This window comes from Microbacterium sp. AC026, assembly GCF_979258475.1.
Window position 1 is genome coordinate 115,343 of the sequence record NZ_OZ409857.1, and the last position, 56,027, is coordinate 171,369.

The following is a 56,027-nucleotide window of genomic DNA, read 5'->3' on the forward strand; positions in this document are numbered from 1 at the left end:
GATCGCTGGCACATAAGGTTCCGAGCACGCGAAAGAGCCCGCCCCGCGAACGGGACGGGCTCTTGTCACACCGTCAGGCGTGGAATCGGCTCAGAGAGCGGAGACCTGCTTGGCGATGGAGGACTTGCGGTTCGCAGCCTGGTTCTGGTGGATGACACCCTTGCTGACGGCCTTGTCGAGCTTGCGGGAGGCAGCCTTCAGAGCAGCCTCGGCTGCAGCCTTATCACCGGAGACGACAGCGGCGCGGGTCGCGCGGATGTGCGTCTTCAGCTCGCTCTTCACGGCCTTGTTGCGCTCGTGAGCCTTGTCGTTGGTCTTGTTGCGCTTGATCTGCGACTTGATGTTTGCCACGTGTGGACGCTTTCTGTACGGAGTTGTTAGGAAATGCCGGCAGAAGAAGAGGGCTTCCACTCGGCGGTCGTGAGGGAAGAACCCACACGCAAGCCAAGAACCAACTCTACCAGCATCCGGGCGGTTCACCCTAAACGAGCGAGGTGTGCTCGTCACTGATGCGGTGTCGGTGCGTGTGGGTGCACAATCATCAGTATCCCGACACTCGCGTCGCGACCCCGACGTCAAGGAGCGACATGAGCCCCGCCCTCCCATCCGGATCGCCGGTGTCCGCTCTGCGGAGAGTCGGACCGCCATGGATGACCGTCTTCACCCTCGCCTGGCTGGCGATCTGGACGGTGCAGCTCACTCCGGTCCAGTTGCTCCTCCCCTTGCAGTTGAACACGTCTGAGAAGGACTGGATACCCGGCGTCATCTCGTCCGGGCTGGTGCTCGGCATCGGCGGTCTCGCAGGGATCGTCGCGGGCCCGCTGGCCGGGGCGCTGTCGGATCGCGCGGCCGGCGGACGGCGGCGTCGGCGACCATGGGCGATCGGTGGCGTGCTCGTCACCGCGCTGTTCCTCGTGGTGACCGGTTTCAGTGAGGGGCCCTGGGCCGTGGGAGGAGCCTGGGTCGGGGTGTCGATCGGCGTCGCGGTGTCGTCGGCCGCCTTCACCGCACTGATAGCGGACCAGCTTCCTCCGACGCAGCGTGGCGCCGCGTCCGCCGCCGTGGGCTCCAGTCAGGCGGTGGGCATCGTGCTCGGCGTCGGGCTCGTGGTGCTCCTCGGGCTCGGCATCCGTGAGGGGTACCTGCTGCTCGCCGTGATCATCGCGACGGTGGGAATCGGTGCAGCGCTGCTTCTGCCCGATCCGCCCGCGGCCGTCGACGCGACTCCGGTGACGCGTGATCGTCATCTGCTGGCATCGCTGCGCGATCGGGATTTCGCCTGGATGCTGTCGGGCCGGCTCGTGACCAACATCGGCAACGCGCTCGGCACTGCACTGTTCCTCTTCTTCCTGCTCCATGGTCTGCACCAGGAGACGACGGTGGCGCAGGACAACCTGCTGCTCCTGATCGTGGTCTACACGCTGTTCGTGGTGCTCGCATCGGTGTTCACCGGTGTGCTCTCCGATCGCACGGGCAACCGGCGTTCCCTCACGATCCTGGCGACCCTGGTGCAGTCGGCCTCCGGCGTCGTGATCGCCGTCGTGCCGACCTTCGAGGCGACGATGGTCGCCGCCGCGCTCATGGGGCTCGGCTACGGCGCGTTCTCGACCGTCGGGCTCGCCTTCGCCGCCGACCTGCTGCCCGGCGAGAGGGACCACGCCCGTGACCTCGGCATCGTCTACGTCACGGCGGCACTCGGCCAGCTGATCGGCCCGGTGCTCGGGGCGGGGCTCGTCGCGCTCGTCGGGGGATTCTGGCTGGTGTTCGCAGCAGCCGCCGTGCTGTCGCTCGTGGGCGGTGCGCTCACGGCTCTGGCGAGGCAGCCGGCGCGGGAGCCGCGGCCTCACCCGTAGCCTCGGATTCGATTGTCGCGACGGCCAACCGCAGGACGGCGTTGAAGATCTGCGGACGCATCGCCGTGACGAGGTGCGTGGTGCGCGGCACGACGATGAGCTCTGCGTGAGGCGCGAGCCGTCGGAAGAGGGCCTCGTTGACTCGCAGCTGATCCCACTGTCCGTTCACGAACCACAGCGGCACGCGGATGCGGGCGACCGCTGTCGCGAGATCGAGCGTGGCGAGATTTCGCAGTGCCGTGTCCTGGGTGTCCAGCGCATAGCCGCCGGCGGCGAAATCGGAGCGCGTCTCTTCGGGGATCGTCGCTTCGAGGATGCGTTTCGTGATCCACATCCCGCGATCGGGCAGCCGATCGACGGCGCGCGCGATCGCGCGATACGCCGCGAGACCGGCGCCTCGGGGAGCGACGTGCACGACGCGGCGACGAGCCCCGCGACCCTCGGTGCCTCCGATCCGCCGACGTAGGCGAGTGTCAGCAGGCCGCCCATCGAGTGCCCGACGAGCAGCACGGGACCTCGCGTCGCTGCGTCGCGCACCGCGACGTCGATGGTGTGGAGCGCCTCGTGCAGGGTGAAGTCCTCCTCCATCCGGGTGCCATGCCCGGGAAGGTCGACAGCGACGGCCCCGATGCCCTGCTCCTCGAGGAAGGCGAGTTGCGACCGCCACATCGTCGCGGACGTACGGATGCCGTGCACGAAGACGATCTGGACGCTCACGCGTTCAGCATAGAGAAAGCGGGGCCGGTGGATGGACCACCGACCCCGCTGCGAAGCTCTGACGAGTCAGGCTCCGAATGGATTACTTCTCGTATCCCACGTTCTCCACCGGCGTGATGCCGAAGAGGTCGAGACCCACGTAGGGCTCGGGCGTGAGGTTGGCGAGGCCTTCCTTGACGGTCCAGATCTCCGGGCCGTTGAGGACCGGGATGATGCCCCAGGTCTTCGCGAAGATCTCGGACTCCATCTCCATGGCCTTCTTGGTCTGCTCGACCGGGTCGGAGATCGTCTCGAGCTCCTCGTGGATCATCGTGTCGATCTCCTCGGTGCCGGTGCCCGACAGGTTCAGGCCGCTGTCCGAGCAGTACAGCTGGCAGAACCAGGCGGCACCGAACGGGTCGGACGACGTGAAGTTGAGGAAGAAGATGTCACCGTTCTGCGTGGTGTAGTCCTCGGCGAAGTCGGCGGACGGACGGGTGTCGATCGTCACCTCGACGCCGACCTCCTTCAGCTGCGCCTGAACGGCGAGCGAACGCGCGCGCGCGGTCTCGGTGTCGGAGTGCACGGGGAAGACGAGCGACAGGCGCTGGCCGTCCTTCTCGCGGATGCCGTCGGCACCGGCGACCCAGCCGGCCTCATCGAGGAGCTTGTTGGCACCCTCGGTGTCGCCGTCCTTGCGGCCGGCCTCCTCCAGCGCGTTGACATAGTCAGGCTGGAACGAGAAGAGGGTCAGGGACCCTGCGGGCTCCTCGGTGTAGTTCAGACCGTTGAAGACGATGTCCTTGACCTGCTCGATGCTGATCGCCTCGAACACGGCCCTGCGGACCTCGAGGTCGGACAGCACCGGGTTGGTCGAGTTCAGCGTGAAGATCGCGTTCGCGGTCGCCTGACCCTTGTAGGTCTTGACGCCTTCGAGACCCTCGACCTGTGCGAGCAGCTCGGCGCTGCCGGTCTCGGCCATGTCGACCTCGCCGTTGCGCAGTGCGTTGACCGCCGCGGTCGGCTCCATCTGGATGAAGGAGACCTTGTCGAGCAGCGGAGCGTTGCCCCACCACTTCTCGTTCGGGACGAGCGTGACGACTCCGCCGGTCTTGTCGAAGTTGTCGACCGTGTAGGGGCCTGCGGCCCATTCCGGGTGCCAGTCGCCGAGGAACGCCGTGTTGAACAGCTCAGGCGTGTTGACGGCCGGGTGCAGCAGCTGCGAGTAGACCATCTCGGGCCAGGCGAACTCGCCCTTGAAGGTCACGATGACGTCGCGGTCGTTCTCGCCGGCCTCGACGGACTCGATCTCCTTCCAGCCGTCGGTCGCGTTGGGCTGGTACTCCTCGTTCTCGCCGCTCTGGGCTTCCCAGGTGGCCTTGAACGCGGTGACGTCGATGGGCGTGCCGTCGTTCCAGACAGCCTTCTCGTTGACCTTGAAGTGCAGGACGGTCTTGCCGTCCTCGACACCGAAGGAGTAGTCGTCGAGGTATGCGTCGTTCTTCTTGACGGTGCCGTCAGGATCCATCAGCAGGATCTGGGGGCGGAACCACGTCCCGATCTGGGTGACGCGGGCGTCACCGTCGCTGTGGAAGTAGTTCAGCTGCTCGGCGATGTTCGAGACGGGGATGCGGAGTTCGCCGCCCTCTGCGAGGTTCTCGCGGGGCTGCGGGTTGTAGTCCGCGCCCTCGACCGTCTGAGCTTCGCCTTCACCGCTGTTGCCGCCGCCGTTGCCTGCCGGTGCGCACCCGCTCATGGCGAGGGCGAAGGCAGCGCCGAGAGCAGCGATGCCCATCAGCTTCTGATGCCGTTTCATGGTACTCCTTAGTGCCTGTCGGCCTTACTTGGGATAGGGGCAGACTAACCCCGCAACTCTCGGGCGAAACCCCAGTGACACGGAACCGTTATCGGACTGTGCACATCGGTACACAGGTCAGCTGACGGCGACGGCCTCTGGGTCGAAACCCTCGACGGGAAGGATGATCCGCTCGCGCGTGCGCTCGATGTCGGGGTCGGGGATCGGGATCGCCGAGAGCAGCGCCTTCGTGTAGGGGTGCTGCGGATCGTCGAACACCTGATCGACGTCTCCGTGCTCGACGAACGAGCCCTTGTACATCACCGCGACCCGGTCGGCGATGTGGCGTACGACGGCGAGGTCGTGCGCCACGAACAGGTAGGACAGCCCGAGCTTGGCCTTCAGCTCGTCGAGCAGGTTGATCACGCCGGCCTGGATCGAGACGTCGAGAGCCGAGACGGGCTCGTCGAGCACCACGATCTTGGGGTTGGTCGACAGCGCTCGTGCGATGCCGATGCGCTGACGCTGACCGCCCGAGAACGCCTGGGGGAAGCGGTCGCTGTGCGCCGGGTCGAGACCCACGAGACCCATGAGCTCCTCGACGCGATCGAACACGTCGTCCTTGCTCATGCCGATCGCGAGCATCGGCTCGGCGATGATGTCCCAGACCGTCATGCGAGGGTCGAGCGCCCCCATCGGGTCCTGGAAGACGATCTGCAGATCACGACGGAGCTTTCGCTCCTCCGCTCGGTTCTTGATGTCGGCGACGCTCGTACCGCCGATGCGGATGTCGCCGTCCTCCTGGGCGACGAGATCCATGATCTGGAGGAGCGTCGTCGTCTTCCCGCTGCCCGACTCGCCGACGATCGCGAGGGTCTCGCCCTGGCGGATGTCGAAGCTGATCCCCTTGACGGCGTGCACCTCGCCGACCTTGCGCTTGAACAGCGCACCCTTCATGAGGGGGAAGGTCTTGTTGAGGTTGACCGCCTCGAGGGTGATGGGACGATCCTCGCGGGGCACCTTCGCCAGCCCGCTCTCGGGGATCTCCGGGATGGGGAAGACGGGGAGCCCGCCGATGCGTCCGTCGTCGTCGATGTCGTTCGCGCGGATGCAGGCGACGGAGTGGTCGGAGTGACCCTCGGTGGAGATGGGGAGCAGATCGGGCTCGCGCTGAAGGCACGCGTCGATCGCGATGGGGCATCGCGCCGCGAACGGGCACGCATCCGGCAGATTGATCAGGAGCGGGGGTTGCCCTTGATCGGGATCAGCGGCACCTTCTCGGTCTTGTCCACCCGCGGGATGGCACCCAGAAGGCCGATCGAGTACGGCATCCGGGTGCGGTAGAACAGCTCGCGCACCGGTGCCTGCTCGACGGGCTTGCCGGCATACATCACCAGCACGTCGTCGGCGGTCTTGGCGACCACCCCCATGTCGTGCGTGATGATGATCATCGCGGCGCCGGTCTCCTGCTGCGCCTTCTCCATGAGCTCGAGGATCTGCGCCTGGATGGTGACGTCCAGCGCGGTCGTCGGCTCGTCCGCGATGATGAGCTTGGGATTGTTGGCCATCGCGATCGCGATCACGACACGCTGACGCATGCCGCCGGAGAACTCGTGCGGGAAGGCCTTCATGCGGCGCTCCGCCTCGGGGATCCCGACGAGCTTCAGCAACTCGACGGACCGATCCCAGGCGTCCTTCTTCGACAGCCGACGATGCACCGTGAGAGCCTCGATCAGCTGGTCGCCGATCGTGAACACCGGGGTGAGTGAGGTCAGCGGGTCCTGGAAGACCATGGCCATCCCGTTGCCGCGGATCACCGAGAGCTGCTTGTCGGACTTGCCGAGCAGTTCCTGGCCGTCATAGATGATCGACCCGGTGACCTTGGCGTTGTCGTCGAGCAGGCCCATGATCGCGAGCGAGGTGACGGACTTGCCCGAGCCGGATTCGCCGACGATGCCGAGGGTGCGACCCTCTTCGAGGTCGAACGAGACACCGCGCACGGCATCGACTCGACCGGCTTCCGACGGGAAGCTGACCTTGAGGTCTCGGACGGAAAGGACGGTACTCATGCGCGACCTCCAGCCGCAGAGGTCGGATCCAGGGCGTCGCGCAGACCGTCGGCGATGAGAGCCATCGAAACGGTGAGCAGGGTGAGCGCCGCTGCAGGGAAGTAAAAGAGCCACGGTGCGCTCACCAGAGTGCTGGAGCCGTAGCCGATCAGGGCGCCGAGCGAGACGTCGGGCAGCTTCACACCGAAGCCGAGGAACGAGAGCGCGGTCTCGGTGAGGACGGCGGACACGACGCCGAGCGTGAAGTTGATCACCAGCAGCGACCCGATGTTCGGGAGCATGTGACGCAGGACGATCCGCATCCCCGAGAGCCCGGCGTAGCGAGCGGCATGCACGTACTCGCGCTCGCGGATCGACAGCGACAGGGTCCAGATGATCCGGGCAGGGAAGAACCAGCCGACGACGAAGATCATGACGAGCGAGATCACCAGCCAGTTCCCGCCGGCGTCGTTCGAGATCATCGCGAGGATCAGGAAGTTCGGGACCACCATCATGAAGTGGATGACCGCGAGCATGATCCGCTCGTACCGGCCGCCGAAGTAGGCGGCGGTGGCACCGATGAGTGCCGAGACGACCGTGGTGCCGATGGCCACGAGGGCAGCGATCATCATGGAGCGCTGAAGACCGACGGCGACCTGGGCGAAGTTGTCGTTGCCCGAACCGTTCGTCCCGAACCAGTGCTCGGCCGAGGGAGCCTGGCGCAGTGCGAGGAAGTCGAGGTCAGTGTGCGAGTACGGCGCGATGAGCGGTCCCACGATCGCGAACACCACCAGAAGCGCGAGGATGACGACGCCGATCAAGGCACCGCGGTTGCGCAGGAACCGACGCGTGTACAGCGTCAGCATCGAGGTGCGCTTGCGGTTCTTCGGCTTCTCCGGCTCGGCGATCTCGGGGGACACCCCGATGGCTTCCAGGGACATCAGCTCACCCGCACTCTCGGATCGAGGACGACCACGGCGACGTCAGCGAGGATCGCGCCGATCGCCGTCATCAGGGCGCCGAACGCCGCGACTGCGACCACGCCGTGAATGTCGTTGTTGTTCAGGGTCTGGATGAAGTACCGACCCATTCCGTTCCAGTTGAAGATCGTCTCGGTCAGCACCGCTCCGGTGAAGACCGCGGGGATCGTGAACGCGACCTGCGTCGTGACGGGGATCAGCGACGTCCGCAGCGCGTGCTTGCGGATGGCCTGCTGCTTGGTGAGTCCCTTGGCACGGGCGGTGCGAACATAGTCCGCCTTGATGTTGTCGAGCAGCAGCGAGCGCTGCAGGAAGTGGATGGACGCGTAGCCCGTGAGCACCAGGCCGAGTGTGGGGAGCGTCAGATGTTGGAGGACGTCTATGAGGACGGGGAAGAATCCCTCGACCCCCTGACTGGAGGATCCGACGACGTAGAAGACGGTCGTGCCGACCGCGTTGTTGAAGTTGATCGCGAGCAGAACCAGAGCGAATCCCGCAACGACCGTGGGGATGTTCATCGTGATGATGCTCGTGCCCTGACCGATGCGGTCGGCCAGTTTGTACTGACGGGATGCCGTGTAGACACCGAGGGCGATGCCCAGGATGGTCGTGATGATCGTCGCCCCGAGCACGAGCTCGGCGCTGGTCCAGACGCGGTATGCGACCTGCTCGTTGACGGACTCGCCTGTGGGGCCGACTCCCCAGTCCCAGCGGAAGAGGATGCTGGAGAACCAGGTCCACCATCGTTCGATCAGGGGGACCGATTCGCTGAGGTTGCGAGGCTTCAGCAGCGCATCGATCTGATCGGGCGAAAGCGGAGGTCGACGTCCGACGTAGTTGTTCTCGGGATCGAGATACAGCCACGCGAGGAAGTAGGTGATGTTCGTCGCGATGACGATCATCAGCACCCATCCCAGCAGGCGGCGCAACAGATACTTGATCAAGGTGATGATTCTTTCTCTTTTACAGACGCGCGCGGGATCCGCCGACGCAACGCTGAGCCGGGAAGACAGTCAATCACCATCAGCCGATCTGCGCGACACGACGCCTGCACTTGGTCTGTGACGGAGTCTTATCGCTCACGGGATCCGGTGTCACGGATGGCTCCCGGGCAACCTCGGCAGAATATCACCGGATCGCACGAAGCGGGCATAAGCCTCGCCTCACCGTAGAATCGTCAGGACATGTCACCACGCGCTCTCACTCCGCTTCAGCCTGCCGCGACGCCTTCGGCGCAGATCCGCAACTTCTGCATCATCGCGCACATCGACCACGGCAAGTCGACCCTCGCCGACCGCATGCTCCAGATCACCGGCGTGGTCTCGGATCGCGACATGCGCGCGCAGTACCTCGACCGCATGGACATCGAGCGTGAGCGCGGCATCACCATCAAGAGCCAGGCCGTGCGGATGCCGTGGGAGATCGACGGCGAGACCTTCGCGCTCAACATGATCGACACCCCGGGGCACGTCGACTTCACCTACGAGGTGTCCCGGTCTCTCGCCGCCTGCGAGGGCGCGATCCTGCTCGTCGACGCCGCCCAGGGCATCGAGGCCCAGACTCTGGCGAACCTCTACCTCGCGCTCGAGAACGACCTGCACATCATCCCGGTGCTGAACAAGATCGACCTGCCGGCGGCCGACCCCGACAAGTACGCCAAGGAGCTGGCATCGCTCATCGGCGGCAAGCCCGAGGACGTGCTCCGTGTCTCGGGCAAGACCGGTGTCGGCGTCGAGGAGCTGCTCGACCGACTGGTCAAGGAGATCCCCGCACCCGTCGGAGACGCCGATGCTCCGGCCCGCGCCATGATCTTCGACTCCGTCTACGACGCCTACCGCGGGGTCGTCACCTACGTCCGCATGGTGGACGGCAGCCTGTCGCCCCGCGAGCGCATTCAGATGATGTCGACGGGTGCCAACCACGAAGCGCTCGAGGTCGGCGTGTCGAGCCCCGAACCGGTGCCGTCCAAGGGGCTCGGCGTCGGCGAGGTCGGCTACCTCATCACCGGTGTGAAGGACGTCCGTCTGTCGAAGGTCGGTGACACGATCACGACGGCACGCAGGCCCTCGACCCAGGCTCTGCCGGGCTACACCGACCCGAAGCCGATGGTCTTCTCGGGGATCTACCCGATCGACGGCAGCGATTACGCGGAGCTCCGGGAGGCGCTCGACAAGCTCAAGCTCTCCGACGCCTCGCTGCAGTACGAGCCTGAGACCTCGGTCGCCCTCGGTTTCGGCTTCCGCTGCGGGTTCCTGGGACTCCTGCATCTCGAGATCATCACCGAGCGTCTCGAGCGAGAATTCGGCCTCGACCTCATCACCACCGCACCCAGCGTGATCTACGAGGTGCTCACGAGCGACACGGGCGAGACCGTGACGGTGACGAACCCGAGCGAGTACCCCGACGGTCGCATCGGCTCGGTGTCGGAGCCGATGGTGAAGACCGCGATCCTGCTGCCCAAGGACTACGTGGGCACGGTCATGGAGCTCTGCCAGTCTCGTCGCGGAGCGCTGCTGGGCATGGAGTACTTCTCCGAGGAGCGCGTGGAGCTCCGCTACATGATGCCGCTCGGTGAGATCGTCTTCGACTTCTTCGACCAGCTCAAGTCCAAGACCCAGGGCTATGCCTCGCTCGACTACGAACCCGCCGGACAGCAGGAGGCGGACCTTGTCAAGGTCGACATCCTGCTGCAGGGTGACAAGGTCGACGCGTTCAGCTCGATCGTGCACCGCGACAAGGCCTACGCCTACGGCACGCTGATGACGGAGCGACTGCGCAAGCTGATCCCTCGCCAGAACTTCGAGGTGCCGATCCAGGCCGCCATCGGCGCCAGGATCATCGCCCGCGAGACGATCAGGGCGCTGCGCAAGGACGTGCTCGCCAAATGCTACGGCGGTGACATCAGCCGCAAGCGCAAGCTCCTCGAGAAGCAGAAAGAGGGCAAGAAGCGCATGAAGATGGTCGGTCGTGTCGAGGTGCCGCAGGAGGCGTTCATCGCAGCGCTCTCCGGCGACGTCGAGGGCAAGGACAAGAAGTAGGACCTTCGGGCCGGGCTGTTCCCGGCGTGGAGGGTGATCGTCCAGGGAACGGGAAGTAGGCTGGAACGCATGCGGCGCGGGACTTTCCGAGACGACACGGTTGACTATGCGGCCGTGGGTGCGACCCACGCGCCCGATCTGATGCAGTACCCGCCGGAGCGCAGCATCCCGGCGGAGAACTCCTGGCGGATCGGCAGCGGTCATGACCGCTTCCAGTCCGCGGGCGAAGCGCTGCTGACCTGGACCGCGCAGCGCGCGGCGGGCCTCAGCATCGAGGATGTGCGTCCCGCGCCCGGCCCCGCCTACGCCGGTGTCAGCTTCGACGCCGAGGGCACTCCGATCGCACCGAGCAAGAACGACGTCGAACAGCGCTTCGACGCGGAAGGCACACCGTTCGCCGGCCCGGGCATGACGCTGCGCCTGCATGGGCGGGTTGCCGGCATGCGGGCGGATGCGGAGCTGCGCGTGATCTCCGTGACCGAGGAGAAGCGCCGGATCGGATTCGTGCTGGGCACGGTCGGAGGCTCGGTGGTCCGCGGTGAGGAGTCCTTCGACATCGACTGGCGCGAGGACAACGACGAGGTGTGGTTCTCCGTCCGTGCCTTCGACGCGCCGAACTCCCTGCTCTACCGCGTCGTCCCGCCGCTGGTGAAGCGCCGTCGCCGCGAGTTGTTCGCACGCTATCTGCGAGCGATCTCGCCGCTGTACGCGACTCCGGTCTGATGGTCGCACCTCTCTGATGGCCGGTCCGCTCCCACTCGGCGATCCGGCACCGGCAGACGGACATCTGCCCTCCGATCTGCCGATCGATTCCTCCGTGCCCTTCTCCGCATACCTGCACGTCCCCTTCTGCCGGGTGCGGTGCGGCTACTGCGACTTCAACACCTACACCTCGGGAGAGCTCCGCGGCGCGAAGCAGGAGGACTACGCCTCGACGCTCATCACCGAGATCGACCTCGCGCGGCGTGTGCTCGCGGATGCCGGTGCGCTGCGCCCGATGGACACCGTGTTCTTCGGCGGCGGCACGCCGACGCTGCTGCCGCCGGGCGACCTGGCGCGGATGCTCGGGGCGGCGACCGATGCGTTCGGCCTCGTCGACGGCGCCGAGGTCACGGTCGAGGCGAACCCCGACACGGTGACACCCGAGGTCGCGCGGACCCTCGCGGATGCCGGCGTCACGCGGCTGTCGATCGGCATGCAGTCGGCAGTGCCGCATGTGCTCGCCGCTCTCGACCGCACTCATCGCCCCGAGAATGTGACGACAGCGGTCGCCGCGGCGAAGGACGCTGGCCTCGCCGTGAGCGTGGACCTCATCTACGGCGCCCCCGGTGAGTCGATCGGTGATTGGGAGGCGTCGCTCTATGTGGCGCTCGCACTCGAGTCGGACCACATCTCGGCGTACGCGCTGATCATCGAGGACGGCACGAAGCTCGCGCGGCAGATCCGCCGAGGCGAGGTGCCGGCGCCGGACGATGACCTGCAGGCCGACATGTACGAGCTCGCCGATGCGCGTCTCGCAGCGGCGGGCTTCGACTGGTACGAGATCAGCAACTGGTCGCGCTCGCCCGAGCAGCGTTCGCGGCACAATCTCGCCTACTGGCGGGGGAGCGACTGGTGGGGGTTCGGTCCCGGCGCGCACAGTCACGTCGCCGGCCTGCGGTGGTGGAACGTCAAGCATCCGGCCGCGTATGCACAGCGGCTCGCCGCAGCGGAGTCTCCCGCCGCCGGCACGGAGCGGCCGGACGAGCAGTCGGCGACGCTCGAGCGCATCCTGCTGCTGAGTCGCATCCGCGAGGGCATCGCCGTCAGCGACCTCGCCGCGGACAAGAGGACACGCGTCGCGGGTCTGATCGCGGATGGGCTCGTCGACCCGGCCGCTGCCGTTCGCGGACGCGTGCAGCTCACACTGCGGGGGCGCCTGCTCGCCGATGCCGTCGTGCGTGAGCTCACCGACTGATCGGCGACCGCTGAGTCCGGACATCGTGCCGGATCAGCACGTGGTCGGCGTCGGCGGGTAGAATTGGCACTCGTAGCCAGTGAGTGCCAAGAGGGAGGGAGTTGCGATGGTCAGCGAAAGAGGCCTCCAGGTTCTCCGCGCGATCGTGCAGGACTACGTCGAGACGCATGAACCCGTCGGCAGCCGATCGATCGTAGACCGATACTCCTTCGGCGTGTCCGCGGCGACGATCCGCAACGACATGGCACTGCTCGAAGACGAAGAGCTGATCGCCGCCCCGCACACCTCCTCCGGTCGCGTTCCCACCGACAAGGGCTACCGCGTGTTCGTGGATCATCTCGCCCAGCTGCGGCCGCTGTCGGTCGCGCAGCGCACGGCCATCGAGTCCTTCCTCACCGCTCCATCCGACCTCGACGACCTGATGGTGCGCACGGTCCGAGTGCTGACGCAGCTCACGGGGCAGGTCGCGCTGGCGCAGTACCCGTCATTCGCGCGCGCGCATCTGACGCATCTCGAACTCGTGGCGCTGGCGCCGAATCGTCTGCTCATCGTGCTCGTCACCGACGCGGGCGGCGTCTCGCAGCGCATCGCCCCGCTGCCCGTCGACGTCGACGACGCCGACATGGCGCTGCTGCGTGCTCGCCTCTCCGCCCTGATCACGGGCCGGGCGGTGAGCGACGCCGCTGAGCGGCTGCAGGCGCTTCTCGCGGACGACGCACACAGTCATGACGTCGTACTGCGCGCTCTCGCGACGATCGTCATCGACGAGCTCGGCGCCTTCCGTCAGGAGCGCCTGGTGATGGCCGGAGCAGCGACTCTGGCTCGACGCGAGCAGGACTTCCGCGGCAGCATCCACCCTCTGCTCGAGGCGATCGAGGAGCAGGTGACGCTGCTGCGGCTGATGAGCGAGATGGAGGCGGACTCCCACGGTCTCGCCGCCAGCATCGGCACCGAGAACGCGTCCTTCGGCCTCGGCGAGGCATCGATCGTGGCCAGCAACTACGCCGCCCCCAGCGGTACGGCGCGAGTCGGCGTGATGGGGCCGACGCGCATGGACTATCCGAGCAATCTCGCGGCGGCGCGGGCCGTGGCCCGCTATCTGTCTCGGATGCTCGACGAAGACGAGGCGGCCCGCTGACGCGGCCGCCCAGAGAACAGCACACGCAGAAGGGCCATTGTGGCAGACCACTACGAGGTACTCGGCGTCTCTCGTGACGCCTCCACCGACGAGATCAAGAAGGCGTACCGACGCCTCGCTCGTCAGCTCCACCCCGATGTGAATCCGGGTGAGGACGCGGCCGAGCAGTTCAAGCTCGTCACGCATGCATACGACGTCCTGAGCGACGACGATTCCCGTCGCCGCTACGACATGGGCGGCGGAGACGGCGCCGCTGGCAACTTCCAGGGCTTCGGCGGCTTCGGGGACATCTTCGAGACCTTCTTCGGCGCGGGCCAAGGCGGTGGCAGGGGCGCGCGTCCGCGGTCACGCCGCGAACGGGGACAGGACGCCCTCGTCCGGGTGACCCTCGATCTCGGCGACGTCGTCTTCGGTGCGCACCGCGACATCGAGGTCGACACGGCCGTGCTGTGCGAGACGTGCAACGGCTCGTGCTGCCAGGAGGGCACGTCGCCCGTCACCTGTGACATCTGCGGCGGCTCCGGCCACGTTCAGCGTCAGGTGCGGAGCCTGCTCGGCAACGTCGTGACCTCTCAGCCCTGCGGCACCTGCGAGGGCTACGGCACGACGATCCCGTATCCGTGCGGCACCTGCGGCGGCCAGGGGCGGGTGCGCTCGCGTCGCACCGTCTCGCTCGACATCCCCGCCGGCGTCGAGACCGGGCTGCGCCTGCAGCTGCCGGGCTCTGGCGAGGTCGGCAAGGCGGGGGGCCCGAACGGCGACCTGTACGTCGAGGTCACCGTGAACCCGCACCCGTCTTTCAGCCGCGACGGCGACGACCTGCTGGCGACGCTGGAGGTGTCGATGCCGGATGCGATCCTCGGCACCGAGACCACGATCCAGGGTCTCGACGGCGAGGTCGATCTCGAGATCCGCTCGGGCGTCCAGTCCGGCGACGTGCTGACGATCAAGGGCCGCGGCATCACGCCGCTGCGGGGCAACCAGCGCGGCGACCTCCGCGTCGGCGTGCAGGTGGTCACTCCGACCCGGCTCGACTCCGCGCAGCGCGCGCTCATCGAGGACTTCGCGAAGAAGACCAAGGCACCGGGCCCGCAGCTGGCGCAGTTCCAGCAGGGGCTGTTCTCGAAGCTCCGCGACCGCTTCCGTTCGCACTGATACGGACGGCGCTCATGGCACTCCACTTCCTCGTCGAGAACTCCTCGGATGCAGCGGTCGGCGACCTCGTGTCGCTCACCGGCGCCGAGGCGAAGCACGCCGCCGTCGTCCGACGGCTCCGCGTCGGCGAGGCGGTGACGGTCGGCGACGGCTCGGGGGTGTGGCTGACCGGCGTCGCCGAAGAGGTGTCTCCGTCCCGCGTCGACGTGCGCGTGGCCGAGCGATCGGTCGACCCCGCGCCCAGCCCTCGCATCGTGCTCGTGCAGGCTCTCGCGAAGGGCGATCGCGACGAGCTCGCCGTGCAGGCGGCATGCGAGCTCGGCGTCGATGAGATCGTGCCGTGGCAGGCGAGTCGAAGCGTATCCCGATGGGATGGTCCCAAGGCCGTCAAGGGGCGCGAGCGGTGGGCGACGATCGTCCGCGAGGCGGCGAAGCAGGCTCACCGGGCGTGGGTCCCGGAGGTGGCGCCTCCGGCGTCGACCGCCGACCTCGCGAGACGCGCCGCATCTCAGCGGGTGCTGCTTCTCGACCCGACCGCCCCCGTGCGGTTGTCCGAGCTCGAGCCGGACGGCAGGGACATCGTCCTCGTCGTCGGGCCCGAGGGTGGTATCTCCGACGACGAGCTCTCGAAGCTGTCGGACGCCGGCGCCGAGCGTGTGCTGCTCGGAGACACCGTGCTGCGTACGTCCACGGCGGGCCCGGCTGCGATCGCCGTGCTGTCGGTCGCACTCAGCCGCTGGTGATCAGGCTACGGACCCGGCAGTGCTGCGGTCAGTAGACTGGGAGCATGTCCGAGCCCTCGATCTTCACGCGCATCCTCAACGGCGACATCCCGGGTGAGATCCTGCTCGACACCGGCCGCGTGTTCGCGATCCGGGACATCAACCCGCAGGCACCGCTGCACGCGCTCGTGATCCCCAAGACCGAGGACTACCGCGACGTCACGGAGCTCGCCGAGGGCGACCCCGGTCTGCTCGCGGAGATCGTCGCGGCTGCGAAGCAGCTCGCCTCCGAGCATGCGAACGGCGAATACCGCCTCATCTTCAACAACGGCGCCAGCGCCGCCCAGTCCGTCTTCCACGTGCACGCCCATGTGCTCGGCAACATCGAGGAGAGCAAGCTCGTTGGCTTCTGACGAAAACGACCTGACCGCATCCGACACCGCCGTCGAGAAGATCTACGCCGACGGCGTCGCCATGGTGCAGCTGCTCGGTCCGCAGGATCGACTGCTCCGGATGCTCGAGAAGGAGCACCGCGACGTCCAGGTGCTCGTGCGCGGCAACGAGATCACGCTCACCGGCGCGCCGGAGGCCGTCGCGAAGGCGAAGACCCTGGTCGACGAGCTGATGACCATGACCAAGGCAGGCCACGACCTCGCCCCGAGCGACGTGACGAGCTCGGCCCGCCTGCTGCGCAACGACGGCGGCCCTCGCCCGAGCGAGGTGCTCGGAGAGGCGATCCTGTCGACCAGGGGCAAGGTCATCCGTCCCAAGACGCTGGGGCAGAAGGAGTACGTCGACGCGATCGAGGAGAACACGATCGTCTTCGGCATCGGCCCGGCGGGTACCGGAAAGACCTACCTCGCGATGGCCAAGGCTGTCCAGGCCCTGCAGCGCAAAGAGGTCACCCGCATCATCCTCACCCGCCCCGCGGTCGAGGCCGGAGAGCGGCTCGGATTCCTGCCCGGCACGCTCACCGACAAGATCGACCCGTACCTCCGCCCGCTCTATGACGCGCTGAACGAGATGATGGACCCCGAGATCGTCCCTCGTCTGATGGCGACGGGCACGATCGAGGTCGCCCTCTCGCCTACATGCGCGGCCGCACGCTCAACGACTCGTTCGTGGTGCTCGACGAAGCGCAGAACACGACTCCCGAGCAGATGAAGATGTTCCTCACGCGTCTCGGCTTCGGGTCGAAGATGGTCGTCACCGGTGACATCACCCAGGTCGATCTCCCGCAGGGATCCTCGGGACTCCGGCTCGTCACCCGCGTGCTCGACGGCATCGACGACATCCATTTCGCGCGGCTCACGAGCGACGACGTGGTGCGTCACTCGCTGGTCGGACGGATCGTCGACGCCTACAGCGAGTATGACGAGCGGCGCACCGCCCAGCGCTACGAGCGCGAGCAGGCGGCGGAGTTCGCCAACCGTGCCGACCGGCGGGGCGCACAGCGACCAGGACCCCGAGACCGGATGCCGAAACGAGGCCTCTCCTGATGAAACGAGCACAGCCATGATCGAGATCAACAACGAGTCGGCCATCGACGTCGACGAGACCGTGCTGCAGCGCCTGACCGACTTCAACCTCGCGCAGATGCATGTCAGCCCGGACGCCGAGGTCGCGATCGTGCTCGTCGACGAGGCTGCCATGGAGGCCCTCCACGTGCAGTGGATGGATGAGCCCGGTCCGACCGACGTGCTCAGCTTCCCGATGGACGAGCTGCGCCCGGGCACCGAGGATCGCCCCACGGCCCCGGGGCTGCTGGGAGACATCGTGCTGTGTCCTCAGGTCGCCGAGGCGCAGGCCCAGGCCGCCGGCCACACCCTGATGGACGAGCTGATCCTGCTCACCACCCACGGTCTGCTGCACCTCCTCGGCTTCGATCACGCCGAGCCCGACGAGGAGCGCGAGATGTTCGGACTGCAGAAGGAGCTCATCCAGGGCTTCGCCGCGGCTGAACGTCGACGATGACCGCGGCCCTCCTGCTCGCAGGCGCTGTCCTGCTCGTCGCCTTCGGCGGCCTGATGGCGGCGATCGACGCCGCCTTCGGCGTCACGTCCCGGTCGGACATCGAGGAGATGGGCGCGGAGGGGCGCAACGGCCCCCAGCTGGTGCGCATCGCCGCCGACCCTGACGCACACGTCAACGCCGTCGCATTCATCCGCGTGCTCGCCGAGACGGCGGCCGCGGTGCTCGTCACGGTGGCGTTCAGCATCCTGTTCGACAACATCTGGTGGGCGATGCTGGCCGCAGCGCTGCTCATGACGGGTATCAGCTTCGTGCTGGTGGGGGCGAGCCCTCGATCCTTCGGGCGGCACCACGCCGAGGGCATGCTCCGGGCCAACGCACGCATCGTCCGCGGGCTGCGCATCATCCTGGGCCCACTCGCTCACGGACTCGTGGTGCTCGGCAACCGGGTGACCCCCGGGCGGGGACGCAGCTCGTTCACGTCCGAGGAGCAGCTGCTGAGCATGGTCGACGAGGCCGCCTCGAACGATCTGATCGAGGCTGACGACCGCGACCTCATCCACTCCGTATTCGACTTCACCGACCAGTTCGTGCGTGCGGTGATGGTGCCGCGCACCGAGATGGTGACGGTCGATGCGACGGCGACCACGAGCGAGGCGATGACGCTGTTCCTGCAGCGGGGCGTCTCCCGAATGCCTGTGGTCGACGACGACGCCGATGACGTGGTCGGAGTGCTCTATCTGAAGGACCTGGTGCTGTTCGCCTTCCGCGACGAGAACGCCTGGCGAACCGCATCCATCCGTCCGATCTCGCGACCCGCGACCTTCGTGCCGGAGTCCATGCGCGCCGAGACCCTCCTGCAGCAGATGAAGCGGGATGCCGTGCACGTGTGCCTCGTGATCGACGAGCACGGCGGCATCTCGGGGCTCGTGACCCTGGAGGACCTCATCGAGGAACTCGTGGGCGAGATCTCCGACGAGTACGATCAGGTATCGGCAGAGGTCGTCGAACTCGGCGACGGACGCTATCGCGTGAGCTCCCGACTCTCGCTCGAGGACGTCGGCGATCTGTTCGGCCTCGAGCTCGAGGACGAGGACGTCGATTCCATCGGCGGTCTGCTGGGCAAGGCACTCGGACAGGTCCCGCAACCGGGATCCACAGCGACGGTCGAGGGATTGACCCTCACCGGCGGCGCGTCTCGAGGACGAGGGCGCGGGATCGCGACCGTCTTCGTGGAACGAGCGGCAGACGACGCGGGTCATGCCGCAGATGAGAGAGACGGAAACGATGACTGAGCAGACGCGGAGCGGGTTCGTGACCTTCGTGGGACGACCGAACGTCGGGAAGTCCACTCTCACGAATGCGCTGGTGGGCGAGAAGATCGCGATCACCAGTGAGAAGCCGCAGACGACGCGGCGGGCGATCCGCGGGATCGTGAACCGTCCGCAGGGGCAGCTCGTCATCGTCGACACCCCCGGCATCCACAAGCCCCGTACGCTCCTCGGCGAGCGCCTGAACGACCTCGTCGAACAGGTGCTCGGCGACGTCGACGTGATCGGCTTCTGCGTGCCGGCGACCGAGAAGGTCGGGCCCGGCGACCGCCGCATCGCGACGTCCCTCGACGGATACCGTCGTGCCAAGAAGATCGCCATCGTCACGAAGACGGACGCGGCCAGTCGCGACCAGATCACCGAGCGACTGATGGAGGTCGACGCGCTGCGCGAGGACTGGGACGCGGTGATCCCGATCTCCGCGCTCACGAACGACCAGCTGGAGGTGCTCGCCGACGAGGTGCTCGCACTGATGCCCGCGGGACCGGCTCTGTACGGCGAGGGTGTCACGACCGATGAGTCGGAAGAGGACCGGATCGCCGAGATGATCCGCGAGGCCGCGCTCGACGGGGTCCGCGACGAGCTTCCCCACTCGATCGCGGTCGTGATCGACGACATCGCCCCGCGTGAGGGAACCGACCTGACCGATGTGCATGCATCCATCGTTGTGGAGCGTGACAGCCAGAAGGCGATCATCATCGGCCACAAGGGCAAGCGTCTGGCCGATGTCGGACGTCGGGCCCGTGTCGGGATCGAAGAGCTTCTCGGCACGAGGGTGTTCCTGGGCCTCCATGTGAAGGTCGCGAAGGAATGGCAGCGCGACCCGAAGCAGCTCGGCCGCCTCGGCTTCTGACCCTCGACACGAGAGGCGGCGAGGATCCGGCGCTCCAGCGGCACGGCCGCAGGACTCTCCCGCAGGGGTCGGGTCGCGATATGACACTCGCACAGCACTGGATCGCATCGTCGTGGGGCGCGCCTGAGACATGGGAGTTCGTCGACTACGAGGTGCCGTCTCCCGGCCGCGGTGAGGTGACGATCCGCGTGCAGGCCGCCGGGGTGAATCCCGCGGACGCCAAGCACGTCGCGTCTGCTCACCAGGGCGTGCAGCTGCCTGTGCCGATCGGCTACGAGGTCTCGGGCACGATCAGCGCGATCGGACCCGACACGCGGATCGGCTCGGGGGAGGCGAAAGAAGGGGACGAGGTCGTCGCCTTCCGCGTGCGCGGGGGATACGCGACCGAGCTGACCGTGCCTGCCGAGAAGGCCTTCGCGAAGCCGACCACACTCACGCACGCGGAAGCCGCGAATCTGCTGCTCGCCGGCACCACGGCCGCTGAGATGCTCTGGGTGACCGGCGCGGCACCGGGGGAGACGATCCTCCTGCACGGCGCGTCCGGAGCGGTGGGAGTGAGCGTGCTGCAGCAGGCCGCGCTGCGGGGGATCCGAGTGATCGGCACCGCGAGCGCCGAGCGGTTCGACGTCGTCCGTCGTCTCGGGGGAGTCCCCGTGCGATACGGGGCCGGCCTGGCGGATCGGGTCCGGGGGCCGCGGGCGAGGCGGGCGTCTCGGTAGCCCTCGACGCGGTGGGCACGGACGAGGCCGTGGACGTGTCCCTCGAGCTGGTCGCAGACCGCCAGCGCATCGTCACGATCGCAGCGATGGGCAGGGCCGCCTCCGACGGCATCCGGGTGATCGCCGGTTCGATGCCCGTCAGCGCCCGATTCCGGGACGAGGTGCGCGGGGAACTGATCGCTCTCGCTCAGAACGGAGATCTGATCGTTCCCGTGGCGCGGACGTTCGCCCTGGAGGAGGCTCCGGCGGCACTCGCTCTGCTCGCCGAAGGGCACCCCGGCGGAAAGCTCGCTCTGATCCCGTCGTCCTAATCGATCTCGCGCAGCGCCGAGGTCACGACCACGACCCCATCTCCGTACGCCGCATCCATCGCGTTCTGCACCGACCCGTCGTCCCACACGACCTGCATCCAGACATAGCCGCGTTCGGTCCACAGGGTGAGCGCATCGCGTCCCACGGCATTCGACAGCTCGTCGGACACCTGCGCCAGCTCAGCCTCGGAGCTCGCGCCTGGGACACCGCCCGTGGGATCCTCCGGTCGGACAGGGTCGTACAGGGCGAGCATGATCGGAGGATCGGTGACCGCGTATCGCTCGCCGTCGAAGGTTCCGTACACCGCGTAGGTTCCCCACGTGGTGTCGCCGCTGGATTCGCTCCCGTCTACCCCGTCCCAGGTCCAGCCGTCGAGGGGAAGGCCCGAGCACTGCGGTGGATACGACTCGGCGACGATTCCGAGGCAGAGCCGAGGCTCACCGTCCACATCGAGCACCGTGCCGGTGCCGATCACCCGTCCTTCCGGCGGTGGGACGCTCGCGGCATCCCAGGTCGGTGAGGCCGAACTCGTCGGCGCGGATGCACCGCCGGGACCGGACGAGCAGGCGGCGAGGCCGCACATCCCGATGACGGCGACGGCGGCGAGAAGCATGCGGCTGCGCGATGTGCTCATGCCTGACAGTGTCTCGTGACGGGTGATCGTCTCACGGCGGCTCGGAGCGGATCGGCATCCCTGCTACCATGGCCGCATGCCTTTCGGCGGTCTGCTTCTTCTTAGCTGCCGCGACGAGTCCTAAAGCTAGGGCCTTCCTCGTCGCGGCGCTTGTGTTGGCCCGTTCACAATTCTGACGAAGAGAAGAAGCCCCATCATGCAGAACACTCAGCGCCCGTCTGCGATGCCGATCCACAAGTATCGGCCGTACCACGAGCAGATCACGGTCAACCTGCCCGACCGCACCTGGCCGGACGCCCGCATCACCGAGGCGCCCCGTTGGTGCGCAGTCGACCTCCGCGACGGCAATCAGGCGCTCATCGACCCGATGTCGCCCGAGCGCAAGCGCGTCATGTTCGAACTCCTCGTCAGCATGGGGTACAAGGAGATCGAGGTCGGATTCCCCTCGGCGAGCCAGACCGATTTCGACTTCGTCCGTCAGCTCATCGAAGAGAACCTGATCCCGGATGACGTCACCATCCAGGTGCTGACCCAGGCGCGCGAGCATCTGATCGCCCGCACGTACGAGTCGATCTCCGGGGCCAAGCAGGCGATCGTGCACCTCTACAACTCGACCAGCGTGCTGCAGCGCGAGGTCGTCTTCCGCACTGACAAGCAGGGCATCATCGACATCGCGCTCGAGGGTGCTCGGCTGTGCCGTCAGTACGAGAAGACCATCCCCGACACGAAGGTCTACTACGAGTACTCGCCCGAGAGCTACACGGGAACCGAGCTCGAGTTCGCCGTCGACGTCTGCAACCAGGTGATTGAGGTCTTCGAGCCCACCCCCGACCGCAAGGTCATCGTCAACCTGCCGGCGACCGTCGAGATGGCCTCGCCGAACGTCTACGCCGACTCGATCGAGTGGATGAGCCGCAACCTGGCGCACCGCGAGAACGTGATCCTGTCGCTGCACCCGCACAACGACCGTGGCACGGCGATCGCGGCGGCCGAGCTCGGCTACATGGCCGGGGCCGACCGCATCGAGGGCTGCCTGTTCGGCAACGGCGAGCGCACCGGAAACGTCGACATCGTGGCGCTGGGCATCAACCTCTTCACGCAGGGCATCGATCCGCAGATCGACTTCAGCGACATCGATCAGGTCAAGCGCACGGTCGAGTACTGCAACCAGCTGCCGGTGCCCGAGCGGTCGCCGTGGGCGGGCGACCTGGTCTTCACCGCGTTCAGCGGGTCGCACCAGGATGCGATCAAGAAGGGCTTCGAGGCGATGGCTGCCCGTGCCGAGGCTGAAGGCGTCACGGTCGACGACATCGAATGGGCCGTCCCCTACCTGCCGGTCGATCCGAAGGATCTCGGACGCTCCTATGAGGCCGTGATCCGTGTGAACTCGCAGTCCGGCAAGGGCGGCGTCGCCTATCTGCTCAAGGCGGACCACGCGATCGACCTGCCGCGCAAGCTGCAGATCGAGTTCTCGGGCGTCGTCCAGAACAAGACCGACGCCGAGGGCGGCGAGGTCACGAGCGAGCAGATCTGGTCGATCTTCAACGACGAGTACCTGCCCGCCACTGACACCGAGGCCAAGTGGGGGCGGTTCGAGCTGCTCTCGACGCAGACCCGCAGCGACATGTCGGGTGACGTGGTGCTCGACGTGACACTGCGCGACGACGATCAGCAGGTGTCCGTCGCCGGTAACGGCAACGGACCGATCGCCGCGTTCATCGAGGTGCTGCGCGGTCAGGGCTTCGACATCACTCTCTACGACTACGTCGAGCACGCACTCAGTGCAGGTGGCGACGCGCAGGCTGCGGCGTACGTCGAGCTGCAGGTCGGCGATCAGCGCCTGTGGGGCGTCGGCATCGACGGAGACATCTCGACGGCATCCCTCAAGGCGATCGTCTCGGGCGTCAACCGCTCGATCCGCACGCGCCAGCTGGAGCTGGCAGCGGTCTGACGGTCGACGAGAACGCCCCCGCGGTCATCGACCGCGGGGCGTTACGTCTGCCCCGTGCCGAGGATCGGTCACTCAGGGCTCGGCTTGACGACCTGGATCACTCCGGTCTCCGCGGCGACCTTGCGGCGATACAGGCGACGTTGCTCCGGAAGCGAGACGTCGAAGCTCACGGCGAGCACTCGGATCACCGCGGTGACGACGATGCCGAGCACGGCGGCGAGCGTGATCGACATCCCTAGTCCGTTCGCGGTGGCGATGAAGACGCAGCCGGCACCGGCGGCGACGGCGTAGAGCGAGCCGACATGCATGATCGAGGTCGGCAGGCCCATCAGCATGTCGCGCAGCACGCCGCCGCCGACCGCTGCGCAGACGCCGATGAACACCGCGGGAACGGGAGGGATGCCGAAGGCGATCGCCTTGCTCGTGCCGAACGCGCCGAACATGCCGATCACCACGGCGTCGAGCACCACGATGACGGTGTTGAGACGGTTGAAGAGTCCCGCGAGCAGCATCCCGAGCAGCGAGGCGCCGGTGGCCGTGAGCAGGTACCAGTTGCTCTGCAGCGTGGCCGGAGTCTGACCGAGCAGGATGTCGCGGATGAGACCGCCGCCCATGCCGATCATGATGCCGATGATCGCGACGCCGAGCCAGTCGAGTCGTCGCTGCCCCTGGAACCCCGACGCGAACATCGCGCCCTGAACGCCGCCGAGGCCGACGCCGAGGAGGTCCGCCCAGAGCGGAATGGTGAAGAGCGGTTCGGTCACGCCTCTATTCTCCCGCACGGAGGATAATCGAACGGTGCCCACCTACCGAGACGAAGCAGTGATCCTGCGCACCCACAAGCTGGGTGAGGCGGATCGCATCGTCACCATGCTGTCGCGTCAGCACGGCAAGATCCGTGCGGTGGCCAAGGGCGTCCGGCGCACGTCGTCGAAGTTCGGGTCGCGCCTCGAACCGTTCATGGTGGCCGACGTGCAGCTGTATCAGGGACGCTCGCTCGACATCGTGCAGCAGGCGGAATCGCTCGGCTCCTACGGTTCCGACATCGCGGCCCACTACGACCGGTTCACATCGGCGAACGCGATGGTCGAGACCGCCGATCGGCTGAGCGACTCCGAGGCGACCCCCGAGCAGTACCTGCTGCTGGTGGGCGGGCTGCGTGCGCTCTCGCGGGGCGAGCATTCCCCCAGGAGCATCCTCGACTCCTACCTTCTGCGCGTGATGGCGCTGTCGGGATGGGCGCCGTCTCTCGGCGACTGCGCACGATGCGCCGCCCCCGGCCCGCACGCGCACTTCGTCGGTCAGCTCGGAGGCGCCGTATGCGTGAACTGCGCGCCGGCCGGAAGTCCGAAGGTGGCAGAGAAGACCCTGTCGCTGCTGCGATCCCTCATGACCGGAGAGTGGGAGGCGATCGATGCCGCGCCTCACGCGGACAATGCCGCGGCATCGGGCCTCGTCGCTGCCTATGCGCAGTGGCACCTGGAGCGCGGCATCCGCTCGCTGGCCCACCTCGTGGCCGACATCCCTCGAGAAGGAGCACGGTGAGCCCCAAGCCCTACACCCACAAGGATGCCGTCGCCTATCGTCCGCTCGACTGGACGGGCGTCCACCCGCCGGCGTTCCGAGCGGTGCCCGAGCACGTCGCCATCGTCATGGACGGCAACGGCCGCTGGGCGAACCGCCGCGGACTGAACCGCGTCGAGGGGCACAAGGCGGGGGAGGAGGTGCTCCTCGACGTCGTCGCCGGTGCGATCCAGACAGGGGTCAAGCATCTTTCCGTCTACGCGTTCTCGACTGAGAACTGGGCCCGGTCTCCCGAGGAGGTGCGCTTTCTCATGGGGTACAACCGCGACGTGCTGCACCGTCGACGTGATCAGCTCAACGAGTGGGGCGTGCGCGTGCGATGGGCTGGACGCAAGCCCCGGCTGTGGGGCAGCGTGATCAAAGAGCTGCAGTACGCGGAGCAGCTCACGAAGAACAATGACGTGCTCACCCTCACCATGTGCGTGAACTACGGCGGGCGTATCGAGTTGGTCGACGCGATGCGCGCGATCGCCGCCGATGTCGCGGCGGGACGGGTGAAACCGTACGCGATCACCGAGAAGATGATCCGTCGCAACCTCTACGTGCCGGACATGCCCGACGTCGACCTGTTCCTGCGCAGCTCCGGCGAGCAGCGCACCTCGAACTTCCTGCTCTGGCAGGCGGCTTATGCCGAGATGGTGTTCCTCGACACGCTCTGGCCCGATTTCTCTCGCGAGGAGCTCTGGCGCGCGATCGGGGTCTACCTGTCCCGCGATCGTCGTTTCGGCGGGGCGATCGACACCCCTGACGCTTCCGCCTGAGACCGCAGCCATCGTTCCGTCTCTCGCGGGTGGCGCAGCCGGACGATGAGAAGATGGGGCTGCTCGCTCACGACGCCGGGCATCCGCTCGGTCCACTTGTGCAGCGTTAGCGTCTGCCAGGCGATGATGTTCTCCTCGGGATCTCCCGAGAACATCCGCCAGATCGGCTTCTCGACGTTGCCGTTCCACATGCGGGTGCGCAGGATGCTGCGCCCGAGCGTGCGCCGCAGCAGACGTGCCCGGACCACGCGATACGGGTAGTCCAGCCAGATCACGACCTTCGCACGAGGAGCGAGGATCTCATCGGTTCCCTTGCTCGTGTACTGCCACTCGGTGACCCAGCGGTCCTCCGCAGCGAAGGCGCGGACGTCGTCGAGGAAGGACGGCCGTGGAGTCCAGTTCTCACCGTGGAAGAGTCCGTCGATCTCGACGTGACGCAGATCCCAGAGGTCTGCGATGCGTCGTGCGAGCGTCGTCTTGCCCGATCCTGTGACACCGGCGATCAGCACTCTCTCCGGCCGAAACGGCAACGGATCGTCGGCGGAGAGCATCTGAGAATCCTAACGACGGAATAGCCCATAGGTGCATACGGTTGGATGTCAATGTGAGTGAAGCCATCTCGATCGACATCTGGTCCGACATCGCCTGCCCGTGGTGCTACATCGGCAAGCGCAACCTCGAGAAGGGTCTCGAAGCCGTCTCCGGCGACGACGACGCGCCGCAGGTGAACATCACCTTCCATTCGTTCGAGCTCTCGCCCGACACCCCGGTCGACTTCGACGGAGATGAGATCGACTTCCTCGCCGGTCACAAGGGGATGCCGCGCGACCAGGTCGAGCAGATGCTGTCGCACGTCACCGGAGTCGCCGAGAACGCCGGGCTCGCGTACCGCTTCGACCTCCTTCAGCACACCAACACCGTGAAGGCGCACGAGCTCCTTCACTTCGCGAAGGCGCAGGGTGTGCAGCACGCGATGGAGGAGCGGCTCATGTCCGCGTACTTCACCGAGGGCAAGCACGTCGGCCGTATCGACGACCTGGTCGAACTCGCGGTCGAGGTCGGACTCAACCCGGACGACACGAGAGAAGCACTGGTGTCCGCTCGTCACCTCGCCGACGTCCGCCAGGACCAGGCGCAGGCCCAGGCCTATGGGATCCAGGGCGTGCCGTTCTTCGTGATCGACGGTCAGTACGGCATCAGCGGAGCGCAGCCGCCCGCAGCGTTCGAGAACGTCCTGCGTGACCTCTGGGCCAAGCGCGGTGAGACCGAGCCGGAAGCCGAGACGGCCGCGGTCTAGCGGGTCAGCGCGGCTTCGATCGCGCCGACGATCTCGGGGTCGTTCGGCTTCTGCTTCGGGCGGAAGCGGACGACCTCTCCGTCGGGAAGCACCAGGAACTTCTCGAAGTTCCACTCGACGCGACCCGCCTTGCCGCCGGCATCCGGGGTCTCCTTGAGCGTCTTGTAGAGATCGGTGGCGTTCTTGCCGTTGACCTTCACCTTGTCGTTGATCGGGAAGGTCACACCGTACGTGGTCGAGCAGAACTCGAGGATCTGATCGACCGATCCCGGCTCCTGCCCGAAGAACTGGTTGCAGGGGAACCCGACGACGCTGAACCCGCGGTCGCCGTACAGGCGCTGCAGCTCCTCGAGCTGCTCGTACTGCGGAGTGAGGCCGCACTTCGAGGCGACGTTCACCACGAGGACGACATCGGCACCCAGATCATCGAGTGTCTTCTCGTTGCCGTCGGCGTCTGTGAAGGGGATGGAACGGACTGCGGGATCGGTCATATTCACAGCTTAGGTCGATGCGCCGAGACCGGCTCCGTGTCTGGGAGAATGGAGGGGACATGACTCTCGCCACCGCCTCAGCTCGCACCCTCAACATCGGTCCGATCGCCCTCGACGTGCCGGTCGTCCTCGCACCCATGGCGGGTATCACGAACACCGCGTTCCGCAGGCTGTGCCGCGAATACGGTGCGGGGCTCTACGTGAGCGAGATGATCACCTCGCGCGCGCTGGTCGAGCGCAACGAGACCACGATGCGACTCATCCGCCACCACGAGTCCGAGACTCCGCGGTCGATCCAGCTCTACGGCGTCGACCCGCACACGATCTCCGAGGCCGTCCGCATCATCGTCGCCGAAGACCACGCCGACCACATCGACCTGAACTTCGGATGCCCGGTCCCCAAGGTCACGCGCAAGGGCGGGGAGCGGCGCTGCCGTGGAAGAGCTCTCTTCTCGCAGATCGTCACCCAGGCGGTCAAGGCGGCGGGCGACGTGCCCCTGACCATCAAGATGCGCAAGGGCATCGATCCCGACCACCTCACGTTCCTCGACGCCGGGCGCGCTGCCGAAGACGCCGGTGTCTCGGCCATCGCGCTGCATGCGCGGACGGCGAGCGAGTTCTACTCCGGCTTCGCGGACTGGAACGCGATCGGCGAGCTCAAGCAGGCCGTCACCAGCGTCCCCGTGCTCGGCAACGGCGACATCTGGTCGGCCGACGACGCCGTGCGCATGATGCAGCAGACCGACTGCGACGGAGTCGTCGTCGGACGTGGATGCCTCGGTCGTCCCTGGCTCTTCGGCGAGCTCGCGGCGGCCTTCGGCGCGGAATCGCATCCGGTCGACGCGACCCTCGGGTTCGTGGCCGATGCCTTCCGTCGCCACGCCGAGCTGCTGGTCGAGTTCTTCGAGGATGAGGACCGCGGATGCCGCGATGTCCGCAAGCATGTCGCGTGGTACTTCAAGGGCTATCCGGTCGGCGGCGACATCCGGACGGGGCTCGCGACAGCATCCAGCCTCGCCGAGATCGACGAGCTGCTCGGCCAGCTCGATCATTCGGCGCCGTACCCCGGCGCCGATGCCGAAGGACAGCGCGGTCGGTCCGGTCGCCCGAAACGCCCGGCGCTGCCGGACAAGTGGCTGGAGTCGCGGGAACTCGCGGCGTCGGCCTCAGAGATGATGCGAGGGGCGGAGATCGAGAACAGTGGCGGCTGATCCTCAGGCATACCCGGCTCGCGGACGCTCGGACGGATACGACCCGCGCGATGCCGAGCGATTCTTCGCCGAGACCCATCGATCCGAACGAGACGACTTCGCCCGCGACCGTGCGCGCGTGCTGCACTCGGCGGCTCTGCGTCGACTGGCCGCGAAGACCCAGGTGCTCAGCCCGGCCAGCACAGCCGATTTCGCCCGCAATCGTCTGACCCACTCGCTCGAGGTCGCCCAGGTCGGACGCGAACTCGCCACCGCACTCGGAGTCTCGGCCGATGTGGTCGACACCGCGTGCCTCAGTCACGATCTCGGACACCCTCCCTTCGGGCACAACGGCGAGCGTGCGCTCAACGAGTGGGCCGAGCCCATCGGCGGGTTCGAAGGCAATGCGCAGTCGCTGCGCATCCTGAGCCGTCTCGAGGCCAAGGCGATCGACGACGACGGGCGCTCTGTCGGACTCAACCTGACGCGAGCCAGCCTCGACGCGACCTGCAAGTACCCGTGGACCGCCGACAGCCCCGTGCCCGACCCGGGAGGTCGACTCAAGTTCGGCGTGTATCCCGAGGACGAGGCGGTCTTCCGGTGGCTGCGCGAGGGAGTCCCCGGACGCCGACGCTGCATCGAGGCGGAGATCATGGATCTGTCCGATGACATCGCCTATTCGGTGCACGACTTCGAGGATGCGATCGTCAACGGCTACGTCGATGTCGCGCAGCTGTCCGATCCGCGTCAGCATGAGGCGCTCATCGACCGCATCCAGCAGTGGGTCGGGTACGACTTCACCCGCGACGACCTCGCCGATGCCCTGTATCGACTCGCCTCCCAGCCGATGTGGCTGCAGTCCTTCGACCGATCACGGCATGACCTCGCCCGGCTCAAGAACCTGACGAGCGACTTCATCGGCCGCTTCGCGAGAGCAGCCGTGTCGGCGACGCGTGAGGCATACTCCGGCCCCGCTCTCGTGCGCTACAACGCTCACGTCGTGGTGCCGCGGGTGATCGAGGCTGAGATCGCCGTGCTCAAGGGCATCATGGGGCAGGCGATCGTCACGATCGATGCCCGCAAGGGCGTGTACAAAGAGCAGCGGCGGGTGCTGAAGCGTCTGGCCGATGCCCTCTGGTCGACCGACGCGCTGTGGTCTGCCGGCGCGGACGTGCTCGAGCCCGCCTTCTCGGCGGACTTCCTCGCGGCGACGAGCGACGCCGAACGCGCCCGCGTGATCGTCGATCAGATCGCGAGCCTCACCGATCAGAGCGCGATCGACTGGCACAACAGGCTCGTCGGCGAGATCGACCCTGCAGAGGTCGGGATCTGGACTCCGAGACATGCGCGACCGGGTGCTCGTCAGCACACGCCGCGTCAGGCGGTCATCGAAGGGGTCGGCTGATGCCCCGCATCCGCCAGGCCGACGTCGACGAGGTCAAGGCCCGCACGAACATCGCCGACATCGTCGGGGAGCGCGTCGCACTCAAGTCCGCCGGAGTGGGTTCGCTGAAGGGCTTGTGCCCGTTCCATGACGAGAAGAGCCCCAGCTTCCACGTGCGGCCCCAGGTCGGCTACTACCACTGCTTCGGATGCGGTGAATCGGGTGACGTCTACTCGTTCCTGCGCGAGATGGACCACGTCAGCTTCACCGAGGCCGTAGAGCGACTGGCCGGCCGCCTCGGCTACGCGCTGCACTATGAAGACGGCGGGTCGGCACCGGAGACGAGCGGACGCAGTCGTCTCTATGCGGCCAACACCGCCGCCGCCGAGTACTTCCGCGGCCAGTTGCTCACCGCCGATGCGGAGGCGGGACGCCGGTTCCTCGGGGAGCGCGGCTTCGACGCCGGCGCTGCCGCGCACTTCGGCGTGGGGTTCGCGCCGCGCGGGTGGGACAAGATGTTGAAAGCCCTCACGGCTCAGGGGTTCACGCGCGAGGAACTGAGTGCTGCCGGTCTGGTGTCGACGGGTCAGCGCGGCGTCTACGACCGCTTCCGCGGCCGCCTCGTCTGGCCGATCCGCGACGTCTCCGGTCAGACGATCGGGTTCGGTGCGCGCAAGCTCTTCGACGACGACCAGGGGCCGAAGTACCTGAACACGCCTGAGACGCCGATCTACAAGAAGGCCCAGGTCCTGTACGGCCTCGATCTCGCCAAGCGCGACATCTCGCGGGGCGATCCTCGCAGGGTCGTGGTGGTCGAGGGGTACACCGATGTCATGGCGTGTCACCTCGCCGGCCTCACGACCGCGATCGCGACGTGCGGCACGGCGTTCGGAACCGATCACATCAAGGTGCTCCGCCGGGTGATGGGCGACGACAACGCCTCCGGAGAGGTGGTCTTCACCTTCGACGGCGACGAGGCAGGTCAGAAGGCTGCGCTTCGCGCCTTCACCGAGGACGATCGCTTCAACGCGCAGACGTTCGTGGCTGTGGCGCCCGACGGCCTCGACCCGTGCGACCTCAGGCTGCAGCGCGGTGATGCCGCCGTGCGCTCCCTCATGGAGACCAAGCAGCCGATGTTCGAGTTCGCGATCGACAGGAAGCTCAGCGGCTTCGACCTCTCGACGGTCGAGGGCCGGGTGGGCGCGCTGCGCGCGGCAGCGCCGATCGTGGCGGAGATTCGCGATCGTCTGCTGCGACCCGGATACGAGCGGGTGCTCGCGCGAAGGCTGGGCATGGACCCCACCGAGGTGCGCAACGAGGTCGAACGTGCCGCACGTGGCGGAGCGCAGTCCGCGCGGCACGAGGCGGCCAGGCACGAGACCACGATCGACTCCGCCACCGGGGCGCCGGGCATGGCTCCGGTCACTCTTGCGAGCCTGCCGCGAACCGCGGATGTCGCGGTCGAACGCGACGCGCTGATGGGCGCCCTGCAGTACGGTCACCAGATCGATCAGGCGCTGCTCACCCGCGCCCTCAGCGCTCCGTTCCGCACCCCGGGGCTCGACGCCGTGCGCGAGGCCGTCGCGGCCGCGGCTGACCGCACCCGCGCCGGTTGGGTGACGGATGCCGTGAACTCGGTGCGCGAACCCTACCGATCGCTCGCGGGCGAGCTGCTGATGACGCCGTTCCCGGCTCGCAACGAAGACGGCGCCGTCGCCTCGACGACCGATCTCGCCAAGCGGCTCATCATGCGCATCCTCGAGCACGAGAAGCAGGAGCTCCTCGGTGCCGTGCAGCGGGTTCCCGCGGACTCGGACGGCGGGCGCGCCCTGCGGATGCGTCTTCGCGACATCGACGTCGAGCGTCAGCGGTTCGCCGAGTCGTAACGCCGGCTGTCAGGCGCGGCAAGGCAGGATGGAGGAATGTTCTCCCGGCCCGAATCGACCAACGCGATCGACAGCTCTGATCTGGTCATCGATCGAATCGGGCACAGCGGCCCCACCCGCGCGATCGACGGGGTGAGCTTCGCTCTCGCACCGGGCGAGCTCATCTGCGTCGCCGGCCCGACCGGCTCGGGCAAGTCGACGCTCGTCGCGGCGCTGGCAGGATCCACGGATCCGTCGGTCCGGGTCGTCGGAGGCAGCGCTCAGGTGTGCGGAGTCGACATCCGCCGGCCGGGACGCAAGCATCGCCTGCTGACCTACCGCACGGGATTCGTTCCGCAGGGCGCCGGTGCCGACCTCCCTCCCCAGCTCACGGTGAGCGAGATCATCTCAGAGCCGATCCTGATCCGCGAGAAGCGGGTCAATACCCAGGCGCTCTCCATCCGCGTCGCGACGCTGCTCGACGAGTTGCACCTGCCTCTCGGAACAGCCGCGAGGTTCCCGTACGAGTTGAGCGCAGGCATGCGTCAGCGCGTGGCGATTGCGCGATCGTTCGTGCTCGAGCCCTGGGTGCTCATCGCCGACGAGATCCTCGCCAACCTCGATCTCGAGGTGCGGCCCGTGGTGTTCGACGCGATCACCCGTCGGCGCAAGGAGCAGGGGATGGGCGCGCTGCTGGTGACGAACGACGCCGACTTCATCCGTGAGCTGAATGCGGAGACGCTGATGCTGCGCGGGGGTCACGTGGTCGCCCGCGGTGTCGGCAAGGACCTGCTGTGGGCGCCCAACGCCGAGGCGGATTCGGGCCACTGACAGGGGTGCCGACGACACGCCCGACCTGCGGCCCGTGTCACGAGCACGCTCCGGAGTTTGCTAGGATTGACGAGTTGCCCGCACAGCGGAGCACATTCCTCGGTAGCTCAATTGGCAGAGCAGCCGGCTGTTAACCGGCAGGTTCTTGGTTCGAGTCCAAGCCGGGGAGCCAATGAAAAGCCCCTCTTCGGAGGGGCTTTTCCCTTTATGCGGTGCGAGTCCCCGCTATTGTCTCTTCGAGGTCATTCGATGGTGACCTCCGGATATGCGAACGAGGCCCCGTCGGATGACGGAGCCTCGTTCGCGTGGATCAGAGCGAGATCAGCGCGCTGCGCCCTTGAGCGACCCGGTGGTCTGCCCGGCGGGGTCGGAGATCACGCACTGCACGACGCGGTCGTTCAGCTCGTCCCAGGTCTGCTGGGTCGGCGTGATCGGGTAGACCTCGAGCACCGAGGCCTCGAAGGCGACACCGACGAAGCTCGTGTAGGCGTCGCCGATGCACTCCTGCGACGCGGCGTCGATGTTCTCCTCGGAGAACTCGCCGTCGTCCATCGTGATCTCGTAGTAGACCTCTTCATCGTGCGGCTGGTCGCACGGGACGACGTCGGCGTCCTCGATGAGACCGCTTGCACTCGCCATCTTGCAGTCGCCGAGCTTCAGCGAGAAGATGTCGATGTTCGAGCTCTCGGTCACCTGTCCGGTGTCCTCATCGCGGTCGGCGTCGCCCGAACCGCCCCCCAGGATGCCGTTCAGCGCGCTGCAGCCGGTCAGTGCGACCGACAGCGCCACAGCAGAACCTGCCAGCGCCAGTGCGCGTCGCGTGCGCATCTTCATCATTTCGTCCCCTCCAGAGCCTCTTGGTGAGTGGCATATTGAAATACCACCTCAAGCACGGTATCCGGGCCGGAGTCTGTGATGCAACTCCGAGAAGACTGTGAGCGGGCTGGGAGGGGAGGTCAGGCTTCCAGATCGTCGATGCCGGGAACCCAGCTCGCGCCGGGCTTGCCCCACCCGCGCTTCTTCGCGATCTTCTGGACGGTCTTCCAGTCGCCGTCCGAGAGGCGGTCGATGTAGAGGATGCCGTCGAGGTGGTCGAACTCGTGCTGCATGATGCGGGCGCGCCAGCCGTCGACCGCGATCTCCACCGGCGCCCCGTCGAGATCGACGCCCGAGACCCGCACCCGCTCCGAGCGCCGCAGCGGGAATCGCTCACCCGGGAACGAGAGGCAGCCTTCGGACTCCAGCTCGTCGTCCGGCTCGCCGGGCTCCAGCGGCACCATCCAGAGCTCCGGGTTGATGATCACGCCACGCCACGGCTGCTCGTCATCGTCGACGTACGCGTACGTGTAGATGCGCAGCGGCACACCGACCTGGGGTGCGGCGAGACCGACGCCCGGGGCCCTGTCCATCGTCTCGAACATGTCGGCGACGAGCGTGCGGATGTCGTCGGAGATCTCCTCGACGACGGAAGCGGGGAGTGCAGGACGGGGTCGCCCATGATGCGAATAGGAAGAACAGCCACGCCATAACCCTACTCGGCGCACATCGCCGGGTAGGGTCGAAGGGTGAGCATCTCCGTATGGATGACTGGGGCGGAAGACGTCACCGAGCAGCTGGTCGGTGTCTTCCAGAACCCGAAACTGCTCCTCGGCATCCCCCTCGCGCTTGCGGGTGCCGTCTTCATGTCTCTCGGCGCGCAGTATCAGCATCGTGGCGTCGAGAAGGTGGAGCGGCTCAGCGGATCCGACGGAGCCAGCGGTCTGAGCATGAGCCAGATGAAGGGCCTGCTCACCCGGCCCTCCTGGATAGCCGGAACGCTGATGCTCGGCCTGGCGATCGTGTGTCAGCTCGCGGCGCTCTCTCAAGCGCCGCTGATGGTCGTGCAGCCGCTCGGCGCCATCGCGCTTGTCATCACCACGCTGCTCAACGCACGGATCTCGGGTCATTCGCCGACCAGGAAGTCGATCATCGCGATCGTCTGCTGTGTGGGCGGCATCTTCCTGTTCGTCTTCTTCGCAGCGATCTACGCCACGGAGAAGGAGATCACCGACACCGAGCTCTTCACGATCCTGGCGATCCTGCTGGTCGTCATCATCGTGCTCGGCGCCTGCTGGCTGGTGCTCCGCCACCGCATGCGCGCTCTGTTCTACGTCATCGGCGCCGGCATCCTCTACGGTTTCGTCGCCACTCTCGCCAAAGCCGTCATCAGCCGGATCAGCGCCGGCAACTTCGAGTGGATCACCCTCGTGTGCGTCATCGCGCTGATCGCGGCCGGCGCCGTCGGAGCGTACTTCGTCCAGTCCGCCTACAGCTCGGGGCCGCCGGATCTCGTCATCGCTGGCCTGACGGTCGTCGACCCCATGGTCGCCGTGCTCATCGGCATGGTCGTGCTCGGAGAGGCCGCGGCGTCACCGCCGTGGGTCCTCGTGATCTTCGCCGTAGCCGGTGCCATCGCGATCTGGGGCGTCGTCAACCTCGCGCGGTACCACCCGCAGGTGCTGAGCGACAGCCAGGACCTCGGGATCACGCGCGGCAGTGACGACGCGACAAAAGACCCCGAGGCCTGAGTTCTCTCGACTTCAGTACGCCGGGTCGATGAGGTCGGGCGAGACCTCTGACGCAGCGGCCTCGTCGACGAAGAAGACGGTGCGCTTGCGGCCCTTGGCGCCCGCGGCCGGAACGTTGGTGTAGCTCGCTCCCGCGAGGGCGAGTCCGAGCGCCGACGCCTTGTCCGCGCCGGTGAGGACCAGCCAGACACGCTTCGACGCGTTGAGCACCGGGCGCGTCAGCGTGACACGCTCCGGCGGAGGCTTGGGAGAGTCGCGAACCGGCAGCGCGGCGGCGTCCGTCACGGTGACCTCGGGGCGATCGGGGAAGAGTGAGGCGATGTGGCCGTCGGGCCCCACGCCGAGGAAGCAGACCGCGAACGACGGCCACGGGTGCTCGTCGGTCCCGTAGCGCGCGAGATCCGCCGCGTACGCCGAAGCCGCCTCGTCGAGGGTCAGCCCCTCGTCCGCAGCAGCGACCTCGTGAATGTTCTCGGCGGGGACGGGAATGTGGTCGAGCAGGGCCTCACGCGACTGCACCGCATTGCGATCGGCGTCGTCGCGAGCGACGAACCGCTCATCGCCCCACCAGAAGTGAACCAGCGACCAGTCGATCTGACTCGACCTGGGGTCGTCGCGCGTCGCACGCAGAACCGCACCGCCCATCGAGCCGCCGGTGAGGGCGATGTGGGCGATGCGGCCGTTGCGCGTGCGCGCACGAAGGCGCGTCAGGAATCTGTCGGCCACGCTCGCGGCAAGTGCTGCGGGCGTGGCTTCGACCACGACCCGCTTCTCTGCGGGCGCTGTCTTCGTCGACATCATTCTCCTGTCTGGGGCGGACCCAGTTTCTCCCAGCCCTCGGTGATCACTCGACCGTACAGGACGTCGGGGTCGAGGCGACGCAGCTCCTCGGCGAGGCACTCCCGCAGCGTGCGGCGCGGCAGGTGCAGGTCGTGGTCGGGCTGGTCGGGCTGCGTGAGCACGGCCACGCCGGGCGTGGGGCGCTCGAGCAGGATGTCGCCCGACGAGCGGTGCAGACGCACCGACTTGATGCCCTCCTGCCAGTGCTCGGGGTCTTCGTACGACCAGGTCACCGGGACGTCGAGGGCCATCTGCAGCCATGCGGCGAGCAGCGCGGTCGACGGCGAGGCCGATCCACCGCGCACCTCGACCGCGGTGACCTCTTCGAACGGCGGCTGATCGAGCACGGCGGCGAGCTGCTCGCGCCAGTGCGTGAGACGGGTCCACGCGAGGTCGGTGTCGCCGGGCGCGTGGGTCTCGCCGAGCAGTCCCAGGCGGTCGCGAACATCGGGTGCGGTCGCGGCATCCGTGATACGGCGCTGCGCGATCTTGCCGAGGGAGACGAGGCCGGCGATGTCGGCGCCTCTTCGGGCCACCAGGCGACGACGGGGGCGTCGGGCAGGAGCAGACCTGTGACCAGGCTCTCCTCGTTGCTGGCGGCGTCTCCGTAGGCCCGGAGGACGACGACCTCGGAGGCGCCGGCGTCACCGCCGACACGGATCTGAGCATCGAGACGCGACTCGCCCTCACCCGTGGTGAGAACGATGACACGCATGGGGTGCTCGCGGGACGCGTCGTTTGCCGCGTCGATCGCTGCCTCTGCGACGCCGTTGCGTGCAGAGATGATCAGCGTGAGCACACGGCCGAGTGCGACGGCGCCGCCCTCTTCGCGCACCTTGACGAGCTGCTTGGCGACCTGGCTGACGGTCGTGTCGGGAAGGTCGATGATCATGGGCGTCTCCACACTCGTCCATCACGGGCAAGGAGGTCGTCGGCGGATGCCGGACCCCACGAACCGGGTGCGTACTGGTCGACCGGGCCGCCCTCGGCTGCCCAGTACTTCTCCACCGGGTCGAGGATCTTCCAGGAGAGCTCGACCTCCTCATGGCGCGGGAACAGCGGCGGGTCGCCCAGGAGCACGTCGAGGATCAGACGTTCGTACGCCTCGGGGCTCGCCTCGGTGAACGCGTGGCCGTAACCGAAGTCCATGGTGACATCGCGCACGTTGGTGCCGTTTCCGGGCACCTTCGATCCGAAGCGGATCGTGACGCCCTCATCGGGCTGGACGCGGATGACGAGCGCATTCTGGCCGAGCTCTGCCGTGTTCGAGCGGCCGAAGAGGTGCTCCGGTGCCTTCTTGAACACGACGGCGACCTCGGTCACACGACGCCCCAGACGCTTCCCGGTGCGAAGGTAGAACGGGACGCCGGACCAGCGTCGGGTGTCGATCTCCAGCTTGATCGCGGCATAGGTCTCGGTCGCGGACTCGGGGTTCATCCCGTCCTCGTCGAGGAATCCGGTCACCTGCTCGCCACCCTGCCAGCCTCCCGCGTACTGCCCGCGGGCGGTCGCGAGCGAGAGATCCTCCGGCACGTGGACCGCAGCGAGAACCTTCTCCTTCTCGGCACGCAGGTGCTCGGCGGACAGGCTGATCGGCTCTTCCATGGCGGTGAGCGCGAGCAGCTGCAGCAGGTGGTTCTGGATGACATCGCGCGCCGCGCCGACGCCGTCGTAGTAGCCCGCACGGCCACCGACGCCGATGTCCTCGGCCATCGTGATCTGCACGTGGTCGACGTAGTTGCGGTTCCAGATCGGTTCGTACAGCTCGTTCGCGAAGCGCAGGGCCAGGATGTTCTGGACCGTCTCCTTGCCGAGGTAGTGGTCGATGCGGAAGATCGAGTCGGCGGAGAACGCCACCTCGAGGGCGGCATTGAGTTCGCGCGCCGACTCGAGGTCGTGGCCGAACGGCTTCTCGATCACGACACGTCGCCAGCGCTCATCGTCGTCGTCATTCGCTCCGACGAGGCCGGAGTCCTTGAGCTGCTTCGCGACGAGGGGGAAATCCTTCGGCGGGATCGACAGGTAGAACGCGTGGTTGCCCATCGTGCCGCGTTCGACGTCGAGCTGATCGACCGTGTCGCGCAGCTTGCGGAAGGACTCGGGGTTGTCGAACTCGCCCGAAACGAAGCGGATGCCCTGCAGCAGCTGCGCCCACGTCTCTTCGCGGAAGGGCGTGCGTGCATGCTGCTTCACGGCGTCGTACACGACCTGGGCGAAGTCCTGGTCCTCCCAGTCTCGACGGGCGAAGCCCACGAGAGCGAATCCGGGAGGCAGGAGTCCGCGGTTGGCGAGATCGTAGACGGCGGGCATGAGCTTCTTGCGTGACAGATCTCCGGTCACACCGAAGATCACGAGGGCGCTGGGCCCGGCGATCCGGTTGAGGCGGCGATCATCGGGGTCACGCAGCGGGTTGTGCCCGCGCGAGATGGGAACAGACATCGGTGGGGGATTCTCCTGGCTGTTACTTCTGTGCGGCTTCGAAGAGGGTGAGGACGTCGGCCGACGAATCGGTGATCGTCAGGGAGACGACCGGACGGCCGTGCTCGGCGAGGACACCGGCATCGCCGGCGGCCTGTGCCTCGATGAGCTGTCCGAACGTGAACGGGCGCTCGGGGATCTCGAGGTCGACATCCGTGCGCTCCAGGATCTGCAGGAACACGCCCTGCGCCGGCCCGCCCTTGTGATACTGGCTGGTGGAGTGCAGGAATCGGGGTCCCCATCCGAACGTCGTCGGCCGACCGGAGTCGGCGGCGACGAGCTCGCGGAGACCCTGCAGCTGCGGGACGTCGAGCCTGTTGACGTATGCCTGGATCGACACGTAGCCGTCTTCCGGCAGTGCAGCCCACAGCGCGTCGAGCACGCCCTCGACGGTTCCCGACGCCGCGAGAGCGGGGTCGGAGACGCGGACCTCGACGCCGTTCTCGACGAACGCCGGTGTCGTCGGAGCGGGACGTGCATCCAGCAGTCCACGGGCGGCGACCTTCGCCGACTCGACGTCGGGCTGGTCGAACGGGTTGATGCCGAGCAGATACCCGGCGATGGCGGTCGCGTACTCCCAGACGATGAGCTGCGCACCCAGCGAGCCGCTGACGAGGATCTCGCCCTCGTGACGTTCGCGCAGGTGGAACTCGTTCGCGTCGTCGACGAGCCGCACGATCTGGAGATCGGCGGGTCGGGAGTCGAGCTCCGGCGACACGGGCAGCAGGACGACGGGCAGGATGCCGGTGCCGTCCTTGCCGGTGGACTCCGCGATGAGCTGCTCGATCCAGTCGGGGAGCCCGTTGATGTGCGTGCCGTCGGTGATGAGACCGAGCTTGTCGCGTCGCGGCGTGGTGGCGGAGATCGCCGCGGCCAGCCGGAGTGCCGGGTTGTCGGCCGAGTCGATGGCGACCTCGAGGAGCGAGGCCTCGGCCTCATCGAGGAGCTCGGCGATGTCAGCGCCCGCGAGCCCCGACGGTACGAGGCCGAAGGCGGTGAGGGCCGAGTACCGTCCGCCGACGTGCGGGTCGGCGTTGAACACGCGGTAGCCGGCTTCACGGGCGGAGACGTCGAGCGGCGAGCCCGGGTCGGTCACGACGATGATGCGCTCGAGCGGGTCGATGCCCACGTCGCGGAACGCGGCCTCGAAAGTGCGACGCTGCGAGTCGGTCTCGACGGTCGAGCCGGACTTCGAGGAGACGACCAGCACGGTGTTCTCCAGCCCCTCGTCGAGCGCGGCGAGCACCTGGCTCGGCGCGGTCGAGTCGAGAATCGTCAGCGGGACACCGGCGGTCTGGGCGATCACCTCGGGGGCGAGCGATGACCCGCCCATGCCGGCGAGCACCACCCGATTCACACCCTTCGCGTGAAGATCGGCGCGGAGGGCGACGATCTCGGCGACGAGGGGGCGCGAGACGGATACCGCCTCGACCCAGCCCAGGCGGATCGACGCCTCGGACTCGGCGGCGGGACCCCACAGGGCTGCGTCACCGCCGGTCACCCGCGAGGCGACCAGGTCGTGGACGAGAGCGGGAACCGTCTCGTCGATCGCGACCCGAGCCGCGCCCGAGGCGTGGATCGCAAACGTCATCGCTGCGCCTCGAGGCCCTCAGCCACCTGCGTCAGCAGATCGTGCCAGGAGTCGATGAACTTGGCGACGCCCTCGTCCTCGAGCACCTGGGTGACATCGGTGAAGTCGATGCCGAGGTCGGCGAGACCGGCGAACACGGCGCGAGCCTCGTCGTAGCCGCCCGTGATCGTGTCACCGGTGACGACGCCGTGGTCGAAGGTGGCCTCGAGCGTCTTCTCCGGCATCGTGTTGACGACGTCCTTCGCCACGAGCTCGGTGACGTAGAGCGTGTCGGGCAGGGCCGGGTCCTTGACGCCGGTCGACGCCCACAGCGGACGCTGCGGGTTGGCGCCCAGCTTGATCAGGTCCTGCGCACGCTTCTCGGCGAACTTCTGCTCGTAGAGCTCGTAGGCGAGACGCGCGTTCGCGAGGCCTGCCTTGCTCTTGAGCGCCTCGGCCTCGTCGGTGCCGATCGCCGAGAGGCGCTTGTCGGTCTCCGTGTCGACGCGCGACACGAAGAACGAGGCCACGGAGTGGATGCTCGACAGATCGAAGTCGGCGCTGTGCGCGCGCTCGAGACCGGTGAGGTAGGCGTCGATGACCTCGGCGTAGCGCTCGAGGCTGAAGATCAGGGTGACGTTGACGCTGATGCCCGATGCGATCGCCTCGGTGATGGCAGGCAGGCCCGCCTTCGTCGCGGGGATCTTCACGAGCAGGTTCGGACGGTCGACCTTTGCCCACAGCTGCTTGGCCTGTGCGACGGTGCCCTCGGTGTCATGCGCGAGGTCGGGGGAGACCTCGATGGAGACGCGGCCGTCGACGTGGCCCGACTTCTCCCACACGGGGCGGAAGACGTCGAGAGCGGCGGCGACGTCCTGCGTGGTCGCGGCGAACACGGCCTCTTCCGCCGTGGCGCCCGACGCTGCGAGCTCGGTGACCTGAGCGTCGTACGAGGTGTTGTTCTTGTCGGTGATCGCGTTCGCGAAGATCGTCGGGTTGGTGGTCACGCCGACCACGTTGCGCGACTCGATCAGCTCGGCGAGGTTGCCGGACGAGATGCGGGTGCGGGACAGGTCGTCGAGCCAGATGCTGACACCGGCTGCTGCGAGGTCTGCGGTGGGGGTGCTCATGCGTTCTCCTTGATGGTCTCGCGTGCGGCCGCGATGACGGCCTCGGTGGTGATGCCGAACTTCTGGAACAGGGTCTTGTAGTCGGCGGAGGCGCCGAAGTGGTCGATGCCGACCGAACGGCCGCGGTCGCCCACGATGCCGCGCCAGCTGAGGACGGAGCCGGCCTCGACCGAGACGCGGGCGGTGACGGCCTTCGGCAGGACCGACTCGCGGTATGCCTCGTCCTGCTCGTCGAACCACTCGAGCGACGGAGCGGAGACGACGCGGACGTTGACGCCCTCGTCGGCCAGGGCCGCACGGGCGTCGACCGCCAGCTGGACCTCGGACCCGGTCGCGATGATGATCACGTCGGGGGTGCCGTTCGGCGCCTCGGCGAGCACATATGCACCCTTCGAGACACCGTCTGTCGAGGCGAAGAGGTCGCCGTCGGCTGCACCCTGGCCGCGCTCGAACACCGGGATGTTCTGACGGGTCAGCGCGATGCCGGTGGGGCCCTCGTGGCGTCGGAGGATCTCGAGCCAGGCGGCCGAGGTCTCGTTGGCGTCAGCCGGACGCACCAGGGTGAAGTTCGGGATGGCGCGGAGCGTCGCGATCTGCTCGACGGGCTGGTGCGTCGGGCCGTCCTCTCCGAGTGCGACGGAGTCGTGGGTCCAGACGAAGATGCTGGGGACGTTCATCAGCGCGGCCAGACGCACCGGCGGGCGCATGTAGTCGCTGAAGATGAGGAAGGTGCCGCCGAAGGCGCGCGTCGGGCCGTGCAGCACGATGCCGTTGACGATGGCGCCCATGGCGTGCTCGCGGATGCCGAAGTGCAGCACGCGGCCGTAGGGGTCGCCCGACCACTCGTGGGTCGACCACTCGGCGGGGATGAAGGACTTCGAGTCCTTGATCGTGGTGAGGTTCGACTCGGCGAGGTCGGCCGATCCGCCCCAGAGCTCGGGGAGCTCGGCGGCGAGGGCGTTGATGACCTGACCGGAGGCCGCACGCGTCGAGACGTCCTTGCCGCCTTCGAAGACGGGGAGCGCCGAGGTGATGTCGGCTGGCAGCTGCTTCGCCTCGAGGCGGTCGAGCAGCGCCTTGCGCTCAGGGTTGGCCGCGGCCCACGCGTCGAACGACTTCTGCCACTCGGCGCGGGTCTCCGCGGCGCGATCCGCGAGTGCGCGGGTGTGGGCGATGACGTCGTCGGCGATGGCGAAGTGCTCTTCGGGGTCGAAGCCCAGGACCTTCTTCGTTGCGGCGAGCTCGTCGCCACCGAGCGCGGAGCCGTGGATCTTGCCGGAGTTCTGCTTGCCGGGCGAGGGCCAGCCGATGATCGTCTTCAGGATGATGAGCGACGGCTTCGAGGTCTCGCCCTTCGCGGCCTCGATCGCCGCGTTGAGCTCGGCGACGTCCTCGACGTACTCGCCGGTCTTCTTCCAGTCGACGACCTGGACCTGCCAGCCGTAGGCCTCGTAGCGCTTGGCGACGTCTTCGGTGAAGGCGACGTTCGTGTCGTCCTCGATCGAGATCTGGTTGGAGTCGTAGATCGCGATGAGGTTGCCGAGCTCCTGGTGGCCCGCGAGCGAGGAGGCCTCGCTGGTGACGCCTTCCTGGAGGTCGCCGTCACCGGCGATCACGTAGACGAAGTGATCGAACGGGCTGGTGCCCGCCTCTGCCTCGGGGTCGAACAGGCCGCGCTCGTAGCGGGCGGCGTAGGCGAAGCCGACGGCGGAAGCGAGTCCCTGTCCCAGCGGGCCGGTGGTGATCTCGACGCCCTTGGTGTGACCGTATTCGGGGTGGCCCGGGGTGAGGGAACCCCACGTGCGCAGTGCCTTGAGGTCGTCGAGCTCGAGGCCGAAGCCGCCGAGGTAGAGCTGCACGTACTGGGTGAGAGAGGAGTGTCCGACCGAGAGGATGAAACGGTCACGACCCAGCCAGTCGGTGTCGGTCGGGTCGTGACGAAGCACCCGCTGATAGAGGAGATACGCGGCCGGAGCCAGGCTCATCGCGGTGCCGGGGTGGCCGTTGCCGACCTTCTCCACGGCATCCGCAGCCAGAAGACGCGCGGTGTCCACCGCGCGTCGGTCGATCTCATCCCACTGCAATTCCGACACTGTGAAGCCCTTCTGCAACTGTTCGAGAGCGCCGGATTGCACGATCGCAGTCCGCAACGATACGGAGGGGTTTGTGATGTGCGCCGGACGCGCGAGTCATTTCAGCATAGCGCCGAGGTTCGACTCGTTACCCCCTTTACAACGCTCCGCCCGTCCAGTAATTCCATGCCTTCGTCGAGGCTTCCGATGAGCGGTGGAACTGCGGATCAGGAGTCCTGGAACGCGATCCCGTCGCGTCCCGGGAGCCCGGATGCGAGGGTCGGTGGAGCGCTGATCATCGGGGCGGGCGAGCCCTGCGCCCGGCGTGCCCTAGACTGGGAAACGCTGTCGTGACGCGTGTGGAGGAGGCGATCGAGATCTCGACGATGTCTGATCAGACCGTTGTGAAGAAGTCCATCGGTCGCACCGTGAAGGCGTACGTCGCCCTCACCAAGCCGCGCGTCCTCGAACTGCTGCTGGTGTCGACCGTCCCGGTGATGTTCCTCGCTCAGGGCGGTCTTCCCGACATGTGGCTCGTGCTGGCCACCGTGATCGGCGGCTCGCTGAGCGCCGGCTCGGCCGCGGCGTTCAACATGTACCTCGACCGCGACATCGATGCCCACATGCATCGCACGGAGAACCGTCCGCTGGTGACCGGCGAGATCAGCCCGCGAGGCGCGCTGATCTTCTCCTGGACGCTCGCCGTCGTCTCGACCGTATGGCTGTGGTTCACCACGAACTGGCTGGCGGCCACGCTGTCGGCATCCGCCATCTTCTTCTACGTCGTCATCTACACGATGATCCTCAAGCGACGCACCGAGCAGAACATCATCTGGGGCGGCATAGCCGGGTGCTTCCCGGTGCTCATCGGCTGGGCTGCCGTCACCGGCTCGCTCGACTGGCCCGCGTTCATCCTGTTCGCGCTCATCTTCCTCTGGACGCCGCCGCATTACTGGCCGCTGTCGATGAAGTACAAGGACGACTACGACGACGTCGACGTGCCCATGCTCGGTGTCACCCGCAACGCCTCACAGGTCGGCCTCCAGGTCATCCTCTATGCCTGGGCGACCGTCGCCTGCTCGCTGCTGCTGATCCCGATCGCGAACATGGGCCTCGTCTACGGCGTCTCCGCCGCTGTGTTCGGCGGCTGGTTCATCTATGAGTCGCACCGCCTGTACAACCAGGCGGTGCGAGGCAACGAGGCGCGGCCGATGCGAGTCTTCCACGCCTCGATCACTTATCTGACGCTGATCTTCGTGGCCGTCGCGGTCGACCCGCTGCTGCCGTTCTGATCCTGCTCGGCGCCGCCGACCAGCTCGTCGTCCGCCGCTGTCGCGGGGATCTCGGAGTCGATGGTGTCGACCTCGTCGGCCTCAGCTGATTCGTTCGTCCCATCGATCGGCCCGACGACTGCGGGTGCAGGAGAAGGCAGGAGCGCCTGCACCGCACTCAGACCGACGGCGATCAGCACGCCGATGACGCCGGCGCCCAGAAGCGCGGCTCCGACGACGACGAGCGACTGCCCCACGTAGACCTCGATGCCGGTCGCCGTGCCGTCGAGCAGAGTGCTCGTCATGGTGCCGACCTGGCCGGCGATCAGCCACCCGCCCACTCCCGCTGAAGCGAGCGAGAGCACGAGGAGGAGCCAGAAGCCGATGCTGCGTGTCAATGACTTGTTCATGTCCGCAACGGTGCACGACGAACTGATGAGCGGCTGATGCCCGGGCTGTGCATCCCCTGTGCGCAGCCGGGGTCAAGCCTCCGCAGCGGCCGGCTTCTTCAGGTTCAGCACCACCACGGTGTACGCAGCCGCCGACAGCGAGGCGAGCACCATGTGGATGCCCACGAGCACCGGCGGGAGGCCTTCGCGCGCCTGCCACACGCCCACGCCGACCTGCACCAGGATCGCCAGCACGAGCACGAGCAGCCATCTGCGCGGTCGTAGGTGCAGCACCCACGCGGCGATCGTCAAGGTGACGACGAGCGCGGCGAGGATGTATCCCGGCCAGGAGTGCACGTGGGCGAGCACCGTGGCGTCGAATCCCTGGCGCTCGACGGCCGCGTCGCCGGAGTGCGGCCCGGAACCGGTGGTCAGCACGCCGAACAGGATCGTCACGGCGAGGGCGAGACCGGTGATGTGGCTCAGTGCCGCGAACCAGGTCGGCACCGCGCGCTCACGCGGTCCGGGCGCGGCGTAGAGCCTGACCAGGAAGGCCGCGGTCACGCACACAAGGAGGAGGGACGACACGTAGTGGAATCCGACGATGAAGGGGTTCAGTCCCGTGAGCACCGTGATGCCGCCCACAAGAGCCTGCGCGACGACGCCGATCAGCACGACCCAGGCGAGGATGACGAGATCCCGCCTTTCGGTCGTCACCCTGGCCGATCTGACCGTGGCGGCGATGACCGTCACGAGCAGAGCCGCCATCGCGAAGGGCGTGGCGGGGAGGTCGACGAGCGTGAAGATGAAGAACACGACCCCGGCCGCCAGGATTCCGGCGGCGGCGAAGCGGAGGGCCGAGAACACCGTGGCCTTCCCCGGTGCGCGCCAGCACGAGCAGCAGGACGGCGAGGGCGATGACGCCGACCACACCCGTCATGACGCGGTTGCCGAACTCGATGATGCCGTGGATTCCCTGATCGGCATAGATCGGGACGAGCGACTCCGGCGTGCAGAGCGGCCACTCGGAGCATCCGAGGCCTGATCCGGTCAGCCGCACGGCGCCGCCGGTGCCGATGATGATGGTCTGCGCGAGGAATGAGAGCCAGGCGAAGACGCGAAGCGCTCGTCCCCAGAGGATCGCATGCGTCGACGCTGCCGCGTTCGTGGGGGAGGAGATCGTCGTCTCGGGCATAAGTCTCTCCGAACCGCGCCGGACACGGCGAGCGGCCCTGTCTTCAGGCGGAACCTGTAGAATCGGATTGTTGTGATGAGCGCTGACCGCGCTGAAGCATCGCTAACAGTTTAGGCGCGATGGATGCGCCGGTGATGAGGGCCCACCAACGGCACCCGCTCCCGCAGACTCGACGGGGATCAGGTGTGTCGGGGCGGATGACACCGTTTGGGACCTGTGAGGAGAGTGTGTGATGTCGGATGTGCTGATCGACCGCCCGGAGCTTGACGGCCTGGGGGTGTACGAATTCGGGTGGCATGACGAAGATGCCGCCGGAGCCATCGCCAAGCGCGGTATCTCCGAAGAGGTGGTCCGCGGGATCTCGGCGCTCAAGCACGAGCCCGAATGGATGCTGAAGACCCGACTCAAGGGCTATCAGCTCTTCGGTCGCAAGCCGATGCCGACCTGGGGTGCAGACCTCAGCGAGATCGACTTCGACAACATCAAGTACTTCGTGCGCTCGACCGAGAAGCAGGCCCAGTCCTGGGAGGATCTCCCGGCTGAGATCCGCGAGACGTACGAGCGCCTCGGCATCCCCGAGGCCGAGCGTCAGCGCCTCGTCGCCGGCGTCGCAGCGCAGTACGAGTCCGAGGTCGTCTACCACCAGATCCGCGAGGATCTGGAGGAGCAGGGCGTCATCTTCATGGACACCGACACCGCGCTCCGCGAGCACCCCGAGTTCTTCGAGGAGTACTTCGGCACCGTGATCCCGGCCGGCGACAACAAGTTCGCCGCGCTCAACACGGCCGTGTGGTCGGGAGGTTCGTTCGTCTACGTCCCCAAGGGCGTGCACGTCGAGATCCCGCTGCAGGCGTACTTCCGCATCAACACTGAGAACATGGGCCAGTTCGAGCGGACCCTGATCATCGCCGACGAGGACAGCTACGTCCACTACATCGAGGGCTGCACCGCTCCGATCTACAAGTCGGACTCGCTGCACTCGGCCGTCGTCGAGATCATCGTGAAGAAGAACGCCCGCGTTCGGTACACGACGATCCAGAACTGGTCGAACAACGTCTACAACCTCGTCACCAAGCGCGCCGTCGCCCATGAGGGCGCGACGATGGAGTGGGTCGACGGCAACATCGGCTCCAAGGTGACGATGAAGTACCCGTCGATCTACCTGATGGGCGAGCACGCCAAGGGCGAGACCCTCTCGGTCGCCTTCGCGGGTCCCGGCCAGCACCAGGATGCCGGCGCGAAGATGATCCACATGGCTCCGTACACGCAGTCGTCGATCGTCTCCAAGTCGATCGCCCGTGGCGGTGGACGTGCGGGATACCGCGGCGAGGTGAGGGTGGACGCGAACGCGCACCACTCCGCGAACACCGTGCGCTGCGACGCGCTGCTGGTGGACACGAAATCGCGCTCCGACACATACCCGGCCATCGACATCCGGGTCGACGACGTGCAGCTGGGCCACGAGGCCACCGTCTCGAAGGTCAGCGAGGAGCAGCTCTTCTACCTGCAGTCCCGCGGCATGCCCGAGGACGAGGCGATGGCGATGATCGTGCGCGGCTTCATCGAGCCGATCGCGCGCGAACTGCCCATGGAGTACGCGATGGAATTGAACAAGCTCATCGAAATGGGCATGGAAGGATCGGTCGGCTAAATGGCGGCCTCGACGACAGCGCCCAGCGAGGCGCAGCACACGAACGCGCACATCGACCCCGCAGCTCAGGTCTCGGATGCCGGATTCGTCCCGGTGCAGACCCGCTCGGAGCGTCCGCACTCCTTCGAACCCGCCGACTTCGGTTCGCCGACCGGCCGCGAGGTCAACTGGAAGCACACTCCGGTGGCCAAGCTCTCCGCCCTCTTCGAGGTGGCAGGTCTGACCGAGGGCGTGCGCTACTCGTTCGGTGACGGCGAGAAGTACGTGGCGGCACCGCTCGACGCGGGTGATGCCCCGCGCGGAGAGGTCTTCCTGGCCGAGGACATCACGGCGGCCGTCGCCTGGCAGGGCTCGTCCGAGGCGCTGCACATCCGCATCCCGCGCGAAGAAGAGGTCGCTGAGCCGATCCTCCTCTCGATCGAGGGCCTCGGCGCCGAACTGCGCGCCGATGCTCACATCGTGATCGAGGCCCTCGAGCACAGCTCGGCCACCGTCGTGCTCCAGCACACCGGAGCCGCGCAGTACTCGCAGAACGTCGAGATCATCGTCCGCGATGGCGCGAAGCTCACTGTCATCAGCCTGCAGCAGTGGCAGGACGAGGCAGTGCACACCTCTGCGCATCAGGCCAGGGTCGATGCGGATGCCACGCTCAAGCACTTCGTGATCAGCTTCGGCGGCGGAGTCGTGCGCGTGAACCCGAGCGTCGAGCTCGCCGGCGCCGGATCCGAGGGCTACCTCTACGGACTGTCCTACGCCGATGCCGGGCAGCACCTCGAGAGCCAGGTCTACCTGCACCACAAGGGCCCGCACACCAAGGGCGACGTGCTCTACAAGGGTGCGCTCCAGGGGCAGGGAGCGCACAGCGTCTGGATCGGCGACGTGCTCATCGGCGCCGATGCGACGGGAACCGACTCCTACGAGGCGAACCGCAACCTGGTGCTCACCGAGGGCGCACGCGCCGACTCGATCCCGAACCTCGAGATCGAGACCGGGGACATCCTCGGCGCCGGCCACGCCAGCGCCACGGGGCGCTTCGACGACGAGCAGCTGTTCTACCTGCAGGCCCGCGGCATCAGCGAAGAGGAAGCGCGCCGACTCGTCGTGCTCGGATTCCTCACCGACATCGTTCAGCGCCTGGGAATCCCGGCGCTGGAGACCGAGCTGCTCGACGCGATCGAGACGGAGCTCGCCGAGGTGAACGCATGAGCGCCGAGCGCGTGTGCGGCGTCGCGGAACTCGAGCAGGACATGCCGATCCGCGTCGAGCCGAACGGCGTCCCGATCACCGTGATCAAGGACTCCGAAGGCGTGATCCACGCCATCGGGGACACCTGCACGCATGGCGACATCTCTCTCGCCGAAGGCTTCGTCGAAGGTGACACGGTGGAGTGCTGGGCCCACGGCTCCGCGTTCTCGCTGCTCACCGGCAAGCCCCAGAACCTCCCTGCTTATGAGCCCGTTCCGGTCTACGTCGTCGAGATCGACGGCGACGACGTGCTCATCGACCCGACTGTGACGAAGGAAGTCTGAATGTCTGTTCTCGAAATCCGCGACCTGCACGTGACGGTCGAGACCGAGGCGGGTACCACCCCGATCCTCAACGGAATCACCCTCACCATGAACACCGGTGAGACGCACGCGATCATGGGCCCCAACGGCTCGGGCAAGTCGACGCTCGCGTACACGATCGCCGGTCACCCGAAGTACACCGTGACCTCCGGCTCGATCACCTTCGACGGCCAGGATGTGCTCGCGATGAGCGTCGACGAGCGCGCGCGCGCCGGCCTGTTCCTCGCGATGCAGTACCCGGTCGAGATCCCCGGCGTGACGGTGACGAACTTCCTCCGCACCGCCAAGACGGCACTCGACGGCGAAGCTCCGGCGATCCGCGGCTGGACCAAGGACGTCAAGGCGGCCATGGCGAACCTCCGCATGGACCCGAAGTTCGCTCAGCGCAACGTCAACGAAGGCTTCTCCGGTGGCGAGAAGAAGCGTCACGAGATCCTGCAGCTCGAGGTCCTCAAGCCGCAGTTCGCGATTCTCGACGAGACCGACTCGGGCCTCGACGTCGACGCGCTGAAGATCGTCTCGGAAGGCGTCAATCGCGCCAAGGAGTCGACCGGACTCGGCGTGCTGCTGATCACGCACTACACCCGTATCCTCCGCTACATCCGTCCGGACTTCGTGCATGTGGTCGTCGCGGGCAAGATCGTCGAAGAGGGCGGCCCTGAGCTCGCAGACCGGCTCGAGGAAGAGGGATACGACCGTTTCCTCGACCCCGCAGCCCCCATCGAGGCGTAGGCTGATTCGCATGACAGCCACCCTCACGGACGCGAAGTACGACGAGGTCACCGAGGCGCTCAAAGACGTCATGGACCCGGAACTCGGGATCAACGTCGTCGACCTCGGCCTCATCTACGACCTCGCCTGGGATGACGAGAACGATGCTCTCGTCATCCACATGACGCTGACCAGCGCCGGCTGCCCCCTGACGGACGTGCTCGAGGACCAGACCGCGCAGGCTCTGGACAACGTCGTCGACCGCTTCCGCATCAACTGGGTGTGGATGCCGCCGTGGGGTCCGGAGAAGATCACAGACGACGGGCGCGACATGATGCGCGCCCTCGGCTTCGCGATCTGAGAATGCTCGAAGTCACGGCTCTGCCTCTGGCGGAGCTCAGACGACGTAGCAGCGAGAAGTGGCGGGAGTATCCCGCCGACGTGCTTCCGCTCTTCGTCGCGGAGACCGATTTCCCGCTCGCACCGGAGGTCTCGAACGCGTTGCGTCGCGCCGTCGAGCTCGGAGACACGGGGTACATCGCCTCGCGGACACCATTGCCCGACACCTACGCGGCGTTCGCACGCCGTCGCTTCGGCTGGGAGGCGGATCCGACGCGGATGCGCACCACGGCCGATGTGAGCATGGGCATCGTCGAGATTCTCCGCCGCGTGACGCAGCCGGGAGAGCGGGTGGTCGTCACCCCTCCCGTGTACCCGCCGTTCTTCGACCTGGTGTCCGAGGCCGGCGCCGAGGTGGAACGGGTGCCTCTCATCGACACGGGGATGGGGTGGGAACTCGATCTCGACGGCGTCCGTGCAGCGTTCGAGGACGGCGCGACCGCGATCCTGCTCTGCAATCCGCACAACCCGACGGGCACCGTCCACAGTCGCGACGCGCTCGCGGCGCTGGCCGAGATCGCCGACGAGTTCGGCGCGGCGGTGGTCTCCGACGAGATCCACGCGCCGCTCGCCCAGCCGGGAACCGGCTTCACGCCGTTCCTCGACACGGGCGAGGCCGCCGAGCGCGTGGGGTATGCGGTCGTCAGCGCGAGCAAGGCCTTCAATCTGGCCGGCCTCAAGTGCGCCCTTATGGTGACCGCTTCCGAATCGACGAGCGCGGTCGTGCGCGGGTTGCCGATCGAGGTCGAGTGGCGCACCGGTCAGTTCGGTCTGCTCGCGGCTGTCGCCGCCTTCTCGGAGGAGAGCGATGAGTGGCTGGACGGGCTGCTCGCGACACTCGACGCGAACCGCGTACTCCTCGAGGACCTGCTCGCATCGAAGCTCCCCGGTGCCCGCTACCGGATCCCCGATGCCGGCTACCTCGCCTGGATCGATCTCTGCTCTCGGATGGGGCGACAACCCCGCGCGTCGGATCCTCAAGGAGGCGAAGGTGGCCCTGCACTTCGGCCCCGCCTTCGGCGAGCAGGGCAGGGGATTCGTGCGGCTGAACTTCGGGACGAGTCCGGAGATCATCACCGAGGCCATCGAGCGCATCGCGACGCTCGTGGATCGATGACGGTCGATCGCGCGACATCGTCGATCTGGGACCGAGAACGCCTCTGGGTCACCGCCGGCGCGGTCGCGCTGATCTTCCTGGCGGCGATCGAGGCTCTGGCGGTGACGACCGTCATGCCGATCGTCAGCGAGGCGCTCGATGGCCAGGCGCTGTATGCGGTGGCCTTCGCGGGGACACTGGCGACGAGCGTGATCGGGATGGTCGCCGCGGGTGCCTGGTCGGACGCTCGCGGGCCCCGGGGTGCGCTGTACGCCGCCGTGTCGCTGTTCATCGCCGGCCTGCTGCTGTCGGGGTTCGCGGTGACGATGGATCAGTTCCTCATCGGCCGCCTGGTGCAGGGGCTCGGTGCGGGCGGACAGACGGTGGCCCTGTACGTCGTGGTGGCCCGCCTGTATCCGCCCCACCTGCACGGAAGGGTCTTCGCGGCGTTCGCCGCGGCCTGGGTGGTGCCGTCGATGATCGGCCCGTTCCTCGCGGGTGCCGTCGCCGAGTACCTCGACTGGCGGTGGGCATTCCTCGGGGTGGCCGTGCTGACGACGGCCGCCTTTCTCATGATCGCGATCCGGTTGCGCGGCGTCGACCTCGGGCATGGCGAACCACAGGACCGTCGAGCTCTCGTGACTCGTCTGATGCTCGCCGTCGTCGTCGCGGTGTTCGCCGTGCTGATCGGCTTCACGGCCGAGATGACCGCGCAGATCGGATGGTCGGTCGCACTGGGCTCGGTGGCCGTCATCGCCGTGGCCGTGCTGCCGCTGCTCCTCGACGCACTCTGCGCGCCGGCCGGGGCCTGCCGAGCGTCGTGCTCATGCGGGGCGTCGTCGCCGGCGCGTTCTTCGCCGCGGAAGCGTACATCCCGTACCTGCTCATGGAGAGGTTCGGGTTCACGGCGACGTGGGCGGGCATCGCCTTGATGTTCGCCGCGTTCGCCTGGGCCGGCGCGTCCGCGCTGCAGGGGAGGTTCGGTGAACGTCTCGGCAACACGAGGATCACCGTCATCAGCCTCTCGCTGCTGGTCTGTGCGCTGGTGTTCGTGCTCCTCGCAGCGCTCTGGGGGTTCTCGCCGCTCTTCGTGGTGGTGGGATGGGCCTTCGCCGGCGGCGGCATGGGTCTGCTCTATCCCCGCCTCACCGTGCTCACGCTCGCGTACTCGGATGCCGGCAACCAGGGCTTCAACTCGTCAGCTCTGTCGATCTCGGACTCCGCGGGCGCCGCGGTCGTCATTGCTCTCGCGGGTCTCGCCGTCGCCAGCCTCGGCGGTGGTGCGAGCGCCTTCGGCGTCGTCTTCGCGTTCTGTCTCGGTCTGGTGCTCCTGGCGTTCGTGCCGGGACTCAGGCTGGGTCACGCCGCGGAGCTGACGGACGCGGAGTCGCCCGAGCGGTGAGGTCGGCGCCGGACGACTCTCCGGCGAGCGCGGCCACGCCGAGGTCGAAGATGCGGTCGAGTCCCGCTGTGACGTCGATCGTGTGGTCGTCGAGCGCTGCTCCGTGGCTGTCGGCGTGCATCCGCTGCTGAACGAGAGTCGCATGGCCGAGCACGAAGTGCAGGAGTGCGGCTGCTCGCTCCGGTGCGTCCGACAGGCCGTGGCGCGTCAGCGCGGCTTCCAGTGCGGTGTGCGCATACGACGAGCCGAGACGCAGGGCATACGTGCTGAGCACGAGCTCGGCCCCGTCGCGATAGGTGAAGAGCGCGTCGCGGATGCTGCGGGCGGTGGTCAACACGTCCGCATCGTCGCGCGGGATGCCCGCGGTGATGCGATCGGCCAACTCCGCCAGCAGCTCCTGCTTGCTCGAGAAGTGCCAGTAGAGAGCACTCGGCTGCACATCGAGCGTGCCGGCGATCCGCCGCATGGAGAGGTCGGCGAGGCCGACCTCGTCGAGGAGCGCGAGTGCAGCGCGCGCGACGCCGTCGCGGTCGTGACGGGTCGAGTTGTGCTCCGGGGCCATCCCGTCAGTATAGTGAACACCGTTCAAGTGAACGGTGTTCAGGAAGGTGATGGATGATGGCTCGGCACACAGACGACCTCGGTCGCGAACTCGCGAGGGTGGCGATCTTCGCCGCGCTCATCATCGTCCTCGGAATGGTGACGATCCCGATCCCCGGCGGGGTGCCCATCACCGCGCAGACCCTGGGGGTGATGCTCGCCGGCGCTGTACTCGGCCCGCGGTTGGCCCCGCTCTCGGTGCTCCTCGTGTTGGTGCTGGCAGCGGTCGGGCTCCCCGTCCTCGCCGGTGGCCGTGGCGGTCTCGGCGTCTTCGTCGGTCCGACAGCCGGCTACCTGCTCGGGTGGCTCCTGGGCGTCATCGTCATCGGACTGATCGTGCGCAGCGGTCGGCCCAGCTGGTGGCGGATCGCCCTCGGGGTCGTCGTCGGCGGCATCGTGGTCGTGTACGTCTGCGGGGTGCCCGTCACCGCGCTCGTACTCGGGCTCGACCTGGGACCCACCGCACTGGCGAGTCTCGTCTTCCTCCCCGGCGATCTGCTCAAGGCGGCAGCGGCCACAGCGCTGGTCCTCGCGCTACGGCGCGCGTACCCTCGAGCTTTCGGCACGAGTGCCCCATCCGTGCCGGCATCCGTCCGTGCGGTCTGAGACCTCGACCGGATCGATCTCGGTCGACGATGTCACCGTGGAGCGGGAGGGGCAGCCGATCCTGCGCGATGTGAGCATCGAGCTCACGACGGCGAGGATCGCGGTCATCGGCGCGAACGGTTCAGGAAAGTCCACTTTCGCGCGTCTGCTGAACGGCCTCGTGCTCCCGGATGCAGGGCGCGTCACGGTGCACGGTCTCGATTCTCTTCGGGATGTGAAGGCTCTGCGGCGGCGGGTGGGTTTCGTCTTCACCGATCCGCAGGCGCAGATCCTCATGCCTACGCCTGCCGAGGACCTCGCGCTGTCGCTTCGCGGATTCTCTCGTGCGGACGTCGACAGACGTGTGGCCGCGGCACTCGCCGAGCACGGCTTGACCGATCGGGCGGACGTGCCGGCGTCGGCGCTGTCCGGCGGTCAGAAGCAGATGCTGGCTCTCGCGTCTGTCCTGATCACCGAACCGCAGCTGATCGTCGCCGACGAGCCGACGACCCTGCTGGACCTGCGCAACTCCCGACGGATCGCGGATCTGCTGCTGGCGCTTCCCGCCCAGGTCGTCATCGTCACCCACGACCTCGAGCTCGCAGCGAGGTGCGACCACGCGGTCCTCTTCGAGGCTGGCTCGATCATCGCGTCGGGCGCCCCGCCGGACGTGGTCGCCGAGTATCGCGAGCTGGCCGCGTGATCCAGTCCTATCGGCCGGGGGCGAGTATCGTCCACCGGATGCCGGCGGGCCCCAAGCTCGCCGTCTTCGCCGTGCTCGCGCTCGTCTCGTCCGGCTATCCGCACGATCGATGGAGCGTCACAGCCGCGCTTCTCGTCGTCTGCCTGCTCTATCTCGCCGCCGGCCTTCCGGTGACGACCCTGCTCGTCGAGGCGTGGCGGCTGCGGTGGCTCGTCCTGGTTCTCGGGGCCGCCCTGTGGATCTTCGCCTCACCGCTCACGGCATGGGTCAGCACGGCCAGGGTGGCATCACTGCTGCTGCTGGCGTCGCTTCTCACGATCACCACCCGGATGGGCGATCTGCTCGCGGTGCTGCATCGGATGCTGAGACCGCTGCGCCGACTGGGCATCGATGCGGATGCCGTCGCGATGACGATCTCACTGACCCTCACGATGATTCCGGTGGTCGCAGGCTTCGCTTATGCGGTCACCGAGGCCCACCTCGCACGCGGCATCCGTCGCGGCGTGCGAGGCGCGGTGCCGCTCATGGTCAGGACACTACGCCACGCGGACGACGTCGGCGACGCTCTCGCCGCTCGCGGTCTCGTGTGATCGGCGGGCGATGCGCAGGGACAGCAGCATCCCGCCGGCGGCGACCGAGGCAGTGAGCACGGTCGTCCCCGCGACGAGGAGCAGGACGACGGAGGCGATGCCCAGGACGGCGGCGATCACGACCCGGTGCGTCCTGTCAGCGGATCGCGGCGACGGCTGCGTCTCGATGCGGGTGAGGGAGGCCGCGATCGCCGCTGTCAGAGTCAGGGCGACGGCGAGCCAGATCGGACGCGACACCCACCAGGAGACGGAACTCGGATCCGGCAGCGCGATTCCGCTGACGAGTGAGGCGACGGCCGAGATCCCCGCCATGGCGAGCAGTACCGGCATGTGCCACAGGTAGATCGTCATGGTGCGGCGATTGACGAAGGCGCCGAACGCGGCGGGGACCGGCCGGTGGCTGAGCTCGTCGATGCGATCGCGCAGAAGCGAGACGGCGCTCAGGTGCACGACGCCGACGAGCAGCAGCGCGGCGGTCGGGGGATTGATGTTCGCGATCAGGTCGGGGGAGTAGACCCCGGTCGCGCACGCTGCGATGAGGGCGGTCAGAGCCGCTGCTCCCACCAGTGCCCGCGTCGCTCGAGGCAGCCGGTCGATCGTGCCGTCGGCGAGGAAGAACCCGATCTGCTGGAGTGCGAGCCACACGAAGGCGAG

53 protein-coding genes, 1 tRNA gene and 7 pseudogenes (1 of these 61 cut by a window edge) are annotated in these 56,027 nt (G+C 67.4%); 37 read left to right on the forward strand and 24 right to left on the reverse strand.

What is annotated here, in order from left to right; translation table 11 throughout:
* Positions 1-90: 90 nt before the first annotated feature.
* On the reverse strand, positions 91-351 hold the full coding sequence (gene rpsT / locus ACZZ93_RS00575; RefSeq protein WP_053096545.1) for a 30S ribosomal protein S20: 261 nt from the start codon (positions 349-351) through the stop codon (positions 91-93).
* Between the two features lie 236 nt (positions 352-587).
* On the opposite strand from rpsT, the gene ACZZ93_RS00580 reads away from it, so the two are divergent.
* Positions 588-1,853 (forward strand): MFS transporter, encoded by a 1,266-nt coding sequence (locus tag ACZZ93_RS00580; RefSeq protein ID WP_463510268.1) that lies wholly within the window; start codon positions 588-590, stop codon positions 1,851-1,853.
* Here the strand turns inward: ACZZ93_RS00580 and ACZZ93_RS00585 are convergent.
* The 6 genes and pseudogenes from ACZZ93_RS00585 to ACZZ93_RS00610 form a co-directional block, all read right to left on the reverse strand.
* Entirely contained in the window at positions 1,804-2,268 is a 465-nt protein-coding gene (locus ACZZ93_RS00585) for an alpha/beta fold hydrolase (RefSeq protein ID WP_463511773.1), read from the reverse strand. The two genes, ACZZ93_RS00580 and ACZZ93_RS00585, sit on opposite strands and share 50 nt — an antisense overlap.
* A gap of 2 nt (positions 2,269-2,270) precedes the next feature.
* Positions 2,271-2,522, reverse strand: a pseudogene (locus ACZZ93_RS00590) (alpha/beta fold hydrolase); the annotation flags it as partial.
* A 130-nt stretch (positions 2,523-2,652) separates the two neighbouring features.
* A complete protein-coding gene (locus ACZZ93_RS00595) occupies positions 2,653-4,365 on the reverse strand; it encodes an ABC transporter family substrate-binding protein (protein WP_463510269.1) in 1,713 nt (570 codons plus the stop codon).
* 117 nt (positions 4,366-4,482) lie between these two features.
* Positions 4,483-6,413: pseudogene (locus tag ACZZ93_RS00600) on the reverse strand (ABC transporter ATP-binding protein).
* Positions 6,410-7,333, reverse strand: a complete 924-nt coding sequence (locus ACZZ93_RS00605) for an ABC transporter permease (protein WP_463510270.1) — start codon at positions 7,331-7,333, stop codon at positions 6,410-6,412. The pseudogene ACZZ93_RS00600 and the gene ACZZ93_RS00605 overlap by 4 nt, the downstream one beginning before the upstream one ends.
* A complete protein-coding gene (locus tag ACZZ93_RS00610) occupies positions 7,333-8,316 on the reverse strand; it encodes an ABC transporter permease (RefSeq protein WP_463510271.1) in 984 nt (327 codons plus the stop codon). Before ACZZ93_RS00610 ends, ACZZ93_RS00605 begins: the two co-directional genes overlap by 1 nt.
* A gap of 240 nt (positions 8,317-8,556) precedes the next feature.
* Between ACZZ93_RS00610 and lepA the strand changes: the two genes are divergently transcribed.
* The 13 genes and pseudogenes from lepA to ACZZ93_RS00675 all read left to right on the forward strand — a co-directional run bounded on the left by lepA (position 8,557) and on the right by ACZZ93_RS00675 (position 20,567).
* A complete protein-coding gene (lepA, locus tag ACZZ93_RS00615) occupies positions 8,557-10,410 on the forward strand; it encodes a translation elongation factor 4 (RefSeq protein ID WP_053096530.1) in 1,854 nt (617 codons plus the stop codon).
* A 69-nt stretch (positions 10,411-10,479) separates the two neighbouring features.
* Positions 10,480-11,133 (forward strand): DUF1990 family protein, encoded by a 654-nt coding sequence (locus ACZZ93_RS00620; RefSeq protein WP_053096528.1) that lies wholly within the window; start codon positions 10,480-10,482, stop codon positions 11,131-11,133.
* Between the two features lie 16 nt (positions 11,134-11,149).
* Positions 11,150-12,367, forward strand: a complete 1,218-nt coding sequence (gene hemW, locus ACZZ93_RS00625; protein WP_463510272.1) for a radical SAM family heme chaperone HemW — start codon at positions 11,150-11,152, stop codon at positions 12,365-12,367.
* A gap of 106 nt (positions 12,368-12,473) precedes the next feature.
* Positions 12,474-13,505 carry a heat-inducible transcriptional repressor HrcA gene (gene hrcA / locus ACZZ93_RS00630; protein ID WP_053096524.1) on the forward strand — a complete coding sequence of 344 codons (1,032 nt, stop codon included), beginning with the start codon at positions 12,474-12,476 and terminating at the stop codon, positions 13,503-13,505.
* A 39-nt stretch (positions 13,506-13,544) separates the two neighbouring features.
* The gene (gene dnaJ / locus ACZZ93_RS00635) at positions 13,545-14,660 is read left to right on the forward strand and encodes a molecular chaperone DnaJ (RefSeq protein WP_053096522.1); all 1,116 of its coding nucleotides are present in this window, start codon (positions 13,545-13,547) and stop codon (positions 14,658-14,660) included.
* A 14-nt stretch (positions 14,661-14,674) separates the two neighbouring features.
* A complete protein-coding gene (locus tag ACZZ93_RS00640; protein WP_053096520.1) occupies positions 14,675-15,403 on the forward strand; it encodes a 16S rRNA (uracil(1498)-N(3))-methyltransferase in 729 nt (242 codons plus the stop codon).
* 44 nt (positions 15,404-15,447) lie between these two features.
* The gene (locus ACZZ93_RS00645) at positions 15,448-15,795 is read left to right on the forward strand and encodes an HIT domain-containing protein (RefSeq protein WP_053096519.1); all 348 of its coding nucleotides are present in this window, start codon (positions 15,448-15,450) and stop codon (positions 15,793-15,795) included.
* A 61-nt stretch (positions 15,796-15,856) separates the two neighbouring features.
* Positions 15,857-16,881 (forward strand): annotated as a pseudogene (locus ACZZ93_RS00650) (PhoH family protein).
* A gap of 16 nt (positions 16,882-16,897) precedes the next feature.
* The gene (gene ybeY / locus ACZZ93_RS00655; RefSeq protein ID WP_053096515.1) at positions 16,898-17,356 is read left to right on the forward strand and encodes an rRNA maturation RNase YbeY; all 459 of its coding nucleotides are present in this window, start codon (positions 16,898-16,900) and stop codon (positions 17,354-17,356) included.
* Positions 17,353-18,648 (forward strand): hemolysin family protein, encoded by a 1,296-nt coding sequence (locus ACZZ93_RS00660; protein ID WP_053096513.1) that lies wholly within the window; start codon positions 17,353-17,355, stop codon positions 18,646-18,648. The genes ybeY and ACZZ93_RS00660 overlap by 4 nt, the downstream gene beginning before the upstream one ends.
* Positions 18,641-19,537, forward strand: coding sequence for a GTPase Era (era, locus tag ACZZ93_RS00665; RefSeq protein WP_463510273.1), 897 nt, complete (start codon positions 18,641-18,643; stop codon positions 19,535-19,537). The genes ACZZ93_RS00660 and era overlap by 8 nt, the downstream gene beginning before the upstream one ends.
* A gap of 80 nt (positions 19,538-19,617) precedes the next feature.
* Positions 19,618-20,256 (forward strand): quinone oxidoreductase family protein, encoded by a 639-nt coding sequence (locus ACZZ93_RS00670; protein ID WP_463510274.1) that lies wholly within the window; start codon positions 19,618-19,620, stop codon positions 20,254-20,256.
* A 29-nt stretch (positions 20,257-20,285) separates the two neighbouring features.
* A complete protein-coding gene (locus ACZZ93_RS00675) occupies positions 20,286-20,567 on the forward strand; it encodes a zinc-binding dehydrogenase (RefSeq protein WP_463510275.1) in 282 nt (93 codons plus the stop codon).
* Here the strand turns inward: ACZZ93_RS00675 and ACZZ93_RS00680 are convergent.
* Positions 20,564-21,202, reverse strand: a complete 639-nt coding sequence (locus tag ACZZ93_RS00680) for a hypothetical protein (RefSeq protein ID WP_463510276.1) — start codon at positions 21,200-21,202, stop codon at positions 20,564-20,566. The two genes, ACZZ93_RS00675 and ACZZ93_RS00680, sit on opposite strands and share 4 nt — an antisense overlap.
* Before the next feature lie 196 nt (positions 21,203-21,398).
* On the opposite strand from ACZZ93_RS00680, the gene leuA reads away from it, so the two are divergent.
* Positions 21,399-23,153, forward strand: a complete 1,755-nt coding sequence (gene leuA / locus ACZZ93_RS00685; RefSeq protein WP_053096506.1) for a 2-isopropylmalate synthase — start codon at positions 21,399-21,401, stop codon at positions 23,151-23,153.
* A 68-nt stretch (positions 23,154-23,221) separates the two neighbouring features.
* On the opposite strand, the gene ACZZ93_RS00690 is transcribed toward leuA, so the two are convergent.
* Positions 23,222-23,917: a trimeric intracellular cation channel family protein gene (locus tag ACZZ93_RS00690; RefSeq protein WP_053096504.1), complete on the reverse strand. Its 696-nt coding sequence runs from the start codon at positions 23,915-23,917 to the stop codon at positions 23,222-23,224.
* A 34-nt stretch (positions 23,918-23,951) separates the two neighbouring features.
* On the opposite strand from ACZZ93_RS00690, the gene recO reads away from it, so the two are divergent.
* Together recO and ACZZ93_RS00700 are read left to right on the forward strand one after the other, a co-directional pair.
* A complete protein-coding gene (gene recO / locus ACZZ93_RS00695; protein WP_053096502.1) occupies positions 23,952-24,698 on the forward strand; it encodes a DNA repair protein RecO in 747 nt (248 codons plus the stop codon).
* The gene (locus ACZZ93_RS00700) at positions 24,695-25,498 is read left to right on the forward strand and encodes an isoprenyl transferase (RefSeq protein WP_463510277.1); all 804 of its coding nucleotides are present in this window, start codon (positions 24,695-24,697) and stop codon (positions 25,496-25,498) included. The genes recO and ACZZ93_RS00700 overlap by 4 nt, the downstream gene beginning before the upstream one ends.
* Here the strand turns inward: ACZZ93_RS00700 and ACZZ93_RS00705 are convergent.
* Positions 25,438-26,049: a P-loop NTPase family protein gene (locus ACZZ93_RS00705; RefSeq protein WP_463510278.1), complete on the reverse strand. Its 612-nt coding sequence runs from the start codon at positions 26,047-26,049 to the stop codon at positions 25,438-25,440. The genes ACZZ93_RS00700 and ACZZ93_RS00705 overlap by 61 nt on opposite strands.
* A 53-nt stretch (positions 26,050-26,102) precedes the next feature.
* Here ACZZ93_RS00705 and ACZZ93_RS00710 point away from each other — a divergent pair, with 53 nt between their 5' ends.
* Positions 26,103-26,795: a DsbA family oxidoreductase gene (locus ACZZ93_RS00710; protein ID WP_053096496.1), complete on the forward strand. Its 693-nt coding sequence runs from the start codon at positions 26,103-26,105 to the stop codon at positions 26,793-26,795.
* Here the strand turns inward: ACZZ93_RS00710 and ACZZ93_RS00715 are convergent.
* Positions 26,792-27,286 carry a glutathione peroxidase gene (locus ACZZ93_RS00715; protein ID WP_053096494.1) on the reverse strand — a complete coding sequence of 165 codons (495 nt, stop codon included), beginning with the start codon at positions 27,284-27,286 and terminating at the stop codon, positions 26,792-26,794. The genes ACZZ93_RS00710 and ACZZ93_RS00715 overlap by 4 nt on opposite strands.
* Before the next feature lie 59 nt (positions 27,287-27,345).
* Between ACZZ93_RS00715 and dusB the strand changes: the two genes are divergently transcribed.
* From dusB to ACZZ93_RS00740, 5 genes are all read left to right on the forward strand, one after another.
* Positions 27,346-28,497, forward strand: a complete 1,152-nt coding sequence (gene dusB, locus ACZZ93_RS00720; RefSeq protein ID WP_463510279.1) for a tRNA dihydrouridine synthase DusB — start codon at positions 27,346-27,348, stop codon at positions 28,495-28,497.
* Entirely contained in the window at positions 28,487-29,881 is a 1,395-nt protein-coding gene (locus ACZZ93_RS00725) for a deoxyguanosinetriphosphate triphosphohydrolase (RefSeq protein ID WP_187249759.1), read from the forward strand. The genes dusB and ACZZ93_RS00725 overlap by 11 nt, the downstream gene beginning before the upstream one ends.
* Positions 29,881-31,746, forward strand: a complete 1,866-nt coding sequence (gene dnaG, locus ACZZ93_RS00730) for a DNA primase (protein WP_463510280.1) — start codon at positions 29,881-29,883, stop codon at positions 31,744-31,746. The genes ACZZ93_RS00725 and dnaG overlap by 1 nt, the downstream gene beginning before the upstream one ends.
* Before the next feature lie 36 nt (positions 31,747-31,782).
* Positions 31,783-32,556: an ATP-binding cassette domain-containing protein gene (locus ACZZ93_RS00735; protein ID WP_053096485.1), complete on the forward strand. Its 774-nt coding sequence runs from the start codon at positions 31,783-31,785 to the stop codon at positions 32,554-32,556.
* A gap of 96 nt (positions 32,557-32,652) precedes the next feature.
* A tRNA-Asn gene (locus tag ACZZ93_RS00740) sits at positions 32,653-32,728 on the forward strand.
* A 149-nt stretch (positions 32,729-32,877) separates the two neighbouring features.
* Here ACZZ93_RS00740 and ACZZ93_RS00745 read toward each other — a convergent pair.
* Both ACZZ93_RS00745 and def read right to left on the reverse strand, forming a co-directional pair.
* Entirely contained in the window at positions 32,878-33,384 is a 507-nt protein-coding gene (locus tag ACZZ93_RS00745) for a septum formation family protein (protein WP_261987781.1), read from the reverse strand.
* A gap of 128 nt (positions 33,385-33,512) precedes the next feature.
* Positions 33,513-34,078, reverse strand: a pseudogene (gene def / locus ACZZ93_RS00750) (peptide deformylase).
* Positions 34,079-34,139: 61 nt separating this feature from the next.
* Here def and ACZZ93_RS00755 point away from each other — a divergent pair.
* The gene (locus tag ACZZ93_RS00755) at positions 34,140-35,123 is read left to right on the forward strand and encodes a DMT family transporter (RefSeq protein ID WP_053096472.1); all 984 of its coding nucleotides are present in this window, start codon (positions 34,140-34,142) and stop codon (positions 35,121-35,123) included.
* A 12-nt stretch (positions 35,124-35,135) separates the two neighbouring features.
* Here the strand turns inward: ACZZ93_RS00755 and pgl are convergent, their stop codons facing one another.
* The 6 genes and pseudogenes from pgl to tkt all read right to left on the reverse strand — a co-directional run bounded on the left by pgl (position 35,136) and on the right by tkt (position 43,234).
* Positions 35,136-35,921, reverse strand: coding sequence for a 6-phosphogluconolactonase (gene pgl / locus ACZZ93_RS00760; protein ID WP_320488554.1), 786 nt, complete (start codon positions 35,919-35,921; stop codon positions 35,136-35,138).
* Positions 35,921-36,855: pseudogene (locus ACZZ93_RS00765) on the reverse strand (glucose-6-phosphate dehydrogenase assembly protein OpcA). The gene pgl and the pseudogene ACZZ93_RS00765 overlap by 1 nt, the downstream one beginning before the upstream one ends.
* Entirely contained in the window at positions 36,852-38,402 is a 1,551-nt protein-coding gene (gene zwf, locus ACZZ93_RS00770) for a glucose-6-phosphate dehydrogenase (protein ID WP_053096466.1), read from the reverse strand. The pseudogene ACZZ93_RS00765 and the gene zwf overlap by 4 nt, the downstream one beginning before the upstream one ends.
* 22 nt (positions 38,403-38,424) lie before the next feature.
* Positions 38,425-40,032, reverse strand: coding sequence for a glucose-6-phosphate isomerase (locus tag ACZZ93_RS00775; RefSeq protein WP_463510281.1), 1,608 nt, complete (start codon positions 40,030-40,032; stop codon positions 38,425-38,427).
* Positions 40,029-41,141: a transaldolase gene (tal, locus tag ACZZ93_RS00780; protein WP_053096462.1), complete on the reverse strand. Its 1,113-nt coding sequence runs from the start codon at positions 41,139-41,141 to the stop codon at positions 40,029-40,031. Before tal ends, ACZZ93_RS00775 begins: the two co-directional genes overlap by 4 nt.
* Positions 41,138-43,234: a transketolase gene (gene tkt, locus ACZZ93_RS00785; RefSeq protein WP_463511712.1), complete on the reverse strand. Its 2,097-nt coding sequence runs from the start codon at positions 43,232-43,234 to the stop codon at positions 41,138-41,140. The genes tal and tkt overlap by 4 nt, the downstream gene beginning before the upstream one ends.
* Before the next feature lie 365 nt (positions 43,235-43,599).
* Between tkt and ACZZ93_RS00790 the strand changes: the two genes are divergently transcribed.
* Positions 43,600-44,505 carry a heme o synthase gene (locus ACZZ93_RS00790; RefSeq protein ID WP_053099149.1) on the forward strand — a complete coding sequence of 302 codons (906 nt, stop codon included), beginning with the start codon at positions 43,600-43,602 and terminating at the stop codon, positions 44,503-44,505.
* On the opposite strand, the gene ACZZ93_RS00795 is transcribed toward ACZZ93_RS00790, so the two are convergent.
* Positions 44,451-44,894, reverse strand: coding sequence for a hypothetical protein (locus ACZZ93_RS00795; RefSeq protein ID WP_187249750.1), 444 nt, complete (start codon positions 44,892-44,894; stop codon positions 44,451-44,453). The genes ACZZ93_RS00790 and ACZZ93_RS00795 overlap by 55 nt on opposite strands.
* A gap of 72 nt (positions 44,895-44,966) precedes the next feature.
* Entirely contained in the window at positions 44,967-45,689 is a 723-nt protein-coding gene (locus ACZZ93_RS00800) for a COX15/CtaA family protein (protein WP_463511774.1), read from the reverse strand.
* Between ACZZ93_RS00800 and ACZZ93_RS00805 the strand changes: the two genes are divergently transcribed.
* On the forward strand, positions 45,679-45,918 hold the full coding sequence (locus ACZZ93_RS00805; protein ID WP_463511775.1) for a hypothetical protein: 240 nt from the start codon (positions 45,679-45,681) through the stop codon (positions 45,916-45,918). The genes ACZZ93_RS00800 and ACZZ93_RS00805 overlap by 11 nt on opposite strands.
* On the opposite strand, the pseudogene ACZZ93_RS00810 reads toward ACZZ93_RS00805, so the two are convergent.
* Positions 45,814-46,068: pseudogene (locus tag ACZZ93_RS00810) on the reverse strand (COX15/CtaA family protein); the annotation flags it as partial. The gene ACZZ93_RS00805 and the pseudogene ACZZ93_RS00810 sit on opposite strands and share 105 nt — an antisense overlap.
* Before the next feature lie 232 nt (positions 46,069-46,300).
* Between ACZZ93_RS00810 and sufB the strand changes: the two are divergent.
* The 8 genes and pseudogenes from sufB to ACZZ93_RS00850 all read left to right on the forward strand — a co-directional run bounded on the left by sufB (position 46,301) and on the right by ACZZ93_RS00850 (position 52,895).
* Complete coding sequence (sufB, locus tag ACZZ93_RS00815; protein ID WP_053096457.1) at positions 46,301-47,719, forward strand: Fe-S cluster assembly protein SufB; 1,419 nt, start codon at positions 46,301-46,303, stop codon at positions 47,717-47,719.
* Positions 47,720-48,925, forward strand: coding sequence for a Fe-S cluster assembly protein SufD (sufD, locus tag ACZZ93_RS00820; protein ID WP_463510282.1), 1,206 nt, complete (start codon positions 47,720-47,722; stop codon positions 48,923-48,925). It begins immediately after the preceding gene.
* A complete protein-coding gene (locus tag ACZZ93_RS00825; RefSeq protein ID WP_053096453.1) occupies positions 48,922-49,248 on the forward strand; it encodes a non-heme iron oxygenase ferredoxin subunit in 327 nt (108 codons plus the stop codon). The genes sufD and ACZZ93_RS00825 overlap by 4 nt, the downstream gene beginning before the upstream one ends.
* Positions 49,249-50,019, forward strand: coding sequence for a Fe-S cluster assembly ATPase SufC (sufC, locus tag ACZZ93_RS00830; protein WP_053096451.1), 771 nt, complete (start codon positions 49,249-49,251; stop codon positions 50,017-50,019). It begins immediately after the preceding gene.
* A 10-nt stretch (positions 50,020-50,029) separates the two neighbouring features.
* Entirely contained in the window at positions 50,030-50,359 is a 330-nt protein-coding gene (locus tag ACZZ93_RS00835) for a metal-sulfur cluster assembly factor (RefSeq protein ID WP_053096448.1), read from the forward strand.
* A 2-nt stretch (positions 50,360-50,361) separates the two neighbouring features.
* A pseudogene (locus ACZZ93_RS00840) lies at positions 50,362-51,514 on the forward strand (MalY/PatB family protein).
* Between the two features lie 113 nt (positions 51,515-51,627).
* A complete protein-coding gene (locus ACZZ93_RS00845) occupies positions 51,628-52,425 on the forward strand; it encodes an MFS transporter (RefSeq protein WP_463511713.1) in 798 nt (265 codons plus the stop codon).
* Positions 52,320-52,895, forward strand: coding sequence for an MFS transporter (locus ACZZ93_RS00850; RefSeq protein WP_463510283.1), 576 nt, complete (start codon positions 52,320-52,322; stop codon positions 52,893-52,895). The genes ACZZ93_RS00845 and ACZZ93_RS00850 overlap by 106 nt, the downstream gene beginning before the upstream one ends.
* On the opposite strand, the gene ACZZ93_RS00855 is transcribed toward ACZZ93_RS00850, so the two are convergent.
* Positions 52,843-53,457 (reverse strand): TetR family transcriptional regulator, encoded by a 615-nt coding sequence (locus ACZZ93_RS00855; protein ID WP_463510284.1) that lies wholly within the window; start codon positions 53,455-53,457, stop codon positions 52,843-52,845. The two genes, ACZZ93_RS00850 and ACZZ93_RS00855, sit on opposite strands and share 53 nt — an antisense overlap.
* Before the next feature lie 53 nt (positions 53,458-53,510).
* Here ACZZ93_RS00855 and ACZZ93_RS00860 point away from each other — a divergent pair, with 53 nt between their 5' ends.
* The 3 genes from ACZZ93_RS00860 to ACZZ93_RS00870 are packed head-to-tail and all read left to right on the forward strand — an operon-like array spanning position 53,511 to position 55,373.
* Positions 53,511-54,101 carry a biotin transporter BioY gene (locus ACZZ93_RS00860; protein ID WP_372983438.1) on the forward strand — a complete coding sequence of 197 codons (591 nt, stop codon included), beginning with the start codon at positions 53,511-53,513 and terminating at the stop codon, positions 54,099-54,101.
* Complete coding sequence (locus ACZZ93_RS00865) at positions 54,091-54,783, forward strand: energy-coupling factor ABC transporter ATP-binding protein (RefSeq protein ID WP_463510285.1); 693 nt, start codon at positions 54,091-54,093, stop codon at positions 54,781-54,783. Before ACZZ93_RS00860 ends, ACZZ93_RS00865 begins: the two co-directional genes overlap by 11 nt.
* Positions 54,784-54,821: 38 nt before the next feature.
* Positions 54,822-55,373 (forward strand): energy-coupling factor transporter transmembrane component T, encoded by a 552-nt coding sequence (locus ACZZ93_RS00870; RefSeq protein ID WP_463510286.1) that lies wholly within the window; start codon positions 54,822-54,824, stop codon positions 55,371-55,373.
* Here ACZZ93_RS00870 and ACZZ93_RS00875 read toward each other — a convergent pair.
* Positions 55,320-56,027, reverse strand: partial view of an acyltransferase family protein gene (locus tag ACZZ93_RS00875; RefSeq protein WP_463510287.1) — the 3' portion only. Its footprint extends 609 nt past the window's final position; 708 of the gene's 1,317 nt are visible here — the last part of the coding sequence; its start codon lies off the right edge, out of view; it ends in the stop codon at positions 55,320-55,322. The genes ACZZ93_RS00870 and ACZZ93_RS00875 overlap by 54 nt on opposite strands.

Excerpts from the sequence above, each read along its gene's own strand:
- dnaG (WP_463510280.1), top strand. The coding sequence starts at position 29,881 with ATGCCCCGCATCCGCCAGGCCGACGTCGACGAGGTCAAGGCCCGCACG.
- ACZZ93_RS00790 (WP_053099149.1), top strand. The coding sequence starts at position 43,600 with ATGTCTGATCAGACCGTTGTGAAGAAGTCCATCGGTCGCACCGTGAAG.
- ACZZ93_RS00870 (WP_463510286.1), top strand. The coding sequence starts at position 54,822 with ATGCCGGCGGGCCCCAAGCTCGCCGTCTTCGCCGTGCTCGCGCTCGTC.
- ACZZ93_RS00595 (WP_463510269.1), bottom strand. The coding sequence starts at position 4,365 with ATGAAACGGCATCAGAAGCTGATGGGCATCGCTGCTCTCGGCGCTGCC.
- sufC (WP_053096451.1), top strand. The coding sequence starts at position 49,249 with ATGTCTGTTCTCGAAATCCGCGACCTGCACGTGACGGTCGAGACCGAG.
- ACZZ93_RS00605 (WP_463510270.1), bottom strand. The coding sequence starts at position 7,333 with ATGTCCCTGGAAGCCATCGGGGTGTCCCCCGAGATCGCCGAGCCGGAG.
- sufB (WP_053096457.1), top strand. The coding sequence starts at position 46,301 with ATGTCGGATGTGCTGATCGACCGCCCGGAGCTTGACGGCCTGGGGGTG.
- tal (WP_053096462.1), bottom strand. The coding sequence starts at position 41,141 with ATGAGCACCCCCACCGCAGACCTCGCAGCAGCCGGTGTCAGCATCTGG.
- ACZZ93_RS00735 (WP_053096485.1), top strand. The coding sequence starts at position 31,783 with ATGTTCTCCCGGCCCGAATCGACCAACGCGATCGACAGCTCTGATCTG.
- era (WP_463510273.1), top strand. The coding sequence starts at position 18,641 with ATGACTGAGCAGACGCGGAGCGGGTTCGTGACCTTCGTGGGACGACCG.
- dusB (WP_463510279.1), top strand. The coding sequence starts at position 27,346 with ATGACTCTCGCCACCGCCTCAGCTCGCACCCTCAACATCGGTCCGATC.
- pgl (WP_320488554.1), bottom strand. The coding sequence starts at position 35,921 with ATGTCGACGAAGACAGCGCCCGCAGAGAAGCGGGTCGTGGTCGAAGCC.
- ACZZ93_RS00775 (WP_463510281.1), bottom strand. The coding sequence starts at position 40,032 with ATGACGTTTGCGATCCACGCCTCGGGCGCGGCTCGGGTCGCGATCGAC.
- zwf (WP_053096466.1), bottom strand. The coding sequence starts at position 38,402 with ATGTCTGTTCCCATCTCGCGCGGGCACAACCCGCTGCGTGACCCCGAT.
- sufD (WP_463510282.1), top strand. The coding sequence starts at position 47,720 with ATGGCGGCCTCGACGACAGCGCCCAGCGAGGCGCAGCACACGAACGCG.
- ACZZ93_RS00645 (WP_053096519.1), top strand. The coding sequence starts at position 15,448 with ATGTCCGAGCCCTCGATCTTCACGCGCATCCTCAACGGCGACATCCCG.
- ACZZ93_RS00620 (WP_053096528.1), top strand. The coding sequence starts at position 10,480 with ATGCGGCGCGGGACTTTCCGAGACGACACGGTTGACTATGCGGCCGTG.
- ACZZ93_RS00660 (WP_053096513.1), top strand. The coding sequence starts at position 17,353 with ATGACCGCGGCCCTCCTGCTCGCAGGCGCTGTCCTGCTCGTCGCCTTC.
- ACZZ93_RS00745 (WP_261987781.1), bottom strand. The coding sequence starts at position 33,384 with ATGCGCACGCGACGCGCACTGGCGCTGGCAGGTTCTGCTGTGGCGCTG.
- ACZZ93_RS00795 (WP_187249750.1), bottom strand. The coding sequence starts at position 44,894 with ATGAACAAGTCATTGACACGCAGCATCGGCTTCTGGCTCCTCCTCGTG.
- ACZZ93_RS00805 (WP_463511775.1), top strand. The coding sequence starts at position 45,679 with ATGAAGAACACGACCCCGGCCGCCAGGATTCCGGCGGCGGCGAAGCGG.
- ACZZ93_RS00850 (WP_463510283.1), top strand. The coding sequence starts at position 52,320 with ATGCGGGGCGTCGTCGCCGGCGCGTTCTTCGCCGCGGAAGCGTACATC.
- ACZZ93_RS00705 (WP_463510278.1), bottom strand. The coding sequence starts at position 26,049 with ATGCTCTCCGCCGACGATCCGTTGCCGTTTCGGCCGGAGAGAGTGCTG.
- hemW (WP_463510272.1), top strand. The coding sequence starts at position 11,150 with ATGGCCGGTCCGCTCCCACTCGGCGATCCGGCACCGGCAGACGGACAT.
- ACZZ93_RS00670 (WP_463510274.1), top strand. The coding sequence starts at position 19,618 with ATGACACTCGCACAGCACTGGATCGCATCGTCGTGGGGCGCGCCTGAG.
- ACZZ93_RS00715 (WP_053096494.1), bottom strand. The coding sequence starts at position 27,286 with ATGACCGATCCCGCAGTCCGTTCCATCCCCTTCACAGACGCCGACGGC.
- hrcA (WP_053096524.1), top strand. The coding sequence starts at position 12,474 with ATGGTCAGCGAAAGAGGCCTCCAGGTTCTCCGCGCGATCGTGCAGGAC.
- ACZZ93_RS00860 (WP_372983438.1), top strand. The coding sequence starts at position 53,511 with ATGATGGCTCGGCACACAGACGACCTCGGTCGCGAACTCGCGAGGGTG.
- ACZZ93_RS00845 (WP_463511713.1), top strand. The coding sequence starts at position 51,628 with ATGCCGATCGTCAGCGAGGCGCTCGATGGCCAGGCGCTGTATGCGGTG.
- ACZZ93_RS00835 (WP_053096448.1), top strand. The coding sequence starts at position 50,030 with ATGACAGCCACCCTCACGGACGCGAAGTACGACGAGGTCACCGAGGCG.
- lepA (WP_053096530.1), top strand. The coding sequence starts at position 8,557 with ATGTCACCACGCGCTCTCACTCCGCTTCAGCCTGCCGCGACGCCTTCG.
- ACZZ93_RS00825 (WP_053096453.1), top strand. The coding sequence starts at position 48,922 with ATGAGCGCCGAGCGCGTGTGCGGCGTCGCGGAACTCGAGCAGGACATG.
- ybeY (WP_053096515.1), top strand. The coding sequence starts at position 16,898 with ATGATCGAGATCAACAACGAGTCGGCCATCGACGTCGACGAGACCGTG.
- ACZZ93_RS00580 (WP_463510268.1), top strand. The coding sequence starts at position 588 with ATGAGCCCCGCCCTCCCATCCGGATCGCCGGTGTCCGCTCTGCGGAGA.
- leuA (WP_053096506.1), top strand. The coding sequence starts at position 21,399 with ATGCAGAACACTCAGCGCCCGTCTGCGATGCCGATCCACAAGTATCGG.
- ACZZ93_RS00680 (WP_463510276.1), bottom strand. The coding sequence starts at position 21,202 with ATGAGCACATCGCGCAGCCGCATGCTTCTCGCCGCCGTCGCCGTCATC.
- ACZZ93_RS00855 (WP_463510284.1), bottom strand. The coding sequence starts at position 53,457 with ATGGCCCCGGAGCACAACTCGACCCGTCACGACCGCGACGGCGTCGCG.
- ACZZ93_RS00640 (WP_053096520.1), top strand. The coding sequence starts at position 14,675 with ATGGCACTCCACTTCCTCGTCGAGAACTCCTCGGATGCAGCGGTCGGC.
- ACZZ93_RS00755 (WP_053096472.1), top strand. The coding sequence starts at position 34,140 with ATGACTGGGGCGGAAGACGTCACCGAGCAGCTGGTCGGTGTCTTCCAG.